Here is a 55,401-nt window from a genome sequence, read left to right as displayed (position 1 = left end):
TAGTTGGTCGCCGCGCCAGGAGCGCTTGACCGCGACGCGACTGAGGGCCAAATCCAGGGCATGACCGTGCCGTTCTGGAAAACCAAGACGCTCGAGGCGATGACGCCGGCCGAGTGGGAATCGCTGTGCGACGGCTGCGGCAAATGCTGCCTGTCGAAGCTCGAGGACGAAGATACAGGCGAGATCTTCTGGACCAGCGTCGGCTGCCGTCTCTTCGACGCCGAGAAATGCCGTTGCTCAGACTATGCCAACCGCTTGTCGCGCGTGCCCGATTGCGTCGGGCTGACGCCGCAGAATGTGCGCACCATCACCTGGCTGCCGAAAACCTGCGCCTACCGGCTGATCGCCGAGGGACAGGATCTCTATTGGTGGCACAGGTTGGTTTCGGGAAGTGCCGAGACGGTGCATGAAGCCGGCATCTCAATCCGAGGCCGTGTGAAGGCGAAGGAAACCGACCTGGGCGAGCCGGACGACTATTTTGACTATATACTGGAGGACGAGCCGTAACGGGTTCGCGTATTGGCAACGATGACGAACCTGACGGGTTCGCGTAGACGACGAGCCCCGGCGGGCTCGCTTACGACGAACCCTGACGGGTTCGCGTATTGATGACGAACCTTGAACGGTTCGCAACGCATGTTGATGACTGCATTAGCGAATTCGCATTTTCCCGCCACATGAACCGGGTATGAACGGCCGGTTCGCAGCAAGTTCAGACTCAATAAGGCATTTTCCAATCATTGGTTTTACGGGCAATGCCCCACAACAAGGAGAGAGACAATGTTCAACACGATCAAGACGGCGGCCCTTTCGGCTCTTGTCGGGCTTGGCACCTTCGCCGCTATCCCGGCCCATGCGGACAGCCTCTATCTCGGTTTCGGCAACAACCATGACCCGCGCTTTGGCGTTTACACCGGCGACGACGACGATTATGGCCGCCGTGACTGGCGCCGCGACCGGCGCGGCTGCTCCCCGGACCGGGCGCTCGACAAGGCCGAGCGCATGGGCCTGTACCGCGTTCGCATCGTCGACATCAACCGCCGCACCGTTAAGGTTGCAGGCCGCCAGGATGGCGATCGCGTCGTGGTGGTGTTCGCCAACGAACGTGGCTGCCCAGTCATCTATCGCTGAGCTGATTTAAGCCCGGCAGGCGGGACGATCCTCTGCGAGGATCGCCTGTGGATATGATCCTCTGCGAGGATCAATCCTGAGTAGTGGAGCCCCTTCACCGGTTTGAAGCGCGGGCTCGAAAAAACCCCGGAGGATCTGTCCCTCCGGGGTTTTGTTTGCAGTGGGATATGCCGGGCGGGCTGAGTTCACTTCAGTTCGAAGGTGACGGTGACCTGGACGTTGTAGGAGTTCTCGCCAGCCTGCACCGGAACGGCCGCGCGGGCAGCGTCGAACGACTTGGCCGCCATCGGCATCGGCGCCGGCGAGATGTTCTGGTCGGTGATCTCCAAGACCTTGCCAAGGCTGACGCCGGCGGCTTCGGCAAGCGTCTTGGCCTTGGCGATGGCGTCGGCGACCGCCTTCTTGCGCGCCTCGGTGATCGTCGCTTTCGGATCGTCATTGGTGAACGCGATGCCGCCGCCCTGGTTGACGCCGAGCGAGACCGCCTTGTCGAGGATGTCGCCCGTCTTGTCGACGTCGCGCACGCGCACCGAAAGCGTGTTCGTCACCTGATAGGCGACCAACTCGGCCTCCTGACTACCGTCGGCCTTGTTGGTGTAGTTGTAGCGCGGGTTGATCTGGATGCCGGCCGTCTGCAGGTCCTTGTCGGCGATCCCGGCCGCCTTCATGGCCGCGATCACCGCCGCCATGGCGTCGTTGTTGGCATCGAGCGCGGCGCGCGCGGTCTTTGCCTCGCGCATGACGCTGAGCGACAGGATCGCCATGTCCGGCGCCACCGTCGCTTCACCCTCGCCGGACACGACGATGCGGGGCGGCGGCTGGGTGTCGGCGGCGCTCGCAAGCGCGGGGAACGCGACCGCTGCAGCGAGCGCGATGGGTAAAAGATGTCTGGTCATGAAAACTCCTCGATGTCCGTGATCCGGCGCTCATGGCCGCCTTGCCTCGAACCCGGGGGAACCTCGATTCGTGGCAATGTCGCGCCGGAGCGTGGATCGATGCAGCACCTTATGGGCACAGGCCGCTCTATCGCTGGAATATGGGCTGATTTTGGCATTTGCCGCCAGCGCTTTTGAAAGCCTTGTGCGAGGACAAGAAAAACACTAAGCCAGCCCGCGTGGGGCCTGTAGCTCAATGGTTAGAGCCGGCGGCTCATAACCGCTTGGTTGGGGGTTCGAGTCCCTCCGGGCCCACCAACTTATTATAAATCAATGGCTTACGCTCAATTCCTTGAATTTGAATTGAGCTTTGTCGGGTAAATCGCTATCTTCTTAGCGAATAGTTTTGGGCCCGTTCGTCTCTCTATCTCATTGATCACGCTCGTCAGACTTAGTTCAACAGCGCGGGCTTCCAAAGACCGTTTGGCAATGAGTTCGGTAATCGGCGGCCATGGCGTGCAATTCGGCGGGCCTTGACCTTGAAGCGACGCTGGTTGGCAGCTTTGCGCCTTATGTCGGCCGTCGAGACCGGCTGTGCCGCTTCTCGACAAGCGGCCGCCATTCTGACGACGCAAGCGATGTCGCCCTTTCTCCCCGTTGGGACGGTTGTTGCCGACGCGTAGAGCCGACGACTGTCTCACCTACCTGCGTTATCGTCTCGCCTCTATCTCTCGGTACGAAGGATTCTCTCGAAGAGGTGGTCGGCCGAAATGGCGCCCGCACCCCGCGTCAGCACCAGAAGCAGCGACGACGCCCAGAGCAGATGCTCCGCCCAGTTCTCCGGATAGACGAAGATCTGGATGACGGAGACGACGCCGAGCAGCATCAAGGCCGCGAGGCGCGAGAACAGTCCAAAGAAGATCAGTACCGAGCCGGTGATTTCGGCCGTCGTCGCCAATGGCGCAGCGATCGACGGGTCGATGATCGGTAGGTTGTATTCGTTGGCGAACAGCTGCAGCGTCACTGGCCAGGACGCCAGCTTGCTCTGCGCCGACTGCCAGAAGACATGTGCCACCGCGACGCGTGCTGCGAGTTGAACCAGCGAAAACGGAATGTGTTCGGGCAGCTTGATGATACGCTTGTAGAGGCCGACAAAGCCGGCAGGGTTGGACGAAGTGTGATCTGATATTGCGGTCATGACTGTCTCCATGAGTTTTTGGGGGAGTTCGCAATGTTTCGAACGTCGGCGACGAGCCCATCGCCGAAAAGCCGTACGAGCGCGGATACGAGATCGAATGCAGGATCGAGCGCGAGGGCGCGGCCCGCGGCGTGTTCGAGTCCGAAGCCATGCTTCAGGGAGTGCAGGAAGGCGAGGTTCGCGCGATCGAGGTCGATGAGCCGAATGTTGTCTCCCGCTCGCCACAGCGCCACGCGTTCCGCCCGCCTTGGCCAGGCGCTATGCCGGTCGGCGGCGGCGCCCTGCTGATGCGCCGACCACACCGACAAGATCGACCAGTGCGAAACGATCAGCCTTAGAGATGGCTGCACCAAGATTTCGGGAGACGCGCTCGGATCAGAATTCTCGTGGTCAGCGAGACTGCATGGCGGCAATGAAGCGATATCGAGCGCCTCGGCGATGGCCCATTCGAGCCGCGCCGTTTCTGCAACGATCGGCATGTCGGACAGCGTGTCGATCGACTTCAGGAAGCGCGGGAAGCCGGCGCCATAGCGCGCCAGCCGCGATTCCACTGGTGGATGGCGTCGAATGAACTCGCTCGCTGCAAAGCGAAAGAAGCGTTCATCGACAAGCCGAACCGTGACCGGGAATACGGCCATCAGCACGGCGGTAAGGGAACTGCGGGTGTTGTTTTGGTAAATGCGCAGGCGGGCCAACGGATCGGCCTTGCCCGCAATGAGCAATTTCGAGCCGATCGTAGGTTCCATGGCCAGCACCGACCGCGCCATGGTGGTCTGCAGGTGCTCAAGCGGCAGCATGGTATTTCTCCTCGAGCGAGGGCCGCGCCAGGGAGATGGATGGTTTCGCAGCCCTGGCGGCGGCGAACGCCGCAAGGACAGGCATGCTTGTGGTCGTTTCGGCTTCCACGGACAGGCGGATCGGCGTCGCTTCGGCTGCTGTCGTTTGCGCGCGTCGCGCGGCTTGCTTGCGGCTGAACATGATCGATGCCGTCAGCATGTCGGCCCACATCGCTTCACCAAGCAGCACATCGAGGACCGGAACGTCGGTGTCCCACTCGATCAAAGTCGGGCGCGGGCCGAGCCGGTCTATGGCATGTTGGTAAAGCGCCCAGACGACCGGAGGGACGCGCGAGCCGTGGTCGTCGATCAGAACGGTATCGGTTCCGACCTGGTTGGTCGCATGGCCGGCGAGGTGGATTTCGCCGATGGCCTCCGCAGGCAGCGCGTCGATGAAGGCCTTGGCGTCATATTGCAGATTGTGCGCGGAGACCTGCACGTTGTTGACGTCGAGCAGCAGGCCGCAGCCGGTCCGCGCCACGAGTGCCGCCAGGAACTCGGCTTCGTTCATCGAGGAGTCCGTGAAGGCCAGGTAGGCCGACAGGTTCTCGATCAGCACGCGCCGCTTCAATGTGTCTTGGACCATCTCGACGTTGCGGGCAACGATCGCCAGCGCCTCTTCGTCGTAGCGCAATGGCAAGAGATCGTTGAGATAGGCCCCGTCGGCGACGCTCCAGGCAAGATGCTCTGAAACCAGATCGGGCTCGAAGCGCAGGCAGATCTTCCGCAGCCTTTCCAGATGGTCGCGATCGAGCCCTTGCGCACTGCCAAGCGAAAGGCCGACGCCATGCACGGACAGCGGATAGGTCTGTCGCAGCGTTTCCAGCGCCTGGACGCCGGCGCCGTCGCCCATGTAGTTCTCGGCGTGAACCTCGAGCCAGCCTGCGGACGGGCGCCGCGTCAGCATCTCCGCGATGTGGGGCGAGCGAAGACCGATGCCCGCCGATGCGGGGATTGTGAGTGGCGAAAACATATTGGGCATCGGTCTCCTCCTTGGTAGGTCGCGTGAGATAGAAAATCGGCTAGGCCTTGGGCTTGTCGCTGCCGCCCGTGATCTTGGCGCAGCTGCCGGCGGGCACGTAGAGCCAGGAGTCGGGCTGGTTGTCGGCGGTCGAGGTGCCGGCGCACGAATGCGTCGCGGTCTGGCAGTCGTTCTGGCCGGCCTTGACGACGCCGTAGCACTTTTCGAAAGCGAAGCCGGGCTTGGCGGCGGGGCCGCTGTAGGCAGCCGTGGCGGCGAGCGAGGTGGCGGCCGCGAGGGCTGAGCCGATAAGGGTCTTGGTGTTGATCACAGGCTTGTCTCCTGATTGGGTTTCGACAGAAAGACCGGCCACGAGGCCCGTCTGCAGATCAGTGTCTGCGATCTTCGTGCCGAGCTGAAATGCTGTCTCGGCATGGAATTGATACGCGGTCACTATGTTCTGGAACGCGGCGCGAAAAGGCCCTCCGGCCGGGGAACCGGAGGGCCTGGCGCCTGCATTCGGGAGTATGCGAAGCAGGCGCGGCTAGGCGGGAGGGAAGCGCCTAGATGTATTGGGTTCGTCGGTCGCTGGCCGGACGCTCGCCGGCGCTGGAAAGCTCAGCCGCAAGCCAGTCTTCGGCACATTGCCGTCCTCTGTCGCGAATGTCAGTTAGTTCGCCCCAGTCGACCCAGGGTCGCAGAAGAAGCGGAGCTGCAGCTCGATATTGACTGTCGCGGATAGTGTGAACCGGCGCGCAGCCCATCGCGCAGCGTGTGGAGGCAGGATCGCAATCGGCACACCGTGACAGCGGCTTGCCGGCAACCGCCAGGCGGTCACGAGCATCAGTCAATGACGCGGGCGGCAGTCGCGATGTGTCGGCGTCGCCCCAATAGATATCTCCGTCGATCTCGATGGCAGGCGAGAGAAACGGGACGGTGGCTGCGGCCACGATCGCATCGATTGACAACTGCTTGCCAGAGAATGTCTTCACAACGTCGCTGCGAGCGTTGACGGCCAAAATGGAGAGCTTCACCAAGCAGTCTTCGTCACGGATCTGCTCGAGGTCGATCGACTGCTCCAGCATAGATCGAAGCAGCCTCGTTCTGTCGACGGCGAACATCGAGGCATGGCTGACGCGCCGCCAGAAATTGGCAAGTGCCGTCCGCGCGCCGCGCCTGCCGCCGACGCTTAGCCCATAGGCAAAGACAGCCGCCTGCAGTGCGGCAAATCCCGACGCGGTAACGCCGCTCACGTTGCAGTTCGCCTCGTCCAGCAGGCGGTCGAGCACACCCCAGACAAAGGCGGCATGCGCGTCGCTTGTCAGCACAACGTCGATCGTCCGGCCTTCCACGCCAAGATCCACCACCGACGTGATTGCTTGGATTGTTCTCTCTGCGGACTGGGAAAGCATGTTCTGGTCTCCATCCCGATGTCGCCAGCGAGGGCGACTGGAGAGAGACTGCCGCATCTTCTTGTTCAGCCGAAATGCCAAGGTGGCATGAAGTCCATAGGCAGATTGCATTGGCTGGCGGTTCTCGCGCGCCGCACTCTTCATTCCTATCAAGACAGACGATGCGCGTCGCCAAATCTGGCGTCGCCAACAGAGCCAACGCCTGGAAAAGGAGATGAAATGATGAGAAGACAACTCGCCTGTGCGGCTACGATTGCAATCAGCCTTGGCGCGCCCCCTGCATTCGCCAACCCGTTCACCGATCTCGCTGCGTTGCCGACTTTCTATACGGACGCCACGATGACGACGATGAAGCCGATGGCTGGTTTCAAGAAGGCCTGGTTCGCTCTGTCGAAGCACGACCGACGCACGATGACCAAGGCGTGCAACGACCCGGCCATGAGCAAGCCTCATGCTCAATTCTGCGCCAACGTGCTCGCTCTGGGTGGCGCCAGCTAACGGCTGTGCCGCCAAGGATCTGCAGGATGCAGAACCGGCATAGTCTTCATACGCAGACGGCATTAGCCAGTTGGCGGGTTGTCGCGGCAAATTTCATCACAGCAAGGAGGAACCCAGTAATTCTGAATTGCTGTCAATCAATCAAACGGTTGTCGATTGGACGACTACCCAACCAGAGAAGGACTTTAAAATGAATATCAAAGCTATCTGCCTCGGCGCCTTTGCACTTTCCGTTCTGAATGGCGTTGCGTTCGCCGGCATTCTCGACTCACCGGACAGCATGCAGCCCTTCTTCACCGACGCCAGCATGAAGACGATGAAGCCCGCGGCCGAGTTCAAGGCCGCCTGGAACGCCATGTCGAAGGACAAGCAGGACGCGATGATGAAGGAATGCCAGGATGCCGCGATGAGCAAGGCTCATGCCGAATTCTGCGGCAATTTGAATACTCTCGGCGGCGCAAACAAGTAGCATACTGCCCTACCAAGAAGCCAATGGATGGCGGGCCTTGGTGCCCGCCATCATGTTTTTTGGGCGTCCCCGTGCCACGATGTCCGCAGTTCGCGATCTCCGGACCATGACGGACCGCTATCGACTTCATAGCCCCCGCGCATTGGCGCGATCCGGCTCATTGCGGCAGTCTTCGAGCCTGCAAAGCATCTGTGCAGCTGAGGGACGATACGCATGGACATCCATCACATCCGCTACTTCCTGGCCGTCTGCGAGACCCGGAATTTCACGCGCGCGGGCGAAAGGTGCAACGTTACCCAGCCGGCGCTGTCGCGCGCGATCCAGCAGCTCGAGGATGAGGTCGGCGGCCTCCTGTTTCGCCGCGAGCGGAATCTAACCCACCTCACGGACCTGGGCGCCTTGCTGCGCCCCAGATTTCAGCAGATCCTCGACGAGGTGACCGGGGTGCGCCAGGAAGCCTCGAGGTTTCTGTGCCTCGAGAATGCGAATCTCAAGGTCGGCGTGATGTGCACCATTGGTCCGCGGCGATTTACCGGACTGTTGACGGACTTCAACAGGCGCCAGCAAGGCATCCAGCTGCAGCTTGTCGAGGGCGTGCCGGCATCGCTGTCGCAACTGCTGGAAGCCGGTGAGATCGATGTCGCCATCATGGCCTCCAGCAACAGTTTTCCCGAAAGGTTCGATGTTACACCGCTTTATCGCGAGCGGTTTGTTCTTGCCTTCCCCAATGGGCATCGGCTGGCCCGCAACGACAATGTCGCCATCTCGGAGCTCGACGGCGAGAACTATCTCAGACGCCTGAACTGCGAGTATCGTGATTATCTCGCCGGCCTGTGCAACGAGCGAGGCGTAAAGCTCAGGATCTCCTACGCCAGCGAACGCGAAGACTGGATTCAAAACATGGTTTCCGGTGGGCTGGGGATCTGCTTCATCCCGGAATTCAGTGCCGTCATACCGGGATTGCAGATCAGGCCCGTTGTCGATCCAGAGGTTTGGCGAGAGGTATCGCTTGTCGTCGTGGCCGGGCGCCGGTTTTCGCCGGCCACGTCGACATTCGTCAACAGTGTGAAGGCGCATAGTTGGCCCGAGAGCGGTATCGATCTGTCGGTAAGGAAAACGGCTGCATAGAAATCGAATAACAAGTCTGCGCCATGATTTATATCGTGGCTCTGGTTCCTGCGGTCGCGTGATGATCCACGATAGTTTTCAGGTATCGATTTAAGAGCCAGTCAGCATTTCTCTTTCATTCAGGCTCCGGCCACTCTCCTTCTCATGCCCCGCCTCCCGCGATTGGGCACCGACAAAGGAGAAATACGAGATGGCTACCAAGAAACTCAACGTCGCGTTCGCGCTGGGCATGCTTACCGCGATCGCTGCATTGTCCGCGGCGCCGGCTTTCGCAGGCGACTGCCCTGCCGGCCAGGCAGCCGCCACCGATATCCAGGAACACCCCAGCAAGCCGGTCGGCGTGACCGACACGGTGCTTTCCGCGATTGACCTGAGCAGCAAGGGCGAGGCCTGGAAGGGCAACATGCTGCGGCTTCGCAAGCTCGTCGTTCAGCCCGGCGGCGTCGTGCCGTGGCATGAGCACAATATCCGCCCGGCAAACATCCTCGTCGTCGAGGGTTCGATCACCGAATACCGCAGCACCTGCAAGGTCGGCATCGAACATCCGGCAGGCGACGTGACGGCCGAGTTCGGTCAGCTCGCGCACTGGTGGAAGAACAACGGCAAGGTCCCGGCGGTCCTCTATTCGGCCGACGTCCTGCCGCCGACGATGCACGAAGATCACATGATGTGAGCCGCTCGTCGCGGCGAAGGGATCCCGACATCAACCAAGAGCCCGTCCTCGGGTGATTGCCTGAGGACGTGGCAACGGAGCCTGTCATGACGACGAGTGACCATACCGAACCGACACAGGTTCGCATTCTGGCAGCGGACAGTTGGCGCTTCGGCCTGATCGCGCTGATTGCGTTCCTGACGCTCGTCGACCTGTTTGCCACCCAGGCCATCCTGCCTTCGTTGGTGATAAAGTTCGGCGTCAGCCGCGCCACGATGGGCTTCGCCGTCAACGCCAGCACCTTCGGCATGGCGGTGGCGGGCATCGCCGTCGCGCTCTTTGGACGCGGTATCGATCGCCGCAACGGCATCTGGACCAGCCTGGCTATCCTGGCGATACCGACGACGCTGCTTTCGCAGACGGACAACATTGTCGTCTTTGCCCTGCTGCGCGTTGCGCAGGGCCTTTGCATGTCGACCGCGTTCACGCTCACGATGGCCTACCTGGCGGAGCATTTCTCGGCGCGGCAGACGACCGGCGCGCTCGCCGCCTATGTGACAGGCAACGTTGCCAGCAACTTTTTCGGCCGCCTGATGTCGGCCGCTGTCGCCGACACGTTCGGCATCTCTACCAACTTTCTGACCTTCGCTGCCCTCAATTTGCTTGGGGCTGCCCTTGTCTGGTTCACCTTGCAGAGGACCTCGGCGATGATGCGCGAAGAACCGGACGGACGGCCTGCCAGCGCGGCCTGGAGGGTTCCGCTGCAAAATGCCGAGCTGCGCGCCTGTTTCGCGATCGGCTTCCTGATCCTGTTCGTCTTTATCGGCACGTTCACCTATGTGAATTTTCAGCTCGTCGCGACGCCCCTGTCGTTGACGCCGATGGCGCTGGGTGCGGTCTATTTCGTCTTTCTGCCATCGATGCTGACCACGCCGCTTGCCGGGCGTGTGGCATCGGTCCTCGGTCCAAAGACGGGGATTGGCGCGACACTTGGGCTGGCGATCGTGGGTTTGCTTCTGCTTCTGGCACCCAGCCTTCCCATCGTCCTCGCAGGAATGGCGGTGGTCGCGATCGGCACCTTCCTGGCGCAGGCGATCGCAACCGGGCACGTCAGCCGGACAGCGTCGCGCGACCGCGCCGCAGCGAGCGGCATCTATCTCGCTTCCTACTACGGCGGTGGGCTCGCCGGCAGCTTTGTCATCGGGCAGGTCTACGACCGCGTCGGGTGGACCGCCTGCGTGGCTGTGCTTGCCGTGGTCCTCGCCGGCGCGATCGCGGTCGCGCATGTGCTGCAAAAGCCGAAGTCCTGAGCCTCAACCCGAAAACAGCGTTATCCAACCAAGGAGACTGACATGTTCAACCACCTGAAAACTCTACTTGCAGGCGCCGCCGTGCTGGTGGCTGTTGCCCTCCCGGCCGTCGCATCGGACGGCGTCGTCACCGTGAAGAGCGACTATTCCGTCACCGAAACCGTCGCCCGCATCAAGAAGGATGTGCTCAAGAAGGGCATCAAGTTCTTCGGCGTCATCGACCAGGCGCAGCTAGGCAACAACGCCGGCAACGACGTGAGGCCGTCGCGGCTCGTGATGTTCGGCAATCCGGCGCTCGGCACCACGTTCATCACATCTAATCCCGAGGCCGGGCTCGACTGGCCTGTGCGCGTGCTTGTCTACCAGACCGCGGACGGCTCGGTATATGCCGCCTACAGCGATTTCGACTGGATCGCCAAGCGGCACGGCATCACCGATCGCCAGGCGCAGTTCAAGATGGCGACCGAAGTCATTCAGTCGGTGACCTCGACCGTCAAAAAGAACTGAGCGCGGAGACGCTTTGCCCGGATATGCAAAACAAGCAGCCGGTGAACCTATTCGGCGGCGGACAGCGTCTTCACGCGCTCGCCGAACCATTTCTTCTGCGTGGCCTCGCGCACCAGTGCGCCGACCGCAGGCGAATGCCTGCGGCCGCGGACTGTGACGAGGTTGACCTCGCGCCAGAATTCCGGATCGGTGATCGGCAGGGGAACCACACCAGGATGCTTGGCGGTGTGCTCGGGCATGAAGCCGAAACCGAGTCCGGCCGCGATCATCGCCAGTGTCCAGTCGTCACGATCGCTCCAGTAGACTGGACTGACCGTAACGCCTTGCTCGGCGAGGATGGCGTCCGCGTAGCCGGCAAACTCGCAATTGTTGCGATGGATGTAGCTTTCGTTGCTCATATCCTTGACCCGCACTGCGCGCTGGTTGGCTAGGCGATGGGTCAGGTGAACAGCCATCACCATCTGCTCTTGGAAGAGCGGCAGGGAGTGCACTTCTTCGTCGGGGACGTCTGAAGGCAGCGCATAGATGGCGGCCTCGAGTTCTCCCTCCAGCAACCTCTTCCTGAGGCTCACCGCGTCTGCGTCGCAAAGGTGCAACTCGACGCCCGGGTGGTGCGTGCGCACGGCCGCGATCAGCTCGATGATCTCGTCTGGAGCGATCGTGCTCATGATGCCGACCTTGAGCGGCATCTTTTTCAGGGTGACATATTGCTCGGCGATCTGCTTTGCCTGGCGCGAGTTTTCGAAGACGCCCTCGAGATAGGTCTCGACCATGCGGCCGAGTTCGGTGAGGTGCGTGAAGCGGCGCTCGCGGTGGAAAAGCGGTCCGCCGAATTCGTCTTCCAAAAGTTTGATGGCGCGCGACAGCGCGGGCTGCGTGACATTGCACTGCTCGGCTGCCCTGGTGAAATTCAGCTCCTTGGCGACGGCCAAGAAGTATCGGACCTGGCTGATCTCCACTGCACGCTTCCCTCATTGGACGCGCATAAGGCACGGCCGGCGTTGCCAGGCAATCTTACTAGCTGCCCTTACGTCAAACAACCCGCTCGGTCGATCGACGTCCATGGCCTAAGCCAACGGTCTGACCGTCGGCTATCGAATCCATGTCTCAACGGCATTTCCCCAGCATGCGGCGGTTCACCATACTAATCGTCAGACCAAGACCCGGGGGCTCGCGCCCGGCGGCTCAATCAGAAGGACAAGACGATGCTCGAAGGCAAGACAGCTCTCATCACCGGTTCGACCAGTGGCATCGGGCAAGGCATTGCCGAGGCCTTCGCGGCCAAGGGCTGCAACATCGTCTTGAACGGCTTCGGCGACGCCGCCGAGATCGAACGCCTGCGGGCGAAGCTCGCCGACGATCATGGGGTCGCCGTTCGATACGACAATGCCGATATGAGCAAGGGCGAGGCAATCACCGCGATGATGGATAAGGCCATCATCGAGTTCGGTGCCGTCGACATATTGGTCAACAACGCCGGCATTCAGCACGTCGCGCCGATCGACGACTTTCCGATCGAGAAATGGGAAGCGGTCGTGGCGATCGATCTGATGTCGTCGTTCTATACGATCCGGCGCGCCTTGCAGGCGATGAAGGTGCGCAAATGGGGCCGCATCATCAACGTCGCATCGGCGCACGCGCTCGTCGCATCGCCCTACAAGTCCGCCTATGTCGCAGCCAAGCACGGCGTCGCCGGCCTGACCAAGACCGTCGCGCTGGAGGTTGCCGAGCAAGGCATCACGGTCAACGCCGTTTGCCCCGGCTACGTGCTGACCCCGCTGGTCGAAAAGCAGATACCGGACACGGCCAAGGCCCGCGGGATCACCGAACAGCAGGTGATCAAGGATGTCCTGTTGGCGGCACAGCCGACCAAGCAGTTCGTCACGGTCGAGCAGGTCGCCGCGCTCTGCCTGTTCCTGGCGTCGGACGACGCAGCCTCGATCACCGGCGCCGTCATGCCGATCGAAGGCGGCTGGACCGCTCACTAGAGCCGCAAGAGGAGCGAAGGCCATGAACAAGATCGCGCAAAACCTGTCCGGCCCGCAGGCGGAACCGGCGACAGATCATCAGGGTGAAGGCAAGCGCCAGACCGTTCTTGTCCTGCAAGGCGGCGGCGCGCTCGGCGCCTATCAGGCCGGCGTCTATCAGGCACTGGTGGAGGGCGGCATCGAACCGGATTGGGTCATCGGCACCTCTATCGGCGCCATCAATGCCGCGCTGATTGCCGGGAACCAGCCCGGCGATCGTCTGCCCAGGCTCCAGGAATTCTGGGACGGCGTTGGCCGCAGCAGTCCGTTCGATGAGTTTTTCCGGATGATGGTTCCGAGCAACATCTTTGCCAACATGGGAACTGTAATGCGCGGCATTCCGGGGTTCTTCGAACCGAACCCAAGTGCCATGTTTGGGGTCAACCGCGAGGTCGGTGTCGAGAACGCATCCTATTACACCACCGATCCGCTCAAGAGGACGCTGAATGACCTGATCGATTTCGACTACCTCAACGGGCGCCACACGCGGCTGACGGTCGGCGCGGTCAACGTGAACACCAGCGAGCTCAAATATTTCGACACGCGCGAGATGATCCTGTCGGCGGCCCATATCATGGCGTCGGGCGCCCTGCCGCCGGCGTTTCCCGCAATATGCATCGACGGCGAGCCCTATTGGGACGGCGGCATCTATTCCAACACGCCGATTGAGGTCGTGCTGGACGAGCGTCCGCGGCGCGACGCCCTGATTTTCGCGGTCAATATGTGGCAGCCCCGCGCCACCGAGCCGAAATCGATCTGGCAGGTCATGGGCCGCCAGAAGGACCTTCAATACGCCAGCCGCGGCCGCAGCCACGTGGCACGGCAAGAGCAGCTGCATCGGTTGCGGCATGTCGTGCGTGAAATGGGAAGGCTCGTGCCCGAGGAACGTCGCGAGGATCCGATGTTCAAGGAGCTCGCCTCCTATGGCTGCCCGTCGGTCATGCATCTCGTGCGCCTGCTTTCGCCACGTCTGGACGGCGAGGACCACACCAAGGACATCGACTTCACCCGCTCGGGCATCCGCACGCGCTGGCAGGCGGGCTACGAGCATGGGCAACGCGTGCTGACGGACAAGCCGTGGGAATGCGAGGTCGACATGCTGCAGGGCATCGTAATCCACGAGTCGCAAGAGTGACCGGATAGACGGGTCCTGGAACGCAGCGGAGTGCACCAATGCAGATCATCACCCCCGGCATGCGATTGGTTCCCGAAGCAGTGCTCGCCAACGATGCGGCGCTCTTCCGCACGATCGCCGAGACGCCGTCTCATGCCGACAAATCGTTGCATCGCGTGGTGATCGTCGGCGGCGGCGCCGGTGGGCTCGAGCTGGCGACGCGCCTTGGCCGCCGGTTCGGCAAGCGGCGCCTTTCCGTCACGCTTGTGGATCGCAACCGCACGCATATCTGGAAGCCGCTGTTGCATGAGGTGGCGTCCGGCACCCTGAGCGCATCGCACGATGCGGTCGAATACATCGCCCATGCCAGCAGGCACGGCTACCGATACCGCATCGGCGAGGTCGTCGGAATCGATCGCGCCAAACGGCAGGTTTTCGTTGCGCCCAGCTTCGACGATGACGGTCGCCAGGTCATCCCGCCGCGTGTTCTGGGCTATGACACGCTGGTCATGGCCGTCGGCAGCGTGAGCAACGATTTCGGCACGCCGGGCGCCGCGCGCCATGCCATTTCGCTCGACACAGCAGGGCAGGCCGCGCGGTTCAACAAGCGCATGATCGACGCATGCCTGCGCGCCAACGCGCAATACGGGCAGCTTTCCCCTGGCCAGCTTCATTGCGTCATCGTCGGCGCCGGCGCCACGGGCGTCGAGCTGGCAGCGGAACTGCACAAGTCGATGCGCGAGATTGCGTCGCACAATCTCGACAACATCGATTTCGAAAGGCTGATCCGCATCACGATCGTCGAAGCCGGCCCGAGAATTCTGCCTGCGCTGCCCGAGCCTATGGCGCAGGCCACCGCGCGCTTGCTGATCAAGCTGGGCGTCGTGATACGCTGCGGGATCGAGGTCACCGAAGTGACCGAAGATGGTATCCGGCTTGGCGACAAGCTCTTTGTGCCGGCCGAATTGGTGGTCTGGGCGGCCGGAATCAAGGCGCCCGATTTCCTGAAGAGCCTCGATGGTCTCGAGACCGATCGCATCAACCGGCTGGTGGTCGACGAAACCTTGCGCACGGGTGCAGACGAAAATGTATTTGCGATTGGCGACTGCGCGAATTGCGTGCTGCCGGGCGAAGGCAACGCCTTGCCGCCGCGTGCCCAGACGGCCCATCAGCAGGCTAGCCATATGGTCAAGGTGATTGCAGCGCGTGTCGCAGGGCACGCCGCGCCGGCATATCGCTACCGGGACTATGGCTCCCTCGTGTCGCTCGCCGACTACGGTGCGTTCGGCAGCCTGATCGGCGGACTGAAAATCGAAGGGCTCGTTGCAAGGCTGGTCTATCGCTCGCTGCACAAGATGCATCTCAAGGCGGTTCACGGGCTGGGAAAGACAATGCTGGCCTCGATCGGCGAGATGATCCTGAGGCGCGCCAGACCGCGGATCAAGCTTCATTAGCGCGGCGGAGGCGGTGGGATGGAAAAGTATGATGTCGTGATCCTGGGCGGCGGCAACGCTGGAATGGGCGTAACCGTCGCGACACGCGCCGCCGGACTTTCCGTCGCCATGATAGAGGCTCGCGATCTCGGCGGCACCTGTCCCAATCGTGGCTGCACGCCAAAGAAGGTGCTGGTTGCTGCGGCTCACGCGCTCGACGAGATCGCAAGGGCCGGCAATCATGCAATCAAAATCGATCCGCCGAGGCTCGACTGGCGAGCCTTGATCGAGCGGGAAAAGGAAATCATCAGGGATATCCCGTCCCGGCTGTCCGGATTGATGGCCAGGCGAGGCGTCGATGTCATCCATGGCGAGGCCGCATTCATCGCCAGCAATGCCATTCGTGTGGGGAGTAGAGAACTCGAGGCCAGGAACATCGTCATCGCCACAGGTTCAATGCCGCGCCCGCTGCCGATCCCCGGCTCGGAATTCCTGATCACATCCGACGAGGTGCTGAGCGATCCGACGCTGCCTCGCGCCGTTGTGTTCATCGGCGGCGGCGTTATCGCGTTCGAACTCGGGCATGTCTACGCTCGCGCCGGCGTCGAAGTCACCATCCTGGAGGCGCTGCCGCAACTTCTGGGAGGCTTCGACGAGGATGCCGTTGCTCAACTGCTTGATGAGAGCGAGCGGTTGGGGATCGGCATTCACACCAAGGCCTGGGTCAGGAAGATAGAGGAGGCCGACGGGCGACTGCGAGTGAGCTTTGCGAAGGATGGCGTTGAATGCTCGGTCGATACTGATCGGGCCGTCAATTGCGCCGGGCGGGTGGCCAATGTCGAGAGCCTTGATCTTGGGGCGGGTGTCATCGTGCATCGCGAAGGCCGCATCGAGATCGACGATCATCTGCGCTCACGTTCCAACCCGGACGTCTATGTCTGCGGAGATGCAGTCTGGAACTCTCCGCAGCTTTCGCCGGTCGCGACCTATGAGGGCGGGATTGTCGGCCGCAACATCGTCGCAGGCCCGAAGCATAGGCCCGATTACAGTCACATACCTGCCTCTCTCTATAGCATTCCAGCCGTAGCAACCGTCGGCCTAACAGAGGCCAAGGCGAGGGAACGCGGCTTCACGGTCAACGTGCACCTGAATGATATGCGAGGCTGGCTTTCCGCCAGGACCTACGCGGAGGCGGTTGCGTGGTCGAAGATCATCGTGGAGGAAGCGACAGGCAAGATCCTCGGGGCTCACCTGGTCGGCCATGCCGGCGAGGAACTCATCCACATTTTCGCGCTCGCGATGAAGCACGGCATCCCGGCACAAGAACTTGCCGAGACGGTCTGCGCCTTTCCGACTTTTGCGGCCGACATCAGGAACATGATGTAACGCGCAGCTCCGGATCAGCGAAATAGAACGCGAAGCTGACATGCGTCGATGCACGTGGGGCATCAAAACCATGCCGGAAAAACATGGCAATCGCCAAGGGGTCAAGGTGGTAGGCTATGCGGGACGTGTGAAAGCGCAGACATGGCCGCCGACGATCAGGCAATGACATTCGAACAGTCCGTCCAGGCAGCCATCGAACTTGATGCGCCTCTCAACGAACGGCTGGCGGTAGTTGCCGCGGCAGTCCGACGCCTGAACTCGGAATTCGCGGACGCTGTCGAGCGTCTGGTGGAGCGCCTCGAGAAGCAAGGCGCCGGCGCCATGGCGCCGTCTCCGGGCGAGGCCATGCCTGGTTTTTTGTTGCCTGATGACAACGGCAGGCTCGTCAGCTTGGCCGAAGTCCTGAACAGAGGCCCAGCCGTCATCACCTTTCAGCGCGGTCACTGGTGCCCTTATTGCCGCTTGAACGCTATCGGCATCGTCGAGGTGCAGCGCGAGATTGACGAGTTGGGCGGACAAGTGGTTGCCATCATGCCGGAGCGGCGCAAGTTCACGAAGGCCATGAAGGTCCTGGTCGGCGCTCAATTCCCATTCCTGATCGACATGGACAACGGCTATGCGCTGTCGCTCAACCTCGCGATCTGGGTCGGCGCCGAAATGGAGCGGCTTATGGGCCTGGGCCTCGACATCCCCAGCTATCAGGGCAACAGCAGCTGGTTCATGCCCATCCCGGCCACCTTCATCGTCGGCACGGACGGGGTCATCAGGGATCGCTTTGTCGATCCGGACTACCGCCGCCGTATGGACATCGACGACCTGATTGCCGCGCTCAGGCGGGCTCGCTGACGCCGAAGGACGACCAGTCGGCTGCCCTTAGCAGGTTGAGCAGCGTCGTCGCGACGGGCGCGCGCTGCCGGCCGGCAACCGCATAAACCGAAACAATCCGCGAGACGTCCAGATCGCGAAGTTTGAGCCGACGGGTGTTCGAGGATCGTGGCGCGGTAAGCGAGACAAATCCAACCCCGGCATTGGCCTCGAGCAGCGCAAGCAGATCCTGATCTGTCTCGACCTCATGCGCGGTGCGGGGCGTATATCCTTTGGCGGAAAGACAACGCGCCAGCTCCTCGCTCGTCTCCCAATCGATTCGACTGAGCACGGGTTCGGCGGCGAGCTGCGCCAGCGCGACATCAGCCTCGTTGCGCCGGGCCAGCGGATGATCCGCATTTACGGCCAGTTCTATCCCCTCCTGAAACAGCGGCCATACGTCCAGGCGGTCCCAGGCCTCTCCAAGGGGGCCGGCAATCGCCAGCTCTACTTCACCGCCTTTGAGCGCCTCGATCACAGCCGCTGGCGAGCCGCGGTGGATCTTGAGGTGCACGCCGGGATAGGCTCGGAAGAGCTCGGTGAACGGCGAGACCAGCAGCGCAATGTTGATGCTATTCGAAATGGTGACGTTGAGGGGCGCTACATCGCTGCTTTGCACAGCCTTGGCCAATGACTTCGCGGAGGTGGCCGCGTCGTAACACTGCTGCAGCAACGGCAGCATCCGCCGCCCAAGTTCCGTTAGGTGCGAGTGCTGACGCTCGCGTCGCAGCAGTTCCCCGCCTAACTCCTCTTCGAGCGTCTTGATGGCGCGCGTAAGAGCCGGCTGAGTGACGTTGCACTCCTCAGCCGCTCTCGTGAAATTCAACGTGTTCGACAGGGCCAAAAAATAGCGGACCTGCTGCATCTCCATGAAATTTCGCCCCCTCAGCGAAATGGTTTATCAGCGATGGCGCATATTGCGAGACTAACCCAATCGAGCTCATTGAGCAAAGTGCAGCGCATCGCCGCCGATTTATTCCTTTCGGCCTGGCATCCGATATCGGCGCCACCCGACCTATTGTGATGAAGTGAGTGACTTGCTCAGCCAGTCGGCGAATCCTCTGGCCCGCTTGCTCGGTTGCCGTCCGGCCGGGAACAGGGCATGGATGGGTAGGGTCGGCAGCGGAAAATCGGGCAGCAGCTGGCACAGGCGGCCGTCCCGCAGTTCTGCGTCGAACATCCATCCCGAACCAAATGCCAGGCCAAGCCCAGCCACGACACATGCTGTGACCCCGGCCGAGCTCGAGACCCTGATGCGAGGACTCTTGGGCAGCACAAAGATGGCCTGCGGATCGACCAACTCCTGGAGCGTCGCGCCGGAACTGTCGGAGGGGCCGAAGATCACCTGATGCCGCACCAGATCTGCGGGGCTGCTCGGCTGGCCATGCCGGGCGATGTAGTCCGGCGCGGCGACAAGCAACCGAGGCGTCTGCCCGATCTTGCGCGCCATCATGCTGGAATTGTCCAGCAGGCCAAGCCGGATCGCGACATCGGCGCCCTCCTCGACAAGGCTGCGCCGGCGATCGTCCATCATCAACTCGACCGATAGGTTGGGATGCTCGGCCAGAAGCCCGGGCAGGCGGGGAATGAGTGCGCGCATCGCGAATGTGACCGACAGTTCCACGCGCAGAACGCCCCGCAATTCCTCATTGCCTGCTGCGGTGTCGGCCGCTGCCCCAAGGTCGGCCAGCACCGGTCGGATTTGGTCGAGATAGACTTGCCCAGCCTCGGTCAGCCCGACCTTACGGCTGGTGCGGATGAGCAGGCGGGCGCCAATGCGCGCCTCCAGGTCATTCAGGATCCGCGACACCGATGGCTGCGACAGGCCGATTTCGCGGGCGACCTGGGAAAGATTGCCGCGCTCGGCCACGCGCACGAAGACCTCGAGTTCCTGGAGCCTGTCAGCCATTCGTTTTCCGGATGATTGCTATGCTTTGCAGCAAGCTACCCCTCCTTTGGGAAATAGGCGAGGACATTCCGCCGCAAACAATGCGGTCAGGATTTTGGAGTGTCCCATGTCTCTTCAGGAAAAGCTCGACGCCTTCAAAGCCGACTTCGAAGGCAAGGCTCCCAGGCAAGCGGTCGAGACCATGCATCGCGCGACCGCTGAACTCATTGCGTCCGGTCAGGCCGGCAAGGCCTTGAAGGCAGGCGTCGTCGCACCAGCCTTCAAATTGTCTGAGGCCGATGGCGGTGCTGTCGCATCCGGCGACCTGCTTGCCCGTGGTCCGCTGGTGCTCAGTTTCTATCGCGGTGTCTGGTGCCCTTATTGCAACATAGAACTTGGCGCCCTGCAGGAGACCTGGCCGGCCATCCAGGCCACGGGCGCGCAACTGGTTTCCATCTCGCCGCAATCGCTTGCGAACGGCCGCAAGGCAAAGCGCGACAAGAAGGTAGATTTCCCGATGCTGAGTGACCCGGACGGTAAGGTCGCCGATGCCTTCGGCCTGCGGTTTCGCCTGCCGGACGACCTGATCGCGCTGTACCGGAGCTTCGGCGTCGATCTGCCGCTGATCAACGAGGATCCGTCCTGGACATTGCCGATGCCGGCTCGTTTCGTGATCGGCCAGGACGGCATCATCATCTACGCCGAAATCAGCCCGGACTATACGCGCAGGCCCGACCCGGCCGACCTTCTGCCACTGCTGAAGCAACTGCAGGGTTCTATCGCGGCCTGAACCGATGGATACGGACCGTATGGCGATCGACAACGCCATCGCAGCCAGTGCCGGCCGGCGCTGGTCGATGTTGATCGTGATCGCGGTAGGCGCCTTCCTACCGATGACCACATGGTTTTCTGCGACGGCGATCTCGCCGCAACTGACGCAACTGTGGGGCCTTTCTCTCGCGCAGGGCGCTTGGCTAACCGGTGCCGTGCAAATCGGCTTTGCCAGTGGCGCATTGGCCTCTAGCATGGCTGGTCTCTTGGACATTGTTTCCCTTCGCAGAGTGATCTGCGCCAGCGCGTTGATTGCGGCGGCCGCCAACATCTGTCTATTGTTCGCGCCTTCCGTCGAACTCCTGCTGGCGGCCCGTTTTATGACCGGCATGGCGCTGGCAGGAGTCTACCCACCCGCGCTGAAGCTAGTATCGACCTGGTTCAGTCGTGGACGCGGGACGGCGCTTGGCGTTTTGCTCGCTGCGCTGACACTTGGTTCCGCCTTTCCTCATCTGGTATCGGCGCGGGCCGCCGAATTCGCCTGGCAGGACGTCATCGTTGCGACCTCGCTGGCTGCAACGGCAGGCGCGGTGTTGATCCTCTGCCTCGGCGAGGAGGGACCTTATCCCTTCGCCAGATCGACATTCGACCGCCGCCATATCAGGACGCTGCTGCGCAACCGCGCGCTGATGCTCGCCAATCTCGGCTATCTCGGTCACATGTGGGAACTCTACGCCATGTGGGGCTGGATACTGGCCTACATCAGGGCGGGCAGCCCCGGTCTTGGCATCAGCGGTCCGAGCGCGGCCTCGTTGCTGGCGTTCTTTGTCGTGGCCTCTGGTGGGATTGGCTCGATCGCCGGGGGCATCATGGCGGATCGCATCGGCCGCACAGCGACGGCAGCTGCGATGATGGCGGTGTCCGGCCTCTGCGCACTAACCATCGGACTGATATTCGGCGGGCCACTTTGGCTGTTCGCCGTGGTTGCCATCTTATGGGGTACGACCGTCATTGGCGATTCGGCGCAATTCTCAGCTATGGTCACCGAATTAAGTGATCAACGCTACGTGGGGACGGCGCTTTCCCTGCAACTGAGCCTGGGCATCGCACTCACTTTTTGCTCCATCCATTTGGTGTCGTTCATGGCGGAGGTTTTGGGTTGGCGCTGGAGCTTCCTGATCCTGTCGCCCGGTCCATTCCTCGGAGTTACCGCTATGGTCGCGCTGCGAAAAATGCCTGCTGCAAAGCAAATTGCGCACGGGCTGAGGTGATGCCGTCCGACTTGCGAGGTCACTATCACGTTGGCCGGTGTGGCGCTCAGGTGAATGGCGGGTTGTATCTGGCTCCGGCCTCACCATCGCGGTCGGACCGGGTCACACTATGCCGATCTGCGATCAACCGAGCACTCACCGGATGGAGTGTTACGCCAATGGGTTTGGACCCCAACTTTTTCGAGTTTGGCGACGTAACGAAATCCCTCGAGCGACGAAGAAGGTCGCAGGGTTCCTCATGAGCCTGCAGCTTGCTGAACCAACCGTGGGCTGAGGCTGCCTGATATGACATATCGCTTTCTTATTCGTCGGCAAAGGATGTAGCATGCATAGAGATTTCAACGTCGCTGAAAAAGGCTTCGGCTCTTATTGGCCACTCGCCGTTCTGAGGTGGGTGATGGTGTTGATTTTCGTGTCGTTCGGAATCCAGAAATTCACACCGCAATCCGCGCAGGGGATCGCTCTGTATATTTCGAACAGCCCGTTCGTTTCTTGGCTCCAGATTTTTGGAATTAGAGGCGAAGCCTACCTTCTAGGTTGCGTAGAATTGGGGACGGCTCTCCTACTGGCTTTGGGCGCTTTTGTGCCAACTTTGTCTGCCCTTGGCGCACTAATCGGAATTGGTACGTTCCTCATCACATGGTCATTTTTCTTTACGACCCCTGGGGTCGTGGTATGGAGCATATCCTCCGATCCCATAGCATGGAATTTGGCTGGCGAGTTTCTATACAAAGACATAGTTCTTTTAAGTGTTTGCATAGTTCTGTTTCTTGCGTCTCTTCCTACAACTGTGATCCGGCTTAGGAAAGATTAATTGGCACCAAGGCTCGCTGGATTCTATCGACTCTGTATTTTGGGGGTCGAGCATCTACGACGCGTTTTGGCGAGCCACTTTGTCGAGAAGATTATGCGCAATGGCTTCTGCAGGGTCCCGATTATCGAGACCTATCATACGCGCAGGCCCCGATCCCTCAAAAGCGTGCCCATCAGCCGCGGGCGTACCAGTCTGCGCCCATCAGAAACAAGCTAACCGATTCCGAAAAGTGGATCACCGCCAGCGTGGCCAGCGAGATGAGCAGGTACATGAGCGATCGGCGTACCATCTCAAAACAGGGCCCAGAGTGAAGGCTCCATGCACCATCCCGTTGCAAGCAAGGCGGCAATGATCGAGCCCATGGCAAAGAGGGTGACTGTAGCAAACCGGGTCATGGACGTCAGGTAGGGTTGCTGACCGGTGTGGCAATTCACATAATCGTCAATGGCATCGGACGCGTGAGAGCCCGACACGGCCAGGCGCTTCCACAGAACGCCTGCAGCCATTCGCCGAAAAGCCCGCCGCCAGCGTGGGAGCCAACGACGGGCCGGCGAACGGCAACACCCCTGGAGGATCGACCATTCACCTAGGCCCTAATTCAGACAAACAGGGACGGTTCCGTCAATGGTGAGGGCCCGCCTCCCTTGGGGGACAGCGAGCCCTCTGCCAGAGTGCCTGTCTGACAGCCAGCGCAAGGGGGCTAGAAGTTGTGTAAGTCCGCCTGGGCAATACGTTGCAGCGTTTTTCCCCTAGGTATTGACGGCGCACGGGGCTAGCATTGGGGTACTTGGGGGTATGCGATGACAGACGTCTCGATACGCCGGGCTGACTTTATGATGGTCCTTGCCTATGCTTCGGACCTCGCCACTGGCCATTCGCGCGACTTCGCGCTGAAATCCTGCGTGCTCGCAATGCGGATCGCCGAACTTGCTGGCGTCTCGGAGCAGGTTCGGCGCAATGCCTATCACCAGTCCATGCTGCGCTATGTCGGCTGCAACGCCGACACCGACCTGCTTTCAGGTCTCTTCGGCGACGAGATTGCGCTTCGCCAGGATCTTGTGGGTCTCGACATGGGCAACCGCGCGGAACTAGGCAGGGTCTTCGTACAGGCCTTCAAGCGGTTCTATTATGATCTCGAGCCTGACGCGCAGGCCAAGGCCATCGAGGCCGCGATGTCGCAGGCGCTCGCCGTGGCGCGCCCGGTTTTGACGGCCCATTGTGAAGTGGCGCAGCGGATCGGCGAGCGGCTCGGCCTATCCGACGAGATTCGGCGAAATCTCGGACAAATCTACGAACGCTGGGACGGCAAGGGCCTGCCGCGTGGCTTGAGCGGCGAGGACGTCCTGCCGGCCGTGCGCCTGATTACACTTGCGCAGGACACGATTGCGCTCAGCGATGCAATCGGCATCGACGGGATGGCCGAGACCATCGCAAGTCGCGCCGACGGCCCGTACGAGGCCGTTCTGGCCCGGCTTGTCTCGGCCAACGCGGCGACGCTGATGAAGGATATCGGCGCCACGGTCGACCGCGAGACGATCTTGGCGCTGGAGCCCGATCCGCCGGTGATGCTGGATGAGGGGGCCTGCGAAGAGGCATTCCTCGCCATTGCCGACATGATCGACATGCGAATGCCGTTTACACAGGGCCATTCGCGCATGGTGTCGGAACTGGCCGCGGGTGCGGGCAAACGGATCGGGCTGCCTGAATTTGACGTGCGCGCGCTGCGCTGGTCGGGCTGCATACATGACATCGGCGAACTCGTGGTGCCTGTGGCGACCTGGATGCGCAACGGCCCGCTGTCGGTGCGCGAGCGCGACGCGGCGCAGCTGCACGCCTATTACGGCGAGCGGGCGCTGGCTTCCTTCGGCCGTGGTGGTGATGCGATGGGCGCGATCGTGCTGCGCCATCACGAGCGCCTGGACGGTTCGGGCTATCACCGCAAGGTCAACGGCTCCGACCTGTCGCCGGCCGCCAGGATTCTGGCCGCCGCCGAAGCCTTCCAGACGTCGCGGGAGGAACGTCCGCACCGCAAGGCGCTGTCCAGCGAGGCGGCGGCGGCACAGTTGCGCGCCGCCGTGCGTGACGGCTGTATCTGCCCCGACGCCGCCGAGGCCGTGTTGTCCTTCTCCGGCCAGCAGTCGCGTCGAGCCTTGCCGCAGGGGCTGGCCGGCATGACGCCGCGCGAGATCGAGGTGCTGCGCCTGATCGCCGCCGGCCTGACGGCGAAGGAGACGGCGCGCAGGCTCGATATCGCGCCCAAGACTGCCGACCACCATATCCAGAGCGTCTATGCCAAGATCGGCGTCGCCACCCGCGCCGCCGCCGCGCTCTATGCGGTTGAGCACGGCCTTGTCCGGCCAGGCGAGACGCCAGCATAGGGAATCCACCCCATGCGCGCGGGCTCCGCGGCGCGCATCGTGATCCTGTCGACGGACCAATGGTGGCCGCGACCGACAGGAGGAAATCCGATGCTTCTCGCAACGACCAAGGTCGCGGACGTCGACCACTTTATCCGTATCTTTTCGACCAAGGGCGCCGACAAGCGCCGGCTGCACGGCTCGAACGGCGCAACCGTGTTCCGCGATCCCAGCGAACCCGACCGCGTCTGGGCGATCTTCGACTGGGACGCCGAGGGCTGGAAGAATTTCGTGTCGGATCCGGAGGTCCCGGCGATCCTTCAGGAAGCCGGCCATGTCGGGAAGCCGCAGGCGGCGCTGCTGCTCGGCCACTACGAGGCCTAACGCCCACGCCGCGGCGCTTGCCGTCGGCAGCGGCGCACCCCGACAAATCCCAAAAGACCAAACCCAGAATTGGAGAAGTCAAATGGATCCGAAACCCATCAAGATCGGCCTCATCGCCGAACTGACAGGCCCGTTGTCTTTCATGGGGATCGCAAATGCGAACCTCACCACGATGCTTGTCGATGACATCAATGCCAAAGGCGGCCTCCTGGGCAGGCCGGTGGAACTCGTCATCGAGGATGGCGAAACGACCGACGGTGTCGCCAAGGCAAAAGCCGCGAAACTGGTCGACGTCGACAGGGTCGATGTGGTCATCGGGGGCATCTACAGCTCGACCCGCCTGGCCATCAAGAGCGAGGCGGTGACGCGCGGCAAGACGCTTTACATCTATACCGAGCAATATGAGGGACAGGAAAACGATCCCCTGATCTTCTGCACGGGTCCGGTGCCCGCTCAGCAGGTCGAGCCGCTGATCCCGTGGCTCATGAGCAGCACCGGCGCGAAGCGGTTCTATCTGCCGTCCGCCGACTACATCTGGCCGCATCTGCTCAACAAGGCCGCCAGCAGGGCCGTACGCGCGAATGGCGGCGAGATCGTCGGCGAGGAGTATTTCCCGCTCGACACCGTCGATTTCCGGCGGACCGTGCAGCATATCATGGCGAGCGGCACCGAGGTGGTCTTCAACACCATCGTCCCGCCGGGCCTGACGCCGTTCTTCGAAGAGCTGTACAGGGCCGGCTTCCACAAACGCGGTGGCAGGATCGTATGCACTTATTTCGACGAAAACTTCTTCAATCTGGTGCCATCCGAGCAGATCGAGGGTCTCTACAGCTGTCTCGACTATTACCAGGAACTCGACGAACCGTTCGGCCGCGCGCTCTTGCGCCGCTACAGCGAACGGTTCCCGGGCGGCGCCACCTTGACGGCGGGCAGCGGGTGCACCGGTCACTACCGGGCGATCAAGATGTGGGAAGCTGCGGTGAAAGAGGCCGGCACGGCCGAGCGCGACGCGGTCATCCGGGTGCTCGATCACGCCAGGATCGGCCAAGGCCCGGGCGGTCCGGCTGAGATGGTTCCCGGCCAGCACCATGTTCGCATGAACATGTATATCGCGCAGGCGCAGGGCGGCCAATTCCGGGTCGTGAAGAACCTGGGTCCGATTGATCCCGACGAGCGAGTGCTCAGCGACTTCCAATTTAGGAACGTAGGGTGACTTGCAGCGTCGATCGCTGGTCTTTCTGATGGCGAGGGCGACCACATGGTACCCTCGCCATCAATGGTCAGTAGACTTGCGCTTCCGAGGTCGCGGTCTTGGATCCCGTGGCGCGGAAATCCGCCAATAGCTTCGAAGTTGCATTGGCGAGCAGCGTGACGTCGTTGCCGATCGCAACGAAAGTCGCCCCAAGATCGAGGTAGCGCCTAGCCAGGTTGAGATCGCCGATGAGGATGCCGGCGGCCTTGCCGTGCGAGCGAATCCTGAGCAGCGACTTCTCCACCTCCGCCTGGACCTCGGGGGCGCCCGGCCGCCCGAGAAAACCCATGTCGGCCGCCAGATCGGCCGGCCCGATGAACACGCCGTCGACGCCTTCGGTGGAGGCGATGTCGTCCAGCGCCGTCAGGCCGGCGCGGCTTTCCACCTGCAGCAGCAGGCAGATCTCGGCATTGGCCGTCTGCAGGTAGTCGGGGATGCGGTTGAACGCCGACGCGCGGGCCAGGGCTGCGCCCACGCCGCGGATGCCGTGAGGCGGATAGCGTAGGGCCCTGACCATCGCTTCCGCCTGGGCTCCGCTTTCGATCATCGGCACCAGAAGCGACTGGGCGCCAATGTCGAGCAGCTGCTTCAGGATCCAGGGCTCGCCGACCGGCGGGCGGATGATCGGCTGGCAGGACGCTCCCTTCATCGCCTGCAACTGCGAAACCAGCAGCGGCAGGTCGTTAGGCGCATGCTCGGCGTCGAGCAGCAGCCAGTCGTAGCCCGCCCCGGCGCAGATCTCGACAGTGTAGGGGCTGGCCAGGGCCTGCCAGAGACCAATCTGGGCGCGTCCCTCCCTTAGGGCGTGCTTGAACAGGTTACGAGGAGCAGGCATCTCAATCACTCGGCATCATCAAAGGGAGGTAGAACTCGCGACCCGGTGTTTCGGGCGCAGCAACGGGTTTCCGATCACGCTATCCCGCCGAGGCAAACGTATTTGATCTCGGTGAATTCCTCGATGCCGTATCTGGATCCTTCGCGGCCCAGGCCGGAAAGCTTGACACCTCCGAAGGGCGCTTCGGCCGTGGAAATCAGTCCCGTGTTGACACCGACCATGCCGTATTCGAGCGCCTCGGCGACACGGAAGACGCGGGAGAGATCCTTGGCGTAGAAATAGGAAGCAAGGCCGAACTCGGTGTCGTTGGCCTGGTCGATGACATCGGCCTCGTCCTTGAAGCGGAACAGCGGCGCGACGGGGCCGAAGGTTTCTTCGCGGGCGACGGCCATGCCGGCGTTGACGTCCGCAAGCACCGTCGCCTCGAAAAAGGTTCCGCCCAGTGCGTGGCGTTTGCCGCCCTGGACGATACGGGCTCCTTTCGCCGTGGCGTCGGCAATATGCTCTTCAACCTTGTCGAGCGCCGCCTGGTCGATGAGCGGGCCTAATACCACGCCTTCGTCAAAGCCGTTGCCGGTCTTGAGCTTGGCGACGGCGCCGGCAAGCTTGGCGGTGAAGGCGTCGTAGACTCCGTCCTGGACATAAAGGCGATTGGCGCAGACGCAGGTCTGGCCGTTGTTCCGGAACTTGGCGATGAGGGCGCCTTCCACGGCCGCGTCGAGATCGGCATCGTCAAAGACGATGAAGGGCGCATTGCCGCCCAGTTCCAGGCCGAGTTTCTTGATGGTCGGTGCGCTCTGCTTGTAAAGCTCCGCGCCAATCTCGGTCGAGCCGGTGAAGGTCAGTTTCCGCACCGTAGCGTTCGCCGTCATCTCGGCGCCAATCTCGCTGGCCGATCCGGTGATCACGCTGAACAGGCCTTTCGGCAGGCCGGCGCGTTCCGCCAGAACCGCGAGGGCGATTGCCGAAAAAGGCGTTTGCGAAGCCGGCTTGAGCACCATCGCGCAGCCGGCCGCAAGCGCCGGCCCGGCCTTGCGCGTTATCATCGCGTTCGGGAAGTTCCAGGGGGTGATGGCCGCCACGACGCCGATCGGCTGTTTCATCACGAGTATGCGCTTGTCCGGCTGGTGGCCGGGCACGATGTCACCGTAAATGCGCCGGGCCTCTTCGGCGAACCATTCGACGAAGCTTGCGCCGTAAAGAATTTCTCCTGTCGCCTCCGGCAGCGGTTTGCCCTGCTCGGCCGTCAGGATACGGCCCAGATCGTCCTTGTTTTCAACCATCATTTCGAACCAGCGGCGCAGCACCGCCGAGCGCTCCTTGGCGGTCCTTGCCGCCCACTGCCTCTGCGAGCGTGCTGCGGCGGCGATTGCCAGGCTGGTCTCCGCGGCGCCAAGCCTGGGCACGCGGCCCATGACTTCGCCGGTCGCGGGGTTGAGGACGCTGATGGCGGCTCTCCCCTCGGCTTCGATCCAATCCTCGCCGACGAGAGCGGCCTGGCGGAAAAGGGAGGTGTCGCGAAGGTTCATGGTCTTGCGTCTCCAGCGGCGCGTTCGGCGAGATAATTCATTAACATGTTAAATATATAGTTCATTGTCAAGCGGCCGGCAGTCGCCAGCCGCGAAAGTCATGCAATGAGAACAAGCTGTTTCGCGGATACGGCCCTCTAGCCGGTCGCTGTTCCGGCCACGTTTTCCCAGCCGCTCAAAAGGCATCGGAAGGGCTTCTCGACGGTCGTGAGGAGCCGCGCCGATTGGTCCGACAGGTCGATACGGTACCTTCCGATCGGGTCGCCGGAAGATGTCCAGACATTGGCATCGTAAGCGCCATGCGGAGGCCGCAGGGACGCGGCATCGAACGACAGAGACCCGCCGACGCCGACCGTGGCAGGCAGAAGCCAATTGTCGCCGAGGGCGGCAGATACCTTGTCGAGCAATCCGGCCGCCATCCATCGGCGGACAAGCGTCGATGACACCCGCTCCCCCGACACTGTGTGCTCGGGAACCGTCAGCACGGTGAAGCCGGCCGCGCGCCCGAGCTGCTCGAGCAGGCTCACATCCCCGGCCCGGGCGCTGCCGAAGCAAAAATCAGGCCCGACCACCACCGACCGCACGCCGAGCTGGCGGACGAGGATCCGCGCAACGAACTCGCTCGGCGAGAGGTCCGCGAAGGAGCGGTCGAATTTCGGCATGAAGAACATGTCGATGCCTAAGCGGCCAAAACATACCGTCTTCGCCTCAATGCTTGAAAGACGAAAACCGACCAGTTCCGGATTGAAGAATTGCCGCGGATGCGGCTCGCACGACATGACGCCGACCGGCGCACCCATCAAGGCTGCGGTTCGGCGGGCCAGATCGAGGAGCCGTTGATGGCCGACATGCAGTCCATCGAAATTGCCGAGCATCAGCACGCTGCCGTACAGATAGTCCGGGACGCGGTTGCTGTCGGTCACGATCGTGGTGTGGCGGGGCTTTGCGCAACCCGGCGGGGCCAGCAAGACGTGATCGAAGTCGGGATGCCAGGCGAGATCTGCGGCTTGATGGACATCGCTGGGGAGCATGGTATCCCTCCACATTCGACCTTGTTGCGAACGCACGCTTCCTGATCGCAGAGTACGTGCGATGCGAAACTGATGCAACCGTGAAATTCGCTTGATATATCACTGTGCTTTCCCTATGCTGACCCAAAATAGCGAGCTTACAGGGGAGCATTTGCTGCATGGCACGTACGGGAAGCGACTACATTCAGAGCCTGCGTGACGGGCGCCAGATATTCATCGATGGAAAGCTTGTCGAAAACCACGTCGATCATCCGGCGTTCCGAAACGCCGTGCGCTCGGCCGCGAAGCTTTACGACTACCAGGCTGCGCACCAGGATGAGATGACCTTCACGACGCCGACGGGAAAGCAGGTCAACCGCTCCTGGGAGCTGCCCGACAGCCGCGAGAAACTGATCAAGCGCGGGCTGGCGGCGCAGGCCTGGGCAGCGCAGAGCTATGGCTGGCTCGGCCGCTCCCCAGATCACGTTCCGGCGGCCATCACCGGCATGGTCACGCATATCGACGTCTTCGAGGACTACGACAAGAAGCGGGCCGACGCGCTGCGCGGCTATTATGAATATGCGCGCGACCGCGACCTCGCCATGACCTATACGATCGTCAATCCCCAGGGCGACAGGTCGAAGCTGGCGAGCGAGCACGAAGACAAGTACCATAGCTTGGGCGTGGTCGATGAGGATGCGGAAGGCATCACCGTGCGCGGCGCCAAGATGCTTGGCACATCGGCTCCGCTCGCGGAGGAGGTCCTCGTCGGCGTTCAGAACCCGCTCAAGGAGGGTGTCGACGACATCTACGCGCTGTCCTTCGCACTGCCGCTGGCCACCAAGGGCGTCAAGATACTCTCGCGCAAGTCCTATGAAGAGGCCGCGCATTCGCAGTTCGACAATCCGCTGGCCTCGCGCTTCGACGAGAACGATGCCGTGGTCTATTTCGAGGACGTCAAGGTTCCGTGGGATCGCGTCTTCGTCTACAAGAAGACATCGATGTGCCGCGCGCAGTTCCACGCGACAGGCGCCGAGATCCTGATGAACACGCAGAGCCAGGCGCGCTATTCGGTCAAGCTCAAGTTCCTGGCCGGGCTCGCCCGCCGCATCGCGGAAACGACCGGCGTCATCAACTTCCCAGCCATCCAGGAATCGCTCGGCAATCTCGCCTCGCAGGCTATGGTCATCGACGGCATGTTCCGTTCGCTGCTGCATGATCCGATCGAGCGGAACGGCTATTTCATCCCGCGCCAGCTGCAGATCTACACCACGCAGGCCTACAGCCAGGAGCTCTATCCCTCATTCATCACCGCCATCCGCAAGCTCGCCGGCGGCGGCGTCATCATGCTGCCGTCGGGCGTCGAGGATTTCGACAATCCGGAAATGGCGGCGCTGATCAACAAGACCCAGTATTCGTCGACCGCCTCTCCCGAGGAACGCGTCAAGGTCATGAAGCTGGCCTGGGACGCGCTGGGCTCGGAGTTCGGTTCGCGTCACACCCAGTATGAGATGTTCTACAATGGCCCGCATTTCGCCGCGCTGATGCGCGTCTTCGGCGCTTTCGACTGGGACAATGCCAAGGGCATGGTCGACGAATTGCTCGGCAGCTACTCGCGGCGGGGCGGTCAGCGTGAGGCGGCCGAATGAGCGATGCCGCACCGCTGGACGAGAGTGCAATCCCGCGGAGCTTTCCCGTTTCGGTCGAACATTTCCGCAAGGGTATGCGTAGGCTGACGGGTGCGGTCAACATCGTCACCACGGCGCATGAGGGCGGCTTGCATGGTCTCACCGCGACGGCCGTCTGCTCGCTGTCGGGAGAGCCGCCGCGGCTGCTTGCCTGCGTCAACGTCGTTGGACGAACATTCGGCTATATCCTCAATTCCCGTCGGATGGGCGTCAGCGTGCTCGCCCATCGCCATATCGAACTCGCCAAGCGCTTCGCCAACATGACGGATATAGGCGAGCACGACCGCTTCACCGGCCATGACTGGACGCGCCTCGACGCGGGCGCGCCGGTTCTGACCGATGCCCTAGTCGGCTTCGACTGCATGGTCGACGAGATGTTCGTGACACCGTCGCACGGCGTCATCATCGGAGAAATCAAGCATGTGTCGTTCGGGCCCGAGGGCGCTCCGCTGCTCTACAGCGGTGGCGCCTTCGGAACGTTGAAGCACGACGCCTGAACCACAGCGCAACAACCCAAGGACAGGAGTTGCAACATGAACCTCAAGGTTCCCGCCGGCGCCAAGCAGATATTGGAAACGCTTGGTATTTCAGAGGTCAATCCCGGTGCCTGCAGCGGCCGTGACGGCTGGTCCAAGGCCGATCCTGCAAACGCTTTCCCATCGATCAACCCGGCGACGGAGCAGCCGATCGCAAGCATCACGCCCGCCACCCAGGACGACATGAAGAAGGCGATCGACGTCGCCGAACGCGCCTACAAGAGCTGGCGGTCGGTTCCGGCGCCGAAGCGGGGCGAACTCGTCGGCCGCATTGGCGAACTCCTCGAGCAGAACAAGGAAGCGCTGGGCGCCCTGCTGTCGCTCGAGACGGGAAAATCGCTCGTCGAGGGCAAGGGCGAGATCGGCGAAATGATCGACATGGCGAAGTTCGCGGTCGGCCAGTCCCGCATGCTCTACGGCTTCACCATGCAGTCGCAGCGCAACGATCATCGCATGTACGACCAGTGGCTGCCGCTCGGCGTCGTCGGTATCATCACCGCCTATAATTTTCCGGCAGCGCCGTGGTCCTGGAATGCCTTCATCGCGGCGATCTGCGGCAACACGGTCGTCTGGAAGCCTAGCCCCAAGGTGGCTTTGCCCGCGATCGCCCTGCAGCATCTGTGCAACCAGGCGATGAACGAATTGGGCTATGAAGGGATTTTCTCGATCGTCGTGCCTGGCGACGAGCAGGTCTCGGAGTCGCTGGTCAGCGACAAGCGGGTCCGGGTCATATCCTTCACCGGTTCGAGCAAGATCGGCCGCCGCGTCTCCTCGATCCTTGCCAATGATCTCGGCCGCCGCCACATCCTCGAATGCTCGGGCAACAACGCCTGCATCGTCGACGAAAGCGCGGAATTCGAACTCACCATCGCCGCGGTCACGTTCGGCGCGCTTGGCACCACCAGCCAGCGCTGCACGAGCACGCGACGCCTTATCGTCCACAAGAGCCGCACCAAGGAAATCGTCGAGGGTCTGAAGAAGGCCTACGCCAAGGTGAAGATCGGCGACCCGTTCGTGCCCGGCAACCTGATCGGTCCGCTGATCGACAAGCCGGCGATCGAGGAGTTCAGGAAGGCTGTCGCGGAAGCCAAGGAACTTGGCGGCGAAGTCGTCTACGGCGGCAACGTGCTGCCGGGTCCCGGATACTATGTCGAGCCGACGATCATCATGGCCAAGAACCATTGGCCTTGCGTTCAGCACGAGACGTTCGCGCCGATCCTCTACGTCATCGAGTACGACAGTTTCGAGGAGGCGCTGGAGCTGCACAACGACGTCCCTCAGGGGCTGGCGTCGGGCATCCAGAGCACCAACATCCGCAACATCGAGGCCTTCCTGTCGTCGCGCGGCAGCGACTGCGGCATCGCCAAGGTGAACATGGGCACGACCGGCGCCGATATCGGCGCGGCCTTCGGCGGCGAGAAGGAAACGGGCGGCGGTCGCGCGAGCGGATCGGAATCCTGGAAATCCTACATGCGCAGGCAGAGCGTGGCCATCAACTGGGGCGACGAGACGCCGTGGCGCAAGCTGCTCGGAGCATAAGCAGATAGTCGGCTGTGGATGATATGAGCGGCCCGCTGATGGCCGCTCGACCCTGACGGCTCGCTATCGGGCCCGGTCGCTCAGCGATCCGGACCCTGGCGCATGGGCAGTCTTGGGTATCCGTCGATTGCTCGAACTCATCCAATCGCTGCCGCCGGCTTCAGGTCTGCGGCAGCGATCTCGATAGCGGGGTGAGTTACTCCTGGGCAATCGTCCCCGAAAGCACGAGGCCGAGCGGCTTTTCGCCTCCAACCAGGTTGGCCGGAATGATGATGGTGGTGTTGATCACTGCCGCCTCAGGCTGGGCGACCTGGGTGACGGCGATGCCGTCGGCTTCCATCCAATGCACGAACCAGATGTCGGGCGCGATCTCGATCGCGTTGTAGCTTTCTTCGGCTGAATTGCCCTTGTCCTGCCCCTCCAGGCACGTCCAGCGAAGACGGCTGCCGGGCAGATAGGTGACGCGGTAGACGGCGCCGTTGTCATAGGAAATCCGAATGGTCTTGTTGTCGAACATGGTCGCCTCTGCGGGTTGTCGTGAGGGCGTGCACGCTGCCGGCGCCGCCGCAATCGATTGGGGTTGAGCTTATGAAATTCTTCTGATATTTCATTTGCGCGACGTTGAAATAGCACGTGCGGCGGCTTTTTGGAAATGATTTGGTGTTGCGCGCCGGTTGTCCGCCGGCGCGTGATAGCCCGTTCCTCGCCGTCGCAAGCGTGCCTGCATTTGAGGGACATTTGAAATGCCTGGCCAACGCAAAGTCGGATTGTTTCCCGGAAGCCTACGGGAGCAGGGAATAAGCAGGCGGCTTTCCAACGCCCTGATCGAGCTTGCGCCTAAATCGCTCGACATCGAGATGTTCGCGATTGGCGAGCTGCCGCTCTACAACGCGGATCTGGAGGATGCCGCTCCGCAGGCCTGGCTGGATATGCGCAAGAAACTGCTCGGGGTCGATGCCGTGCTGTTCGTCACCCCGGAGCACAACCGTTCGATACCGGCCGCGCTGAAGAACGCGATCGATGTCGGATCGCGGCCGTATGGCAAAAACTCCTGGGCGGGCAAACCCGGTGCGATCGTCAGTTTCTCGACCGGCGCGATGGGTGGCTTCGGCGTGAACCATCATTTGCGCCAATGCCTGGTCTTCGTCGACGTGCCGACCATGCAGCAGCCCGAAGCCTATCTCGGCAACGCTGGCGACCTGATCGATGACGGTGGGGTGCTTGCCAATGAGGGCTCGAAGGCGTTCCTGCGCCAGTTCATGGCCTCTTTCGCGGACTGGATTTCCCTAACGGCGCCGCGCGGCTGATACCGCTTCGACCGCGTTCCTTGCCGCCCCACGCTCAGCCGGGTCCGGCTTCCATGATGCGGCGGCGCAGGCTTTCGATATGCGCGGACATCGCCTCTGCCGCGGCTTTAGGGTCGCGGTTGACGATCGCGGCAAGCAGGCTGCCATGCTCGTTGCCGGTGAGCTTGAAATCGTGGAACTGCCACAGCGGCAGGAACCATATGCGCGACATCCGCTCGTGAATGCTCTTGAGGAAGTCGGCCAGCAGCCGATTGCCGGTCGCCTCGGCAACCTTCACGTGGAACTGGCGATCGAGTTCCATCAGTTTCGTGGTGTTGGCCGAATCGCGGAGCGCTTCATAGCTGCCGTAAATCTCCTTGAGTGCCACAAGGTCATGATCACGTATCTTCTCGGCGCATTGGGCCGCGCAATAGGGTTCGACCAGCGCCCGCGCCTCAAGCGCCAGGAAGATCTCGCTGAGCGAGTCCGAGCGCACCAGAACGCCCTTGCGCGGAATGATCTCGACCAGCCCCTCTTGCTGAAGCCTGTGTAGCGCCTGATGAACCGGCGTGCGGCCAAGTCCGAGGTCGCTCGATACCTGGGTTTCCTGGAGGAATTGCCCGGGAACGTATTGCGCCGATATCAGCTTTTCCTTGATCTGTTCATAGGCCTGTTCGGTCAGGTTTTTCGTGGGTACTGAAGTGGCCCGGCCTCCGCGGCTCGCGGCCGGCTTCCTCGTGCGATTTTTCATCTGATATTTGATCCCGATTCACGACGCCATTTGGAAATGCTTTTGGCACAAGCATAATATATCAAAAAAATATGAGAAATGAATGTGTCTTTAAAAGATCGGTTGGTTGGCCCTCTGTCGACATTTTGTCGAGCCAGCGGAGCCAACCTAAATCTAGTGTCGGCGGACGGACAGCCAAGGCCCCAACTCGGCAATCTAAGCCGGCGTGCGGGGGCCAGCGCGTTCAGTCGGCCCGAACATTAGCTTGGCCCAGCTCACGAGATTGGCATCCGGCCGTGCTGAAGCGGCAACGCGGAAGCCATGGCCAATGTCGGCAGCGTCCGTGAATCCGGCGAGGAATTGGGCAATGTCGCCTTCGACGACGCTTTGCACCAGCCGGGAGAAATCGCTGCCTGCGCCGGTTTCGATCGTGTAGGTAACGCGGGTTCCCGCATCGATCGCCGAGAGCATCAACCGCGCCCACACATTGGCCTCGCCGTTGCCGAACCGGCACGTGAGCCCAAAGCAATCGGGCGCTTGTGTTTCGGTCAGTTCGAGCTTGCCGACCGGCGGCTCGTCGGGTGACGGCGATACCGAGGTCGCCGACCCGTGCTCGGATATGCGCGTCGGTTCCGTGCTGTCCGGGATGCGGATTTGCAGGATGCGCGGATCCTTCAGCGCGATCCGCACGCGCGCCGGTGGCGCTTCGATGACATATTCGCCCGAAAGATCCATGCTGTCATCTCCGGGGCCGGCGCAGAATCGTCAGTAGCTTCCCTTGCCGAGATGGGCGATGCCTTCGATCTCGATCAGGATTTCCGGGCTTGCGAGGCTGCTGACCTCGACCAGCGTGCAAGCCGGGAAATCACCCTGGAAGAATTCCTTGCGGGCCTTCCAGACCTGTTCGCGATGTTCGATGCGGGTCACATAGATCGTCAGCTTGACGAAGTCGGACATCCGGCCTCCCGCCGCTTCGACGAGCGCCTTGTGCTTTTCCAGGATGACCTTGGTCTGGGTGTATTCGTCGCTGCCGAGGATCGTCTTGAAGTCCGGGCCGCGCGCGGTCAGGCCGGACATGTAGGCGATGCCGTCCACGACCAGGCAGTTCGACCACAGGCCGGCGGCCGCCTCGGTCACCTTGTCGGTGATAACTCGCTGTATCGTCATGAGATTCTCCTTGTCGTGAGCGTCGATCACAAGCCCTCCTCATCAAACTTGGGTAGGGCAGGGCGAGCGACGGCGGTTCTTTGTTGAGGCGCCGCTTTGGCGTTCGCGGGGATCAGTCCTTCTGATCGCCGGCGAGGAAACCGCCGATCGTGTCGTCGGTGTGGAACGACGGTTTGTCGTAATAATGCGGTCCGTCATAGACCTCGATCAGCCGGCATTTGGTGCGCGCAACCGTCGGTCCGTGCGGATGATCCTTGGGGTTCATGTAGAAGGACCCCTGCTTCAGCAGGATGTCGCTGTCGGTGTATTCGTACTCGCCTTCCAGGCAGTACATGAACTGGTTCGACGCGTGCGAGTGCTTGATCGGGATGCCACCACCGGGCTCGTATTCGAGGATGGCTATGCTGGCGCCGGTCTTTTCGTTCTTCCATAGGAAATACTGGCGGAAGCCGTACTCCGGAAAGTCGAGCCAGTTTTCCGCGACAAGCTCTTCCTGTCCGATCAGGACTTCGAGGGTTTCTGGCGTCATATGTTCAGTCTCCTTGGACATGCGAGCCGCTTGGGAGGATGCGGCATTGTTTTTTGATTTCAGCGCTTTGGCTAACCACGCTGAGAAGTCTGCCCGCCTGTTGTCAGTCGAAGAAGGAGGGCGGCGGCGCCATGCCCCACTGCGTCGTCTCGTGGGCGCCGCCGACGAAGCGGACGGGCACGTAGTCGTCGTTGATCAGGTCGGTGTCGGTGTAGTGTTCGACGCGGAAGCCGAAGGGATCGAGCCAGTAGTCGTAGATCAGGCTGCCGAGATAGTGCCGCCCGACACCGGCATCGAGGTTCCAGCCCTTGCCGACGAGGTAGTCATGCCCGGCGGTCACCGCGTCGAGGTCGAGAACTTCATAGGAGCTGTGATGGCAGCCGAAGAACTTCGACTGGTTGATCAGGATGGCGTGGTGCTCGACATATTCCTGGCCGCGGTCGTAGCGCAGGAACGTGCCGACGGTGATCGGCTCGGGCTCGGCGGGAGCGCAGATATAGTCGGCCGGCACCAGCGCGAAATGCTGCATGAACCAATTGATCTCGCTGATGGCGTCCGGGACCCACAGCACGAAATGGCCGATGCGCAGAACCGGCGTAGGCTCGGGCCGCTGCCGCACCGCCGAATTGTGCCGGAGATGCTCGGAGGCAAAGTTCATCCGGTAGGAGCGCCGCACCGTCATCTCCGGCACGCTGGCCACGCCATGCTCCAGCCAGATCGTGTGCTTGTTTGGCGTCGTCAGCGTCACGCGCAGGCCGCCGCCCGGCTCGTCTATCTTCTCGATCGAAGAGGCGCCCGGAATCTGCGTCGCTTTCTCCAGTTCCTCGATCGTCGCGACCTTGAAGGCGCCGCCGAGGAATTTGTTCTCCGAACCGAGGCGGGCGACGTGGACGTGATGGTTGGCGCCGGTGCCGCGCATGTAGAGAGCCTTGTCGGTGCGGGCCGAGCGGGTCATGCCGAAATCGAGCAGGAAGCGCTCCATGAGGTCGAGGTCATCGACCTGGTAGGCGGTGTAGGCGACGTCCAACAGGTTCACTTTGCTCATGGTCGGATCCTTTAGAGGTGTTGGCCGGATACGCGCGAACTGCCCTTGGCGGCCTGGTCGCCATGGCGAAGCGCCCACAGCACCTTGTCGGCCGACATCGGCAGGGAGTGGATGCGGATGCCGACCGCGTCGTAGACGGCGTTTGCGATCGAAGGCGCCGGATTGACGAGCCCGGCTTCCCCGACACCCTTGGCGCCATAGGGGCCGGCGGGAAGGGGATCCTCGACCAGCAGATTGTCCATATCCGGAACGTCCATCGTCGTGGGCAGCCGATAGGTGAGCAGGCTGTCGCTCAGCACCTCGCCGCTGACCGGATCGATGACGAAATCTTCGGTCAGTGCAAAGCCGATGCCCTGGACCGCGCTGCCTTCCAGCTGCGCTTCGACGAGTAGCGGGTTGATGGCGCGGCCGATGTCGTGCGCCACGACATATCTGGCCACCGTCACCTGTCCCGTTTCGGTGTCGACCTCGACTTCGGCGAACGCCGCTTGATGGTTGGGGTGATGCGAGGTGGAAAGATAGGAGCCGGTGGCGACGATCTGTCCGCCTTCGGCACCGAAATTGTAGATCGCGTCGTAGGCGATCTCGCGCACATCGAAGCCGATCTTCGGATTGTCGGTGAGGAACACGCGGCCTTCGCGCACGTCGATCTGCTCGGCCGTGGCGGAAACCTGGCGCAGCTCGAATTTGGCGACGGCGAGCGCCTTGATCTGGTCCTTGACCTTGGCGCCGGCCGCGGCCACCGCATTGCCGATCACCAGCATCGAGCGGCTGGCATGGGAGCCAATGTCGAACATGGTGACATCGGTATCGCCGGTGGTGACCCTGACCTGCTCGTAGCGCAGCCCGCTCGATTCTGCGCCGACCTGGGCCAGTGCGCCAAGAATGCCCTGGCCCATCTCGCAGGGGCTGACGATCAGGTTGAGCGTGCCGTCGCTCAGCACCTTCATGACGGCGCTGGAATGCTCCAGCAAGAACCCGCCGGCGCCGCTGGCATGGGTGAGGATCGACATGCCGACGCCGCGACGATAGCGGCCTTCCCGCTTTTCGCCCCAGCCCGTCCATTTCTGGCTCCAACCGAAGCGCTCGGCCCCGAGCCGAATGCATTCCTCGAGCTTGGTATGTTCGAGCACCGACGGCACGAAGCAACTCGGATCGCCTACCTGCTTGAGATTCCTCAGGCGGAACTCCATCGGGTCCATGCCGATCTTCTCGGCCAGGCGGTCCAGCGCCTGCTGGAACACGAATGCACCTTCCGGATTGCCGTAGCCGCGGAAGCCGCTGGTCGTCGGCGTGTTCGTGTAGGCGACAGTCAGGTGGCCGCGGATGTTGTCGCAGCGCAGCAGCCCAAGCGTCTTTTGCATGTTGACGATTGAGGTCGTGGCGCTGTGCGAGAGATAGGCGCCGGCATCGGAGACGATCTTTTGCTCGACGGCAAGAAGCTTGCCGTCTTTGGTCGCCGCGACGCGGATCGTCTGATGCTGGTCGGTGCGGGAACTGTAACCGGAGAAATCCTCCTCACGCGTCGAGGTGACTCGCACGGGCCGCTTCGACGCGCGCGCCAAGAGCACGGCGACCGGCTCCACGCCAAGCGCCAGCCGCGCGCCAAAGCCGCCGCCGATGGTCGGCGAAATCCACCTGATGTCGCCGTCGTCGAGATCGGTGAAGACGCGCCGGGTGAGGTGCTTTTTGGCCAGATGCGGGCCTTGCGAGGGCGAGACGATCACCAGCCGGGAATCCGCTTCGAAATAGGCGATCGCCGCGTCCGTCTCCAGATGCAGATGCTTCTGCCGCGAATTGACGCCCGAGAACTCGGCCACCGCATCGGCCTCGGCGAATGCCTTGTCGACGTCGCCGGTGTTGAACGGATGATCCATCTCGAAGGCGACATTTGCCTTGACGTCGTCATGCACCTTCGGCGCGTCCTTCGCCATCGCCGAGAAAGGGTCGAGGACCGCCGGCAGGACCTCGTATTCGACCTCGATCAGTTCCAGCGCGCGCTCGGCGGCATAGATGTCCTCGGCCGCTACCGCGGCGATCCAGTCGCCGACATAGCGAGCTTTCTCGGAGAGGATGTACTGGTCCTGCCGCTCGCCGCTGAAGGCGAATTCCGGCAGCGCCTCGGCCATCGTCGAACGCGAGAATTTCTGCTCCGGACAGTCTTTGTGGGTCAGCACGCAGACAACGCCTGGAAGAGCCTTGGCCTTCGATATGTCGATCGACTTGATCAGCGCATGCGCATGGGGACTGCGCAGTATCCGGCCTTCCAACATGCCGGGAATGACGAGATCTTCCGTGTACTTGGCTTCGCCGGTCACCTTGCCGGCCAGGTCCGGCTTCGGCATGCGCTTGCCGACATAGGACAGATGCTCGCTCATGCCGTCACCTCGCGCGCGGCGACGATCTTCTGTGCGGCGTCGAGCACCGCGTCGACGATCTTCACATAGCCCGTGCAACGGCAGACATTGCCGGAAAGGCCACGGTTCACATCGTCTCGGGTGGGGCGAGGGTTGGCTTCCAGCAGGGCGGTCGCCGACATCAGCATGCCTGCGGTGCAGAAGCCGCACTGCGACGCGCAATGATCGATGAATGCCTGCTGCAGCGGATGCAGTTCGCCGTCCGCGGCCCGCAAGCCCTCGACCGTGCGGATATCCTTGTTCTGCGCCGTGATCGCCAGCGTCAGGCATGAGCAGACGGGAAGCCCTTCGACGAGCACGGTGCAGGCGCCGCAATTGCCGCTGGCGCAGGCCCGCTTGGTGCCGGTCAAGCCGATCTTTTCGCGGATGACGTCAACGAGCAGCATCTGCGGCTCGATGATCGCCTCCCTGACCCTGCCGTTGATTTTGAACGAACCGATCTGTCGAGCCATCGGGACCTCTCAAAACGCAAGATGAGCGTCTTCGGCGGGATCATGGCGCGAGCGCGCCCGGCTCGCCGCCTGTTCCAGCACGTCACGCGCCAGAAGCCGGATCCATTCGCTGCGGATCTCCTCGACCCAGGCGGCGTCGGTCATCGGCTCCACGGCCTTCGCGGCGATCTCGGCAGCCGCCTCGTAGGCGGCGTGGCCGGCCGATTGGCCTCTGAGCACCGTTTCGGCCTTAGCGATGCGGACCGGCTTGGCGCCGACCGATCCGATCACCAACGTGGCGTCGACGATCGTCTCCTTGTCCGCGTCCAGCGCGACATAGGCAGCGGCATTGATCTTGTGCAGATCGTTCGATCGGCGACGCGCCTTGTAGATCTTCTTGAAGGCGCTGCCGGCATCGGCAAGCGGCGGCGGAACGAAAATGGATGTCACCATTTCACCGCGCCCCAGGGCCGTCATCCTGGGGCCGATGTAAAAGTCGTCAATCGGCAGTTCGCGATCGCTGCGCCCGTCGCCGATGCGAATGACAGCGCGATGCGCGTAAAGGGAAGTCGGCAGATCGTAGTAGGGAACGGCGCTGCAAAGATTGCCCACCACCGTACCCATGTTCATGATGTGCGGCGGGTGAAGCTGCTCGATCGCTTCATGAAGCGCTGCCCAGCGCTTGCCGACCCAGATGTGATTGGCGAGCTGACGTATCTTGACCTGGGCTCCGAACTCCAGCCCGTGCTTGGGATGCGCCCGAAAGCCACCCAGGCCGCCCACACCCATGATGCTGACGAGGCGTCTGTAGCGCACTTCGCCGCGGCGCATGCTCAGGACCAGTTCGCAGCCGCCGGCAAAGAGACGGGAGCCCTCGGCCGCGGCTAGCCCGAGCGCCTCGTCGATGGTGGACGGCTCCACGAATTCAAAGGGTTGGATGACCCTTCCCATGCTGGATCTTCTCCCGTTCCAGGCGGCTGCGCTCAATGGCATCGCCTGAATTCACTTGCACACTACAGATATTTTACGTGCATATCAAGCGTTGACAGATGCGCTTTTGACCGTATGGAATGCGTGAGGCATTCCGCCCGCGGGCATGGGCCGGACACCCGGGCGGCCAAACCCCGGAGTGCGCAGAGATGAGGGAGCACGCTTGTGAAACTGTTGCGGTATGGAGAGCCTGGCCAGGAACGCCCGGCGTTGCTCGACAGTGGCGGCGAACTTCGCGACATCAGCGCGGTGTTGCCTGATCTCGGCGGTGAGAATCTCTCGGACGGCACGCTGGCGCGGTTGGCCGCAACCGATCCTGCGACGCTTCCCAAGGTAGACGGTTCGCCGCGTATCGGGCCATGCGTCGCGGGCGTCGGGAAGTTCATCTGCATCGGGCTTAACTATGCCGACCACGCGGCCGAGACCGGCAAGAGCGTTCCGCCCGAACCCGTCATCTTCATGAAGGCGACGTCGGCGATCTGCGGCCCCAACGATCCGATCGAGATTCCGCGCGGTTCGGCGAAGGCGGATTGGGAGGTCGAGCTCGGCATCGTCATCGGCAAGCGCGCCAAATACGTATCCGAGGCACAGGCGCTTGAGCACGTCGCCGGCTATTGCACGATCAACGACGTTTCCGAGCGCGCCTTCCAGTCCGAAATGCAAGGGCAGTGGACCAAGGGCAAGAGCCACGACACGTTCGGTCCCATCGGTCCCTGGCTGGTGACGCGCGACGAGGTGACCGATCCCCAGAACCTGGCGCTCTGGTGCGAGGTCGATGGGCACCGCTATCAGGATGGTTCGACGCGCACCATGGTCTACGGGGTGGCCTTTCTCGTCGCCTATCTCAGCCGCTTCATGACGCTCGAGCCCGGCGATATCATTGCCACCGGCACGCCGCCCGGCGTCGGGCTTGGCATAAAGCCGGCCCCGGTGTTTCTTAAGGCCGGGCAGCGGGTGCGGCTGGAGGTCCAAGGACTGGGCATCCAGGAGCACCTTACCATCGTCGCTCGCGCTTGAACGACGCGATCCAATTCGCAGGGGAAATTCCAAATGGCCGCCTATTTCATCGCTCACGGGACGCTCAAGAATCCGGAAAAGATGCTTGAATATGTCGACCGTTCCGGTCCCATCGTGGCTCGTTACGGCGGCGAGTTCATTTCCGTCGGCGAGGTCAAGGCCGTGCTGACGGGAAACCATCGCCACAAGCGGACGGCGATCTTCAAGTTCCCCGACGTGGCGTCGATCGAGGCCTGGTACAACAGCGACGATTATCGGGCGCTTTGGCCGCTTCGCAACGAGGCCGGCGATTTCGACTTCATCGCTGTCGAGGAATACTGATCCGACGCTTTTCAAGCGACGCCGCTTCGGCCCAGGATGCGATCGGCGGTCCTGAGTGCCTGGGCGACCGTGGTGAATGTCGGATTGCCGGCATTGGACGTTCCGAGGACGGAATTGTCCGCCACAAAGATGTTCTCGTAGCGCCACAGCTTGCCGTAGCGGTCGACCACGGACTCGCCGTCGTCCTTCTCGCCCATGCGGCATGAGCCCATGAAATGGGTCGAGCCGCCCGCCGGATAGATGCTGGGCGTCCAGCCCGCCTGCACGTCCCCGACTTCGGACGCGATGAGGAAGTGCTCGGCCATCGCCGCGCCGATGCGTTCGCGATCATCCCTGGAGAAGCCGAACGCCGCGTCGGTGTGAGGCAGGCCGAACGGGTCAACTCGTTCATGGTCGAAGATGAAGCGGTTTTCGGGCGTGACGTCCATTGCGACGAAGGTGAAGATGTCCGAGGTGTCGACCTCCCTGATGCCGGGGGCCAGCCGGCCTCCGTCGGAACTCAGCGTGAACCGGCACAGCTGGTTCTGCCAGGGCCTGCCGTGAGAGAACGGAACCCAGATCGAATAGACAGGCTCATCGTCGCGGATCAGCTCGCGAATGTCCTGCTTCAGCGTCACTCTCGATCCGATGCAGACGTGCTCGTGGATATAGCGTCCGAGCGCCGGGCCGGTATCGAGCTTGGACGCAGCGAGGATCTTGGGCGATCCGACGGTGCCGCCGGCGATCACGATCGTGTCGGCGGCGATTTCTATCCGCTCATTTTGATTTGTCCTCAAGGCCGCATGCAACCCGGTCGCTTTGCCGCCATCGGTGAGAACCCCTCTGACGACGCAATCGGTCATGATGCGCAGGTTTGGCAAGCTGCCGGCGCCGCGGAAGAACAGGTCGTCCGATGCCGTGATCTTCAGCCTGTTCTCGATGCGCCGCGCCGCGAAAGGCATCGGCATCACCTCGCGGCCGGCAGGCCTTGCGCCGATCGCTTTCCTGGTCCGCGCCAGCAGCGCCTCGAACATCTTGCCGCTGCCGCCGCCGTTCCGGTCTATATGCATCAGCTCGAGCGCCCGGGCGAAGTAGGGAGCCCATTCGTCCTTACCCATCCAGGTCGGCAGTTCGCCGCTGTCCGGGTAGGGGCAATTGCCCATCCACAGCGCGAACATGCCGCCGGTTCCGTGCGCGACCTTGAGGTCGGCCAGCCGACCGACCGGTTCGCTCGATCCGCTCGGGTAGCTCAGCATTTCACCGTAGATGATATCGCCGACGCGCGAGAGATCGGCTTCGGAATGATAGACATTGCGAACATGCGTGCCGAGCGGATCGAACCATTTCGGTCCGGCCTCGATCACCAGGACATCGCGCCCTGCCGCCGCAAGCTCGCCGGCGACGGCAGACCCGCCCGCGCCCGATCCCACCACAGCCACGTCTGCTCGAAACCGTTGCGCCACCTGCTTGCCCGCTCTCTTGTTGACAGTTTGATGTGTCGCTGATATTCCATTGAAATATCATGAATGTCAATCAAACGTCATGATCCAGAGGGAGCAAAAAATGAACAAGTTGACCAGACTAGCCAGCGGCATGATCGCCGCGACCGCAATCAGTTTCTCCACCCTTTTCTCGGCGCCTGCCAGCGCCGCCGACAGCTGGAAATTCCCGGTGCTCGCGTCCGACCTGAGGCCGTCGGCGATGAAGCCTTTCGAGGGCAAGGAAACGGAGTACCAGTCGCTCGATTCCAGCGAGGTGACGAAGAAGTGGAACCTCTGCTTCCTCGCGCCGCACACGACCAACGACATCCTGCGCGCCTACATCTACGGCACAGTCGAAGAGTCCAAGCGGCTCGGCGCAAAGCTTACCGTGTTCGACGCCGGCGGCTATGGCAATCTCGACAAGCAACTCGCACAGTTCGACGACTGCGTGACGCTCGGCGCCAACGCCATCCTGCTGATGGCCGTGTCGCCGACGGCGTTCAGCCAGAAGATCTCCGAGGCTCGCGCCAAGGGGATCAAGGTGATCGACCTGAACATCGGCGTCGATGCGCCGGTCGATGGCCGCGTGGTCGTCACCTACATCGAAGTGGGCAAGATCCTCGGCCGCGAACTCGCCAAGCTGCATGCGAAGGGTTCGGGTCCGGTTTCCACCGTCGTCATGCCGGGCCCGGCCGGGGTTGCCTGGTCGGAAGACACCGCCAAGGGGTTCGAGAAGGCGATCGAGGGCTCGGATATCAAAACCGAAAAAGTGATCTATGGCGGGTCCAGCCGGCTCGAGCAGCAGCCGCTTGTCGAGGATGCGCTGACCACCTATCCCAAACTGGGTCTGGTCGTCGGCATGGGCACCAGCGTCGAAGCGACGCTCAACGCGCTGCGCGAGCAGGGCCGTGTCGGCTCCATCGCTCTCTACGGCAGTTTCATCACGCCCGATCTCATCCCGGCGATCTCGTCAGGTGACGTGGCGGGCGTCGTGGTGGAGAATTCCATCATCATCAACAAGATGGCCGTCGACATGGCTGTACGGCTTCTTGAAGGCAAGGCAACAATCACCGATGCGGTTCCGGCTGTGACCTTGGTCGACAAGACCAATGTCGACAAGGTGCCGGCAAGCAATTTCGCGCCGGCCGACTGGAAGGTTCAGCTGAAGGTCGACTGACGTCGAAACGTAATGAAGGGCGGCGCGGCCGTGTTCGCGCCGTCCTTCTGCGAAACGATATGATGGGAAAGCATCAAATGGCGCGCATCGAACCTCTCCCGCGGGAACAACTGGCCGAATACGAGCCGATTTTTCAGGGGATGGTCGATTCGATCGGCTATGTGCCGAACAGCTTTCTGACCATGGCGCGCAATCCGGCGCTGCTGAATGCGGTCGGCGCGCTCTCGGACGCGATGTGGTATCCGAAGACGGTCAGCGAGCCGCTGCGTCGTCTGGTGACGTTCGCCTACAGCCACTATGCCGGTTCCTACTACAGTTCGGCTCATTGCGCCTGCGGCGCAGAAGAGCTTGGCCTGCCGCGCGAGAAGATCGAGTCGATTTTCGACTACGAGACCTCGCCGGTCTATTCGGACGCGGAGCGGGCGGTGCTGCGGCTGTGCCGCCACGCGGCCCGAATACCCGGTGAGGTGACCGACAAGGACGTCGAGGATCTGAAGGTTCATTTCAGCGTCGAGACGGTCACCTTCATCGTCGGCCTGATCTGCTTCATGGCCTTCCTGAACAAATGGAACGAGATCGCCAAGACACGGCTCGAGGATGTGCCTTTCGAATGGGCGAAAAGGAATCTCACGGGTCTGGGCTGGCGCCTCGATCGTTGAACCGACCGGAAGGGCCGGGTATGCCGAGAATAGCGCCATTGAACGAGAGCGACGTTCCGCAGTTCGCCGATGTGATTTCGGCGATCCACGCGGATCACGGCTATGTGCCCAACAGCTTCCTGACGCTTGCGCGCAACCCGGCCTTGCTGGGCGCCATGGGTAAATGCGCCGAAGCGCTGTGGTATCCGGATGATATCGAACAGCCGGTGCGGCGCCTGGTCGGCTTCGCCTTCAGCCTGTTCTCGGGATCGATGTACAGCGCGGCTCACCTTGCCTGCGGCGCCGAGGAATTGGGCCTGGCGAGGCAGAAGCTGCTGGCGGTCCGCGACTTCGAGACCTCGGCAGTCTATGACGAGCGCGAACGGGCGCTGCTGCGGCTGTGCCGGAACGCGGCTCGGATGCCCGGCGAGGTGCACGACGCGGACGTTGCCGAACTGCGCAACCACTTCAGCGAGGACGCGATCGTCGTGATCACAGGACTGATCGCCTGGCATGCGCTCCTCAATCGGTGGAACGACATCATGGCGACGACGCTCGAGGACAAACCCCGGCGCTATGCCGAGCAGAATCTGGCGGCGGTAGGCTGGATACTTGGTGCTCATGGTTAGAAACTGAACGTTCCCGAGCGTCGGCAACAGGCGACGGGACCAATTGCCGTCAGGGGATGACGGCACGAATGGGAGTTCGATGACAATGGCCGCAGCCGCGACCCTTGTGAAGGAAAGTTCAATGACGAAACCCGGCGATGCCGCGATGCCGCTTCTTGCGGTAACCGGCATCTCGAAGCGGTTCGGGGTCGTACAGGCGCTCGACACGATGAACTTCGACCTCAAGCGAGGCGAGGTCCACGTCATCTTCGGCGAAAACGGGGCGGGAAAGTCGACGCTGATAAACGTCATCGCCGGCGCCATCCAGCCCGACCAGGGTTCGCTTGCGATCGATGGCAAGGACGTGCGGTTTCGCGACGTGCAGGATGCGCGCAGGCACGGCGTGGCCGCCATGTTTCAGGAGTTCAGCCTCGCGCCGCACCTCAGCGTGGAGGAAAACATCTTCCTCGGGGCCGAACCCAACAATCGTGGGTTCCTGAAGATCGCCGAGCGCCGCGCTCGGGTACGTGATGCGCTGACGCGTTTCGGTTTCTCGATAGAGCCCAAGGCCATGGTCGCGCGCCTGTCGCGCGCCGAACAGCAAATGGTCGAGATGACCAAGGCCCTGCTCACCGACCCGCAGGTTCTCATCCTCGACGAGCCGACGGCTTCGCTGTCGCAGAAGGAAACCGAATCCATGTTCGGGCTGGTCCGGCAGCTTTGCGCGCAGGGCGTCGGCATCATCTACATCACGCATCGCATGAAGGAGATCGAAGCCATCGGCGATCGCGTCACCATCATGCGCGACGGTCGTTTCGTGAAGACGGTCGACGTGGCGACCACCACGCAGAGATCGCTCGTCGAACTCATGACCGGACGCTCCTTCGAGAAATTCTATCCGGAGATCGCCCACGTTCCGGGTGACGTCGCGCTCGAGGTCAAGAACCTGACCACCATGAACGGCTGCGTCTCGAATGTCTCCTTCGCTGTCCGTTCAGGCGAGATACTCGGTCTCGCCGGCCTGGTTGGATGCGGGAAATCCGAGATGATACGTTCGATCTTCGGGCTCGAGCCGGTTCGCTCGGGAACCGTCGAAGTGAACGGCAAGAGCGTGCCGGTCCGTTCGCCCGCAAGGCTCCTGGAGATGGGTGTCGCCTACATACCCTCGGACCGGCGCAATGAAGGGCTGATGCTGTTGCGCCCGACGCGAGAGAACCTGACGCTCTCCTCGCTCGGCCAGGCCGAGTTGTCGCGATCCGGCTGGCTGAAGACGGCTAACGAAAGAAGCTTCGCTACCAGGCTCGGGGAGCGGCTTCGCGTTCGCCCGCTGGAGCTCGACAAGCCGGTGGTGAAATATTCCGGCGGCAATCAACAGAAGATCATGATCGCCAAGGCGATGGGGCGCGAAACGCGTGTCTTCCTGTTCGACGAGCCGACCGTCGGCATCGATGTCTCGGCGCGCGTCGAGGTCTATGGGTTCATCAAGGATCTGGTGGAAGCGGGAGCCGCCGTCATCATCGTCAGCTCGGACCTGCCGGAGGTCGTGAACCTCAGCCATCGCCTGCTGGTCGTGCGCAGCGGCGAGGTCGTCGACCAGATCGACAAGGCCGAAATCTCCGAAGGCCGTGTGCTGCACGGGTTCTTCGGCACCACCAACGAAGCGTCGTCGCACTAGAAAGGTCCAACGAAGTGGCAATCTCTTCCGAACCCGCCGCAAGATCCTCGTCAACCAACTGGACCAAGACGGCCTTCATCCATCTCGGCATCCTGCCGTTCCTGCTTGTCGGCGCGATCATCTTCTTCTCGCTGCAGGAAGAGCGGTTCTACTCCTCGCTCAACATCTTCAACGTCGCGCGCCAATCGACGTTCCTGATCATCATCGCCATGGGTCAGGCGGTCGTGCTGCTCACGGCGGGGCTCGATCTCTCGGTCGGCTCCGTCGTCGGCTTTGCCGGGGTGGTGACCGCGCTGATCCTGAAGGCCGTGCTGGGCTCGTCTCCGGATGCCTTCGTCCTGGCCATGACGTTGGCCGTCGCGGGCGGGTTGCTTGCCGGCGTGGTGATCGGCCTGATCAACGGGCTGGGCGTCGCTCTGCTCAATGTTCCGCCTTTCATGATGACGCTCGGCACGACGACCAGCCTGGTTGGCGTCTCGTTGAGCATGACTAGCGGCCTTCCCGTGACGCAGATCCCGGATGAGTTCCAGCGGCTGCTCGGCTACGGCCGCATCTTCGGCCTCGCCCCGGCCGTGCTCTTCACGGGCCTGATATTCGTCGGCATGTGGGTGCTACTCAACCGCACGACCATCGGGCGCTATTTCTATTCGGTCGGCTCCAACATCCGCGCCTCGCAACTGTCCGGCATCAACACGCGCCGGCAATTGATCCTGGCCTACGTGATCTGCTCGGTCCTGGCGGCGACGACCGGCATCTTGTTCCTGGCCAGGACCGGCTCCGCCGAGGCGCTCAACGGCCAGCCTTATGGATTGCAAAGCGTGGCCGCATGCGTCATCGCCGGCGTGTCGCTGTTCGGCGGCAGCGGCAAGGTGCGCGACGTGCTCTTGGGCGCGATCTTCATCACCATCCTGACCAACGGCATGAACCTCATCCGGGTCGAGTCCTATGTGCAGCAGATCGTTCTCGGGGTCATCCTGGTTCTTGCCCTCGTCGCCGACCAGCTGCGCACCAGAATGATCGCGCGATAGGGGACCAACATGACCAATGCATCGAGTGTCGAAGCCAACAAGAAGGTTGTCGTCGGCTTCCTGGAGACTGTTTTCGACAAGCATGAGGTCGACGCGGGCATCGACCGGTTCATGGGTCCGGTCTATACCCAGCACAATCCCGGCGTGCCGGATGGCAGGGAAGCGTTTCGCGCCTTCTTTCTCGACTTCTTCTCCACACGCCCCAATGCGCGGTTCAAGATCAAGCGGGTGTTTTGCGAAGGCGACTTCGTTACCGTTCACGCCCACTGGACCGAGCACGAAGGCGACCGCGGCAGCGCGGTGATGGACATCTTCCGGGTCGAGAACGGCCGTGTGGTCGAGCACTGGGATGTGATCCAGCCCATTCCGGAACAACTGGCCCATTCCAACACGATGTTTTAGCAGGTTCGAGGATTTCGAAATGACGTTGCCCGATTGGTTGAACCTGCTCGGACGCCTTGGCGTGGCGTTCTATTTCCTGTGGTCGGTGTGGTTCAACATCGGCGCGCGCGAACACCACTATGCCGAGTTCCGGCGCATAGGCATGCCGAACGGCGAGATTTTCTTCTGGATCGGCATCGTGCTCGCATTGGCCGGTGGCTTGCTGCTTCTTTACGATCCGACTGCCGTCTATGGCGCTTTCATGCTGATCGCCTTCACCGTCACGGCGGACGCGCTCTTTCATCGCTACTGGACCTATTCGGATCCGGGCGAGGCGGTGATGCACAAATTCTTCCTGTTCGAACATGCAGCGCTTGTCGGCGGGCTGCTCGGGCTTGCAGCTCCGTTCCTTTGATTGCGAGGGCACCAGCAATGTCGGAAATACCGTTGAGCGACGAGACGCGCTCCAAACTCCTGGCTGTCAGTGTGTCGACGCTGACGACCGTCCTGTTCAAGCGCGGCCTGCGCAGCCGGCTGATAGAGGGCGCCTTGCCGATTGGGGGCACCGGCACCCGCATGATCGGGCCGGCGTTCACCTTGAGGTTCATTCCGGCGCGCGAAGATCTCGATACGATGGCCGAATATGCCAAGCCGACGCACGTACAGCGGCGTGCGATCGAGGAGTGCCCTCCCGGGCATGTCCTTGTGATCGATGCGCGAGGCGATGCCGGCGCCGCCTCCGCCGGCGACATCATGATGGGGCGACTGAAGGCGAGGGGCTGCGCGGGAGCCGTAACCGACGGCGGGTTTCGCGATACCGTCGACATCGCCGCTCTGGGCTTGCCGGTCTATCACACGCGACCGGCACCGCCTTCCACGCCGATACGGCTCCATCCGGCCGATCTCAATCTGCCGATCGGCTGCGGCGGCGTTGCCGTCTATCCCGGCGACATCGTCGTGGGCGACGGCGAAGGCGTGGTCGTCATCCCGCGCGATATTGTCGATGACGTCGCGGCCGAAGCCTTCGAGATGACCGGCTACGAGGAATTCGCGGCCGCGAAAGTTGCGGAAGGGCGCTCTATCTTCGGGCTCTTTCCAGGCACGCCGGAAAGCCGGGCCGAATACGAAATCTGGAAAAAGGACAGATAGGGCGTTCCTACCGAAGACGTTGCTGCTAACCGGCCCCGAACTCAGGCATTCCCTGCGATGCCGTCTTCAGCGCATTCAGGAAGATGCGCACCTTGAGCGGCCGATATCGGCTCGGCGGAAACACGGCATGGATTTCGCCCTTCGGCAGCGTCCATTGCGGCAGCACGCGCATCAGCCTGCCTGCGGCGATTTCTTCCCTGACCGCATAGTCCGGGAGGATAACGAGGTCCTCGGCGTTCAGCGCTGCGACTTTCAACACGCTGGTGGTCGTTGCCGTCAGGCGTGCATCGAACTTCACGTGACGATCCTCGCCGGCAGGTGAACTGAAGACCCAGTTGGTGGGGTTGGGAAGCGCTGAAAGCGCGAACAGTTTCCTCTGCCGCAACTCCTCCGGAATGGTGAGGGACGAAGCCCATTCGGCCTGGGAGGTGGAAACAAGAACCCATTGTTCGAACGAGCCGATGCGGATTGATTGCTGGCTGCTCTCACGCAGCCATCCCAGACGTATCGCGACATCGATGTTTTCGGCCGAGATGTCTATGATGCGATCCGACGCTATCAGGTCTATCCTGAGTGCCGGATATTGCTGAACCAATGCTGCGGCGATCGGTGCGACGACCATGGCGCCGAACTCCTCCGAGGTCGTGACACGCAGCGTGCCCCTGACATTCGTTGCGCTCTCGTCGATCTCAGCGACCGCGCTGTCGATATCGCGAAGGATGGGCCGGCAAGCCTCGAAGAAAGTGCGACCGGCCTCCGTCAGCCTCAACTGCCGGGTCGTTCGGATCAGCAGCGCCGCTCCCACCTCGCGCTCGAGCTTCTGCAGGTGCGTACTTACCGCGGTCTTGACCAGACCCAGCCGACGTGCGGCAGCAGTGATCGAGCCCGTCTCGACGACGGCGACGAAGATTTCCAATCGGTTGAGGTTCAACGTTCTGCCCATCATTCAATTGTCCATTCAGGGTGGACACACATTCCGTCGACGACGCACTAGTACCCCAGAATTTCGGTGTCTAGAACCATTTGGGGAAGGTACGGACTGACCCTGATCGTCGATTTGTTTCAATCGACAGGACAACCGGCCATACGGGCTCCGCGACTTCGAGCTCTTCGCTCCGCTGAAGCCCGCTTGGCCACTCGCTTCTCAGTAAAGGAATACCGTCATGTTGAACCGACGCGATGCCCTCAAACTCGCCGCGGCGCTGGGTGCTGTGGCTGTCTTGCCGGCCGTTGCCGAAGCGGCTGGATCCAAACTTTCCTGGCAGTTCTTCCAGGCCGACGAGGCCGGTTTCCGCCGCACGCCCGTCCTTGTTTCGGGCAAGAAGGAGGCGATCCTGATCGATGGCGGCTTCACGCTCTCAGACGGGCGCAAGGTCGCGGCCGCGATCAAGGCCACCGGCAAGATGCTGACCACCATCTATGTCAGCTGCAACGATCCGGATTATTATTTCGGTCTGCGGCCGATCGTCGAGGCTTTCCCCGACGCCAAGGTCATCGCCAAGCCCGTGACGGTCGAAGCGATCAAAGGCAACGTCCAGGGCAAGCTCGAAACCTGGGGACCGCAACTGAAGGACAATGGCCCTCAGAAGTTGGCAGACGTGGTGATCCCCACGGCATCCGACGTGTCCTCGCTCGACCTGGAGGGCCAGCGCATCGACATCGTCGAAGTTCCGGACATGCATGACCGCCGCTATCTTTGGGTTCCCAGCCTGAAAGCCGTGTTCGGCGGCGTGCTGGTCGATTCCGGCATCCATGTCTGGGTGGCAGACACCGCCACGCCGCAGTCGCGCGCCGCATGGGTGAAAGCCCTGAACACCATCCTTGCGCGCAAGCCGAAGATCGTCGTGCCTGGACACCAGGTCGAGGGCGCGCCGCAGGGGCGCGATGCGGTCTCGTTCACGCGCAAATATCTCATCACTTTTGACAAGGAAGCCGCCAAGGCGAAGGACAGCGGCGAACTGATCGCAGCGATGAAGAAGCACTATCCCGATCTTGCCGACGTGTCCTCGCTTGAGCTTGGCGCCAAGGTGGCCAAGGGCGAGATGAAGTGGGGGTGATGCCGGGCGATTGAGGCACGTCCCTCCGACACGACACCGGTTAAGGCGGCAGCCCGCAACCTGCCGCCAGGCCGGCGCCCCGAGGCACTCCCAGTTGCGGGCGCCGGCCGATTTGACCGGATTGGGCAAGCCGCCCTTTGCGTCGCCGTGGGCAATTCCATGGCGCGCCCCGCATGTTTCAGACCTCGGGATTTCATCCCGCTATGCCGCGGATATATTCGCGCGGCGTGTTCCCGAAGGCGCGCCGGAACGTCCTTTGGAAATAGGACAGATCGGAAAAGCCGGCCTCGAAGGCGATCGTCGAGATCAGGTCGGATCGCCGGCCGGCGATCATCTGGTCGATCTCCTTGCGCGCATGTTCGAGCCGCTTGATGAGGAGGTATTTCGTCGGCGTCGTCTCCAGCGCGGCGAAGCTGCGCTGAACCTGCCGCATCGACAGACGCAAGGTTTCCGCCATCTCCCTGATCTTGAAATTCGAATCCCGGTAGCCGTTGTCGATATACTGACGGCTCATGCTGAGCGCGTGATCCGTGCCCGATGCCTCTTTGCCCTTGTGCGTCTGCTGGCTGCGAGGGGCCTCGCAAGCCATGACGCGCACGAGTGCCAAAAGTGCGTCGCCGAGAAAGGCGCCAATCTCAGGGTCAGGATCGACCAGAAGCCGGATTTTCTGAAGGACCGCGGAGATAGCGGTATTGGCCGGATCCGCGGCCGGCAGGAAGTTTCCGCCGACTACCTTGCCATGCGGAAGGCGCGCCAGAACGGAAGCGCGTGGCAGGAGCGCAAAGCGCTGCCGGCTGAACTCCCCGAAGAACGTGAATTCCGAGGGCTCCATACTGTCGATGAGAGCCAGATCGCCGGGCTGCAGCCAGTGGGACGCTTCATGCTGGCTGATCAGCGCGTTGCCGTCCTCCTGGAGGATGAGAAAGAGGTCGTCATGGCCACCGAGGCTGATCTCCCGCCTGCTGCGGGAAAATTGCTGGAGATTGGAGCAAATCTCGACAAGCCGAATGCCGGCCTTACTCTCCCCAAAAACCTTTCCACCCACCGCGTTTCTGCCGCGCGCGCCGAGCAGGGCGAAAGCGCCACACGCATCGCGGAGCTTCGCGCCGAAATCATCGAGCTGTTCCATTCGATCGGCGCCGCTCACCGGCCACCGCTTGACGTCACTGTGACGCCGGTCCGGCAGCATGTCGTGGGCTTTCGATTTTGCGTCCAATCCCGATGCCGGACTGCCTTTTCGTTCCAACGAAGGGGTCATTTCCGTGCTCCTCCCTTTGGCCCGTCGGAGATGGTCGAACATATTTACTTATCATGTTAATTAAGCTGCAATTTGTCAAGGGACGCCGAACCGGACTCTGTCCAAAAACGCGCCTGAGGCGTCGCGGGAGTCCGCTTTTTTTGTCATCCCTGCCCAAGAGGTGCTCCGTAGCGACGGCGTAGATAGAGGCCACGAATGCGTTCGATGACCGATGCCGAGCCAAGCGAAAGTCCTTGGGCGGAGATCGTCTAGGAGGGCCGAGCTTCTGCTCAATGGAGTTCCAGATTGGAATCCTCCCAACGGTTCTCCGGCGTCCAAGTCGGGGAGGACTTGTGAGGCGGTCGGCAGGTTCTCGACGCGAC

59 protein-coding genes and 1 tRNA gene are annotated in these 55,401 nt (G+C 62.1%); 35 read left to right on the top strand and 25 right to left on the bottom strand.

Annotation, left to right across the window (positions count from 1 at the left end):
- Positions 1 to 60: 60 nt before the first annotated feature.
- Positions 61 to 507, top strand: a complete 447-nt coding sequence (locus tag FJ988_RS09110) for a YcgN family cysteine cluster protein (protein WP_140816642.1) — start codon at positions 61 to 63, stop codon at positions 505 to 507.
- 273 nt (positions 508 to 780) lie between these two features.
- Positions 781 to 1,131, top strand: a complete 351-nt coding sequence (locus tag FJ988_RS09105; RefSeq protein ID WP_140816640.1) for a hypothetical protein — start codon at positions 781 to 783, stop codon at positions 1,129 to 1,131.
- A 185-nt stretch (positions 1,132 to 1,316) separates the two neighbouring features.
- On the opposite strand, the gene FJ988_RS09100 is transcribed toward FJ988_RS09105, so the two are convergent.
- The gene (locus FJ988_RS09100) at positions 1,317 to 2,027 is read right to left on the bottom strand and encodes an SIMPL domain-containing protein (RefSeq protein WP_140816637.1); all 711 of its coding nucleotides are present in this window, start codon (positions 2,025 to 2,027) and stop codon (positions 1,317 to 1,319) included.
- 221 nt (positions 2,028 to 2,248) lie between these two features.
- Here FJ988_RS09100 and FJ988_RS09095 point away from each other — a divergent pair.
- Positions 2,249 to 2,324, top strand: a tRNA-Ile gene (locus FJ988_RS09095).
- Between the two features lie 406 nt (positions 2,325 to 2,730).
- Here FJ988_RS09095 and FJ988_RS09090 read toward each other — a convergent pair.
- The 5 genes from FJ988_RS09090 to FJ988_RS09070 form a co-directional block, all read right to left on the bottom strand.
- Entirely contained in the window at positions 2,731 to 3,204 is a 474-nt protein-coding gene (locus tag FJ988_RS09090; RefSeq protein WP_140816634.1) for a DoxX family protein, read from the bottom strand.
- Positions 3,201 to 4,001, bottom strand: coding sequence for a DNA-binding domain-containing protein (locus FJ988_RS09085; RefSeq protein WP_140816632.1), 801 nt, complete (start codon positions 3,999 to 4,001; stop codon positions 3,201 to 3,203). Before FJ988_RS09085 ends, FJ988_RS09090 begins: the two co-directional genes overlap by 4 nt.
- Positions 3,988 to 5,022 (bottom strand): DUF692 domain-containing protein, encoded by a 1,035-nt coding sequence (locus FJ988_RS09080; protein ID WP_140816630.1) that lies wholly within the window; start codon positions 5,020 to 5,022, stop codon positions 3,988 to 3,990. Before FJ988_RS09080 ends, FJ988_RS09085 begins: the two co-directional genes overlap by 14 nt.
- 40 nt (positions 5,023 to 5,062) lie before the next feature.
- A complete protein-coding gene (locus FJ988_RS09075) occupies positions 5,063 to 5,332 on the bottom strand; it encodes a DUF2282 domain-containing protein (protein ID WP_140816628.1) in 270 nt (89 codons plus the stop codon).
- A 232-nt stretch (positions 5,333 to 5,564) separates the two neighbouring features.
- A complete protein-coding gene (locus FJ988_RS09070; RefSeq protein WP_140816625.1) occupies positions 5,565 to 6,413 on the bottom strand; it encodes a patatin-like phospholipase family protein in 849 nt (282 codons plus the stop codon).
- Between the two features lie 222 nt (positions 6,414 to 6,635).
- Here FJ988_RS09070 and FJ988_RS09065 point away from each other — a divergent pair, with 222 nt between their 5' ends.
- The 6 genes from FJ988_RS09065 (at position 6,636) to FJ988_RS09040 (ending at position 10,977) form a co-directional block, all read left to right on the top strand.
- A complete protein-coding gene (locus FJ988_RS09065; RefSeq protein WP_140824841.1) occupies positions 6,636 to 6,911 on the top strand; it encodes a hypothetical protein in 276 nt (91 codons plus the stop codon).
- 190 nt (positions 6,912 to 7,101) lie between these two features.
- Positions 7,102 to 7,380 carry a hypothetical protein gene (locus FJ988_RS09060; protein WP_140816620.1) on the top strand — a complete coding sequence of 93 codons (279 nt, stop codon included), beginning with the start codon at positions 7,102 to 7,104 and terminating at the stop codon, positions 7,378 to 7,380.
- Between the two features lie 213 nt (positions 7,381 to 7,593).
- On the top strand, positions 7,594 to 8,508 hold the full coding sequence (locus tag FJ988_RS09055) for a LysR family transcriptional regulator (protein ID WP_140816618.1): 915 nt from the start codon (positions 7,594 to 7,596) through the stop codon (positions 8,506 to 8,508).
- Between the two features lie 190 nt (positions 8,509 to 8,698).
- Complete coding sequence (locus FJ988_RS09050; RefSeq protein ID WP_140816616.1) at positions 8,699 to 9,181, top strand: cupin; 483 nt, start codon at positions 8,699 to 8,701, stop codon at positions 9,179 to 9,181.
- An 86-nt stretch (positions 9,182 to 9,267) separates the two neighbouring features.
- Entirely contained in the window at positions 9,268 to 10,470 is a 1,203-nt protein-coding gene (locus FJ988_RS09045; protein ID WP_140816614.1) for an MFS transporter, read from the top strand.
- A gap of 42 nt (positions 10,471 to 10,512) precedes the next feature.
- Entirely contained in the window at positions 10,513 to 10,977 is a 465-nt protein-coding gene (locus FJ988_RS09040; protein ID WP_140816611.1) for a DUF302 domain-containing protein, read from the top strand.
- Between the two features lie 47 nt (positions 10,978 to 11,024).
- Here FJ988_RS09040 and FJ988_RS09035 read toward each other — a convergent pair whose 3' ends face one another.
- Positions 11,025 to 11,936, bottom strand: a complete 912-nt coding sequence (locus FJ988_RS09035; RefSeq protein WP_140816609.1) for a LysR family transcriptional regulator — start codon at positions 11,934 to 11,936, stop codon at positions 11,025 to 11,027.
- Between the two features lie 246 nt (positions 11,937 to 12,182).
- Between FJ988_RS09035 and FJ988_RS09030 the strand changes: the two genes are divergently transcribed.
- The 5 genes from FJ988_RS09030 (at position 12,183) to FJ988_RS09010 (ending at position 17,783) form a co-directional block, all read left to right on the top strand.
- The gene (locus FJ988_RS09030; protein WP_140816606.1) at positions 12,183 to 12,965 is read left to right on the top strand and encodes a 3-hydroxybutyrate dehydrogenase; all 783 of its coding nucleotides are present in this window, start codon (positions 12,183 to 12,185) and stop codon (positions 12,963 to 12,965) included.
- Positions 12,966 to 12,987: 22 nt separating this feature from the next.
- On the top strand, positions 12,988 to 14,139 hold the full coding sequence (locus tag FJ988_RS09025; RefSeq protein ID WP_140816604.1) for a patatin-like phospholipase family protein: 1,152 nt from the start codon (positions 12,988 to 12,990) through the stop codon (positions 14,137 to 14,139).
- 38 nt (positions 14,140 to 14,177) lie between these two features.
- Positions 14,178 to 15,572, top strand: coding sequence for an NAD(P)/FAD-dependent oxidoreductase (locus tag FJ988_RS09020; RefSeq protein ID WP_246688485.1), 1,395 nt, complete (start codon positions 14,178 to 14,180; stop codon positions 15,570 to 15,572).
- A 36-nt stretch (positions 15,573 to 15,608) separates the two neighbouring features.
- Positions 15,609 to 16,937, top strand: coding sequence for an NAD(P)/FAD-dependent oxidoreductase (locus FJ988_RS09015; RefSeq protein ID WP_246688484.1), 1,329 nt, complete (start codon positions 15,609 to 15,611; stop codon positions 16,935 to 16,937).
- 141 nt (positions 16,938 to 17,078) lie between these two features.
- Positions 17,079 to 17,783, top strand: a complete 705-nt coding sequence (locus FJ988_RS09010) for a peroxiredoxin-like family protein (RefSeq protein ID WP_140816600.1) — start codon at positions 17,079 to 17,081, stop codon at positions 17,781 to 17,783.
- Here the strand turns inward: FJ988_RS09010 and FJ988_RS09005 are convergent.
- On the bottom strand, positions 17,767 to 18,672 hold the full coding sequence (locus FJ988_RS09005) for a LysR family transcriptional regulator (RefSeq protein ID WP_140816598.1): 906 nt from the start codon (positions 18,670 to 18,672) through the stop codon (positions 17,767 to 17,769). The two genes, FJ988_RS09010 and FJ988_RS09005, sit on opposite strands and share 17 nt — an antisense overlap.
- Before the next feature lie 144 nt (positions 18,673 to 18,816).
- Positions 18,817 to 19,710, bottom strand: a complete 894-nt coding sequence (locus FJ988_RS09000; RefSeq protein ID WP_140816596.1) for a LysR family transcriptional regulator — start codon at positions 19,708 to 19,710, stop codon at positions 18,817 to 18,819.
- A gap of 106 nt (positions 19,711 to 19,816) precedes the next feature.
- On the opposite strand from FJ988_RS09000, the gene FJ988_RS08995 reads away from it, so the two are divergent.
- The 3 genes from FJ988_RS08995 to FJ988_RS08985 all read left to right on the top strand — a co-directional run bounded on the left by FJ988_RS08995 (position 19,817) and on the right by FJ988_RS08985 (position 22,545).
- Positions 19,817 to 20,479, top strand: coding sequence for a peroxiredoxin-like family protein (locus tag FJ988_RS08995; RefSeq protein ID WP_140816594.1), 663 nt, complete (start codon positions 19,817 to 19,819; stop codon positions 20,477 to 20,479).
- Positions 20,480 to 20,498: 19 nt separating this feature from the next.
- Positions 20,499 to 21,731 (top strand): MFS transporter, encoded by a 1,233-nt coding sequence (locus tag FJ988_RS08990; RefSeq protein ID WP_140816592.1) that lies wholly within the window; start codon positions 20,499 to 20,501, stop codon positions 21,729 to 21,731.
- 325 nt (positions 21,732 to 22,056) lie between these two features.
- Positions 22,057 to 22,545 (top strand): DUF417 family protein, encoded by a 489-nt coding sequence (locus FJ988_RS08985; RefSeq protein WP_140816591.1) that lies wholly within the window; start codon positions 22,057 to 22,059, stop codon positions 22,543 to 22,545.
- Between the two features lie 290 nt (positions 22,546 to 22,835).
- Here the strand turns inward: FJ988_RS08985 and FJ988_RS08980 are convergent, their stop codons facing one another.
- Positions 22,836 to 23,051 (bottom strand): hypothetical protein, encoded by a 216-nt coding sequence (locus tag FJ988_RS08980; protein ID WP_140816589.1) that lies wholly within the window; start codon positions 23,049 to 23,051, stop codon positions 22,836 to 22,838.
- Between the two features lie 327 nt (positions 23,052 to 23,378).
- Here FJ988_RS08980 and FJ988_RS08975 point away from each other — a divergent pair, with 327 nt between their 5' ends.
- The 3 genes from FJ988_RS08975 (at position 23,379) to FJ988_RS08965 (ending at position 26,499) form a co-directional block, all read left to right on the top strand.
- The gene (locus FJ988_RS08975) at positions 23,379 to 24,923 is read left to right on the top strand and encodes an HD domain-containing phosphohydrolase (protein ID WP_246688483.1); all 1,545 of its coding nucleotides are present in this window, start codon (positions 23,379 to 23,381) and stop codon (positions 24,921 to 24,923) included.
- A 90-nt stretch (positions 24,924 to 25,013) separates the two neighbouring features.
- Complete coding sequence (locus FJ988_RS08970; protein ID WP_027024197.1) at positions 25,014 to 25,286, top strand: hypothetical protein; 273 nt, start codon at positions 25,014 to 25,016, stop codon at positions 25,284 to 25,286.
- A gap of 82 nt (positions 25,287 to 25,368) precedes the next feature.
- Complete coding sequence (locus tag FJ988_RS08965) at positions 25,369 to 26,499, top strand: substrate-binding protein (protein WP_140816765.1); 1,131 nt, start codon at positions 25,369 to 25,371, stop codon at positions 26,497 to 26,499.
- 67 nt (positions 26,500 to 26,566) lie between these two features.
- On the opposite strand, the gene hpaI is transcribed toward FJ988_RS08965, so the two are convergent.
- From hpaI to FJ988_RS08950, 3 genes are all read right to left on the bottom strand, one after another.
- A complete protein-coding gene (gene hpaI / locus FJ988_RS08960; protein WP_140816585.1) occupies positions 26,567 to 27,373 on the bottom strand; it encodes a 4-hydroxy-2-oxoheptanedioate aldolase in 807 nt (268 codons plus the stop codon).
- Positions 27,374 to 27,447: 74 nt separating this feature from the next.
- Positions 27,448 to 28,902, bottom strand: a complete 1,455-nt coding sequence (gene gabD, locus FJ988_RS08955; RefSeq protein WP_140816583.1) for an NADP-dependent succinate-semialdehyde dehydrogenase — start codon at positions 28,900 to 28,902, stop codon at positions 27,448 to 27,450.
- A 137-nt stretch (positions 28,903 to 29,039) separates the two neighbouring features.
- Positions 29,040 to 29,933: a hypothetical protein gene (locus FJ988_RS08950; RefSeq protein ID WP_181183473.1), complete on the bottom strand. Its 894-nt coding sequence runs from the start codon at positions 29,931 to 29,933 to the stop codon at positions 29,040 to 29,042.
- Positions 29,934 to 30,091: 158 nt separating this feature from the next.
- Between FJ988_RS08950 and FJ988_RS08945 the strand changes: the two genes are divergently transcribed.
- The 3 genes from FJ988_RS08945 to FJ988_RS08935 are packed head-to-tail and all read left to right on the top strand — an operon-like array spanning position 30,092 to position 33,675.
- Positions 30,092 to 31,561, top strand: a complete 1,470-nt coding sequence (locus FJ988_RS08945; RefSeq protein WP_140816579.1) for a 4-hydroxyphenylacetate 3-hydroxylase family protein — start codon at positions 30,092 to 30,094, stop codon at positions 31,559 to 31,561.
- Entirely contained in the window at positions 31,558 to 32,097 is a 540-nt protein-coding gene (locus tag FJ988_RS08940) for a flavin reductase family protein (RefSeq protein ID WP_140816577.1), read from the top strand. The genes FJ988_RS08945 and FJ988_RS08940 overlap by 4 nt, the downstream gene beginning before the upstream one ends.
- A gap of 36 nt (positions 32,098 to 32,133) precedes the next feature.
- Positions 32,134 to 33,675 carry an aldehyde dehydrogenase family protein gene (locus FJ988_RS08935; RefSeq protein ID WP_140816575.1) on the top strand — a complete coding sequence of 514 codons (1,542 nt, stop codon included), beginning with the start codon at positions 32,134 to 32,136 and terminating at the stop codon, positions 33,673 to 33,675.
- Positions 33,676 to 33,871: 196 nt separating this feature from the next.
- Here the strand turns inward: FJ988_RS08935 and FJ988_RS08930 are convergent, their stop codons facing one another.
- Entirely contained in the window at positions 33,872 to 34,192 is a 321-nt protein-coding gene (locus FJ988_RS08930; protein ID WP_140816573.1) for a MoaF-related domain-containing protein, read from the bottom strand.
- A gap of 226 nt (positions 34,193 to 34,418) precedes the next feature.
- Between FJ988_RS08930 and FJ988_RS08925 the strand changes: the two genes are divergently transcribed.
- Complete coding sequence (locus tag FJ988_RS08925; protein WP_140816571.1) at positions 34,419 to 34,982, top strand: NADPH-dependent FMN reductase; 564 nt, start codon at positions 34,419 to 34,421, stop codon at positions 34,980 to 34,982.
- A gap of 34 nt (positions 34,983 to 35,016) precedes the next feature.
- Here FJ988_RS08925 and FJ988_RS08920 read toward each other — a convergent pair whose 3' ends face one another.
- The 8 genes from FJ988_RS08920 to FJ988_RS08885 all read right to left on the bottom strand — a co-directional run bounded on the left by FJ988_RS08920 (position 35,017) and on the right by FJ988_RS08885 (position 42,231).
- Entirely contained in the window at positions 35,017 to 35,712 is a 696-nt protein-coding gene (locus FJ988_RS08920) for a GntR family transcriptional regulator (RefSeq protein ID WP_140816569.1), read from the bottom strand.
- Between the two features lie 195 nt (positions 35,713 to 35,907).
- Complete coding sequence (locus FJ988_RS08915) at positions 35,908 to 36,426, bottom strand: hypothetical protein (protein WP_140816566.1); 519 nt, start codon at positions 36,424 to 36,426, stop codon at positions 35,908 to 35,910.
- 30 nt (positions 36,427 to 36,456) lie between these two features.
- Positions 36,457 to 36,858 carry a RidA family protein gene (locus FJ988_RS08910; RefSeq protein WP_140816564.1) on the bottom strand — a complete coding sequence of 134 codons (402 nt, stop codon included), beginning with the start codon at positions 36,856 to 36,858 and terminating at the stop codon, positions 36,457 to 36,459.
- Between the two features lie 112 nt (positions 36,859 to 36,970).
- Complete coding sequence (locus FJ988_RS08905) at positions 36,971 to 37,387, bottom strand: cupin domain-containing protein (protein WP_246688481.1); 417 nt, start codon at positions 37,385 to 37,387, stop codon at positions 36,971 to 36,973.
- 103 nt (positions 37,388 to 37,490) lie between these two features.
- A complete protein-coding gene (locus tag FJ988_RS08900) occupies positions 37,491 to 38,432 on the bottom strand; it encodes a VOC family protein (RefSeq protein WP_140816559.1) in 942 nt (313 codons plus the stop codon).
- An 11-nt stretch (positions 38,433 to 38,443) separates the two neighbouring features.
- Positions 38,444 to 40,810 carry a xanthine dehydrogenase family protein molybdopterin-binding subunit gene (locus tag FJ988_RS08895; RefSeq protein ID WP_140816557.1) on the bottom strand — a complete coding sequence of 789 codons (2,367 nt, stop codon included), beginning with the start codon at positions 40,808 to 40,810 and terminating at the stop codon, positions 38,444 to 38,446.
- Positions 40,807 to 41,301 (bottom strand): (2Fe-2S)-binding protein, encoded by a 495-nt coding sequence (locus FJ988_RS08890; RefSeq protein WP_140816555.1) that lies wholly within the window; start codon positions 41,299 to 41,301, stop codon positions 40,807 to 40,809. The genes FJ988_RS08895 and FJ988_RS08890 overlap by 4 nt, the downstream gene beginning before the upstream one ends.
- Before the next feature lie 9 nt (positions 41,302 to 41,310).
- Entirely contained in the window at positions 41,311 to 42,231 is a 921-nt protein-coding gene (locus tag FJ988_RS08885) for a xanthine dehydrogenase family protein subunit M (protein ID WP_181183472.1), read from the bottom strand.
- A gap of 204 nt (positions 42,232 to 42,435) precedes the next feature.
- Between FJ988_RS08885 and FJ988_RS08880 the strand changes: the two genes are divergently transcribed.
- Together FJ988_RS08880 and FJ988_RS08875 are read left to right on the top strand one after the other, a co-directional pair.
- Positions 42,436 to 43,287: a fumarylacetoacetate hydrolase family protein gene (locus FJ988_RS08880; protein WP_140816551.1), complete on the top strand. Its 852-nt coding sequence runs from the start codon at positions 42,436 to 42,438 to the stop codon at positions 43,285 to 43,287.
- Positions 43,288 to 43,320: 33 nt separating this feature from the next.
- Entirely contained in the window at positions 43,321 to 43,608 is a 288-nt protein-coding gene (locus tag FJ988_RS08875) for a DUF1330 domain-containing protein (protein ID WP_140816549.1), read from the top strand.
- Between the two features lie 11 nt (positions 43,609 to 43,619).
- On the opposite strand, the gene FJ988_RS08870 is transcribed toward FJ988_RS08875, so the two are convergent.
- A complete protein-coding gene (locus FJ988_RS08870; RefSeq protein WP_140816547.1) occupies positions 43,620 to 45,026 on the bottom strand; it encodes a GMC oxidoreductase in 1,407 nt (468 codons plus the stop codon).
- A gap of 124 nt (positions 45,027 to 45,150) precedes the next feature.
- On the opposite strand from FJ988_RS08870, the gene torT reads away from it, so the two are divergent.
- The 8 genes from torT (at position 45,151) to FJ988_RS08830 (ending at position 51,724) form a co-directional block, all read left to right on the top strand.
- Positions 45,151 to 46,245 (top strand): TMAO reductase system periplasmic protein TorT, encoded by a 1,095-nt coding sequence (gene torT, locus FJ988_RS08865; RefSeq protein WP_181183471.1) that lies wholly within the window; start codon positions 45,151 to 45,153, stop codon positions 46,243 to 46,245.
- 77 nt (positions 46,246 to 46,322) lie between these two features.
- Entirely contained in the window at positions 46,323 to 46,904 is a 582-nt protein-coding gene (locus FJ988_RS08860; protein WP_181183470.1) for a carboxymuconolactone decarboxylase family protein, read from the top strand.
- Positions 46,905 to 46,942: 38 nt separating this feature from the next.
- Positions 46,943 to 47,512 (top strand): carboxymuconolactone decarboxylase family protein, encoded by a 570-nt coding sequence (locus FJ988_RS08855; RefSeq protein ID WP_140816541.1) that lies wholly within the window; start codon positions 46,943 to 46,945, stop codon positions 47,510 to 47,512.
- A 121-nt stretch (positions 47,513 to 47,633) separates the two neighbouring features.
- Positions 47,634 to 49,166, top strand: coding sequence for a sugar ABC transporter ATP-binding protein (locus FJ988_RS08850; protein ID WP_140816539.1), 1,533 nt, complete (start codon positions 47,634 to 47,636; stop codon positions 49,164 to 49,166).
- A 14-nt stretch (positions 49,167 to 49,180) separates the two neighbouring features.
- Entirely contained in the window at positions 49,181 to 50,194 is a 1,014-nt protein-coding gene (locus FJ988_RS08845) for an ABC transporter permease (protein ID WP_140816537.1), read from the top strand.
- Positions 50,195 to 50,203: 9 nt separating this feature from the next.
- The gene (locus FJ988_RS08840) at positions 50,204 to 50,596 is read left to right on the top strand and encodes an ester cyclase (protein ID WP_140816535.1); all 393 of its coding nucleotides are present in this window, start codon (positions 50,204 to 50,206) and stop codon (positions 50,594 to 50,596) included.
- Positions 50,597 to 50,615: 19 nt separating this feature from the next.
- Entirely contained in the window at positions 50,616 to 50,990 is a 375-nt protein-coding gene (locus FJ988_RS08835; RefSeq protein WP_140816533.1) for a DoxX family membrane protein, read from the top strand.
- A 17-nt stretch (positions 50,991 to 51,007) separates the two neighbouring features.
- The gene (locus tag FJ988_RS08830) at positions 51,008 to 51,724 is read left to right on the top strand and encodes a ribonuclease activity regulator RraA (RefSeq protein ID WP_140816531.1); all 717 of its coding nucleotides are present in this window, start codon (positions 51,008 to 51,010) and stop codon (positions 51,722 to 51,724) included.
- A 25-nt stretch (positions 51,725 to 51,749) separates the two neighbouring features.
- Here the strand turns inward: FJ988_RS08830 and FJ988_RS08825 are convergent, their stop codons facing one another.
- Positions 51,750 to 52,670: a LysR family transcriptional regulator gene (locus FJ988_RS08825; RefSeq protein WP_140816529.1), complete on the bottom strand. Its 921-nt coding sequence runs from the start codon at positions 52,668 to 52,670 to the stop codon at positions 51,750 to 51,752.
- Positions 52,671 to 52,887: 217 nt separating this feature from the next.
- Between FJ988_RS08825 and FJ988_RS08820 the strand changes: the two genes are divergently transcribed.
- Positions 52,888 to 53,781, top strand: a complete 894-nt coding sequence (locus tag FJ988_RS08820; RefSeq protein WP_140816527.1) for an MBL fold metallo-hydrolase — start codon at positions 52,888 to 52,890, stop codon at positions 53,779 to 53,781.
- A 193-nt stretch (positions 53,782 to 53,974) separates the two neighbouring features.
- Here FJ988_RS08820 and FJ988_RS08815 read toward each other — a convergent pair whose 3' ends face one another.
- Positions 53,975 to 55,039, bottom strand: a complete 1,065-nt coding sequence (locus FJ988_RS08815) for a helix-turn-helix domain-containing protein (protein ID WP_181183469.1) — start codon at positions 55,037 to 55,039, stop codon at positions 53,975 to 53,977.
- Positions 55,040 to 55,401 lie beyond the last annotated feature (362 nt).

This window comes from Mesorhizobium sp. CU3, from assembly GCF_006442965.1.
Lineage (GTDB): Bacteria > Pseudomonadota > Alphaproteobacteria > Rhizobiales > Rhizobiaceae > Mesorhizobium.
This window is presented reverse-complemented; position numbering and strand designations above follow the sequence as displayed.

Coding starts and splice junctions, on each gene's coding strand:
- FJ988_RS09110 (WP_140816642.1), top strand. CDS start 61: ATGACCGTGCCGTTCTGGAAAACCAAGACGCTCGAGGCGATGACGCCG.
- FJ988_RS09105 (WP_140816640.1), top strand. CDS start 781: ATGTTCAACACGATCAAGACGGCGGCCCTTTCGGCTCTTGTCGGGCTT.
- FJ988_RS09100 (WP_140816637.1), bottom strand. CDS start 2,027: ATGACCAGACATCTTTTACCCATCGCGCTCGCTGCAGCGGTCGCGTTC.
- FJ988_RS09090 (WP_140816634.1), bottom strand. CDS start 3,204: ATGACCGCAATATCAGATCACACTTCGTCCAACCCTGCCGGCTTTGTC.
- FJ988_RS09085 (WP_140816632.1), bottom strand. CDS start 4,001: ATGCTGCCGCTTGAGCACCTGCAGACCACCATGGCGCGGTCGGTGCTG.
- FJ988_RS09080 (WP_140816630.1), bottom strand. CDS start 5,022: ATGCCCAATATGTTTTCGCCACTCACAATCCCCGCATCGGCGGGCATC.
- FJ988_RS09070 (WP_140816625.1), bottom strand. CDS start 6,413: ATGCTTTCCCAGTCCGCAGAGAGAACAATCCAAGCAATCACGTCGGTG.
- FJ988_RS09065 (WP_140824841.1), top strand. CDS start 6,636: ATGAGAAGACAACTCGCCTGTGCGGCTACGATTGCAATCAGCCTTGGC.
- FJ988_RS09060 (WP_140816620.1), top strand. CDS start 7,102: ATGAATATCAAAGCTATCTGCCTCGGCGCCTTTGCACTTTCCGTTCTG.
- FJ988_RS09055 (WP_140816618.1), top strand. CDS start 7,594: ATGGACATCCATCACATCCGCTACTTCCTGGCCGTCTGCGAGACCCGG.
- FJ988_RS09050 (WP_140816616.1), top strand. CDS start 8,699: ATGGCTACCAAGAAACTCAACGTCGCGTTCGCGCTGGGCATGCTTACC.
- FJ988_RS09045 (WP_140816614.1), top strand. CDS start 9,268: ATGACGACGAGTGACCATACCGAACCGACACAGGTTCGCATTCTGGCA.
- FJ988_RS09040 (WP_140816611.1), top strand. CDS start 10,513: ATGTTCAACCACCTGAAAACTCTACTTGCAGGCGCCGCCGTGCTGGTG.
- FJ988_RS09030 (WP_140816606.1), top strand. CDS start 12,183: ATGCTCGAAGGCAAGACAGCTCTCATCACCGGTTCGACCAGTGGCATC.
- FJ988_RS09025 (WP_140816604.1), top strand. CDS start 12,988: ATGAACAAGATCGCGCAAAACCTGTCCGGCCCGCAGGCGGAACCGGCG.
- FJ988_RS09020 (WP_246688485.1), top strand. CDS start 14,178: ATGCAGATCATCACCCCCGGCATGCGATTGGTTCCCGAAGCAGTGCTC.
- FJ988_RS09010 (WP_140816600.1), top strand. CDS start 17,079: ATGGCCGCCGACGATCAGGCAATGACATTCGAACAGTCCGTCCAGGCA.
- FJ988_RS09005 (WP_140816598.1), bottom strand. CDS start 18,672: ATGGAGATGCAGCAGGTCCGCTATTTTTTGGCCCTGTCGAACACGTTG.
- FJ988_RS09000 (WP_140816596.1), bottom strand. CDS start 19,710: ATGGCTGACAGGCTCCAGGAACTCGAGGTCTTCGTGCGCGTGGCCGAG.
- FJ988_RS08995 (WP_140816594.1), top strand. CDS start 19,817: ATGTCTCTTCAGGAAAAGCTCGACGCCTTCAAAGCCGACTTCGAAGGC.
- FJ988_RS08990 (WP_140816592.1), top strand. CDS start 20,499: ATGGCGATCGACAACGCCATCGCAGCCAGTGCCGGCCGGCGCTGGTCG.
- FJ988_RS08985 (WP_140816591.1), top strand. CDS start 22,057: ATGCATAGAGATTTCAACGTCGCTGAAAAAGGCTTCGGCTCTTATTGG.
- FJ988_RS08980 (WP_140816589.1), bottom strand. CDS start 23,051: ATGGCTGCAGGCGTTCTGTGGAAGCGCCTGGCCGTGTCGGGCTCTCAC.
- FJ988_RS08975 (WP_246688483.1), top strand. CDS start 23,379: ATGATGGTCCTTGCCTATGCTTCGGACCTCGCCACTGGCCATTCGCGC.
- FJ988_RS08970 (WP_027024197.1), top strand. CDS start 25,014: ATGCTTCTCGCAACGACCAAGGTCGCGGACGTCGACCACTTTATCCGT.
- FJ988_RS08965 (WP_140816765.1), top strand. CDS start 25,369: ATGGATCCGAAACCCATCAAGATCGGCCTCATCGCCGAACTGACAGGC.
- hpaI (WP_140816585.1), bottom strand. CDS start 27,373: ATGCCTGCTCCTCGTAACCTGTTCAAGCACGCCCTAAGGGAGGGACGC.
- gabD (WP_140816583.1), bottom strand. CDS start 28,902: ATGAACCTTCGCGACACCTCCCTTTTCCGCCAGGCCGCTCTCGTCGGC.
- FJ988_RS08950 (WP_181183473.1), bottom strand. CDS start 29,933: ATGCTCCCCAGCGATGTCCATCAAGCCGCAGATCTCGCCTGGCATCCC.
- FJ988_RS08945 (WP_140816579.1), top strand. CDS start 30,092: ATGGCACGTACGGGAAGCGACTACATTCAGAGCCTGCGTGACGGGCGC.
- FJ988_RS08940 (WP_140816577.1), top strand. CDS start 31,558: ATGAGCGATGCCGCACCGCTGGACGAGAGTGCAATCCCGCGGAGCTTT.
- FJ988_RS08935 (WP_140816575.1), top strand. CDS start 32,134: ATGAACCTCAAGGTTCCCGCCGGCGCCAAGCAGATATTGGAAACGCTT.
- FJ988_RS08930 (WP_140816573.1), bottom strand. CDS start 34,192: ATGTTCGACAACAAGACCATTCGGATTTCCTATGACAACGGCGCCGTC.
- FJ988_RS08925 (WP_140816571.1), top strand. CDS start 34,419: ATGCCTGGCCAACGCAAAGTCGGATTGTTTCCCGGAAGCCTACGGGAG.
- FJ988_RS08920 (WP_140816569.1), bottom strand. CDS start 35,712: ATGAAAAATCGCACGAGGAAGCCGGCCGCGAGCCGCGGAGGCCGGGCC.
- FJ988_RS08915 (WP_140816566.1), bottom strand. CDS start 36,426: ATGGATCTTTCGGGCGAATATGTCATCGAAGCGCCACCGGCGCGCGTG.
- FJ988_RS08910 (WP_140816564.1), bottom strand. CDS start 36,858: ATGACGATACAGCGAGTTATCACCGACAAGGTGACCGAGGCGGCCGCC.
- FJ988_RS08905 (WP_246688481.1), bottom strand. CDS start 37,387: ATGACGCCAGAAACCCTCGAAGTCCTGATCGGACAGGAAGAGCTTGTC.
- FJ988_RS08900 (WP_140816559.1), bottom strand. CDS start 38,432: ATGAGCAAAGTGAACCTGTTGGACGTCGCCTACACCGCCTACCAGGTC.
- FJ988_RS08895 (WP_140816557.1), bottom strand. CDS start 40,810: ATGAGCGAGCATCTGTCCTATGTCGGCAAGCGCATGCCGAAGCCGGAC.
- FJ988_RS08890 (WP_140816555.1), bottom strand. CDS start 41,301: ATGGCTCGACAGATCGGTTCGTTCAAAATCAACGGCAGGGTCAGGGAG.
- FJ988_RS08885 (WP_181183472.1), bottom strand. CDS start 42,231: ATGGGAAGGGTCATCCAACCCTTTGAATTCGTGGAGCCGTCCACCATC.
- FJ988_RS08875 (WP_140816549.1), top strand. CDS start 43,321: ATGGCCGCCTATTTCATCGCTCACGGGACGCTCAAGAATCCGGAAAAG.
- torT (WP_181183471.1), top strand. CDS start 45,151: ATGAACAAGTTGACCAGACTAGCCAGCGGCATGATCGCCGCGACCGCA.
- FJ988_RS08860 (WP_181183470.1), top strand. CDS start 46,323: ATGGCGCGCATCGAACCTCTCCCGCGGGAACAACTGGCCGAATACGAG.
- FJ988_RS08850 (WP_140816539.1), top strand. CDS start 47,634: ATGACGAAACCCGGCGATGCCGCGATGCCGCTTCTTGCGGTAACCGGC.
- FJ988_RS08840 (WP_140816535.1), top strand. CDS start 50,204: ATGACCAATGCATCGAGTGTCGAAGCCAACAAGAAGGTTGTCGTCGGC.
- FJ988_RS08835 (WP_140816533.1), top strand. CDS start 50,616: ATGACGTTGCCCGATTGGTTGAACCTGCTCGGACGCCTTGGCGTGGCG.
- FJ988_RS08830 (WP_140816531.1), top strand. CDS start 51,008: ATGTCGGAAATACCGTTGAGCGACGAGACGCGCTCCAAACTCCTGGCT.
- FJ988_RS08825 (WP_140816529.1), bottom strand. CDS start 52,670: ATGATGGGCAGAACGTTGAACCTCAACCGATTGGAAATCTTCGTCGCC.
- FJ988_RS08820 (WP_140816527.1), top strand. CDS start 52,888: ATGTTGAACCGACGCGATGCCCTCAAACTCGCCGCGGCGCTGGGTGCT.
- FJ988_RS08815 (WP_181183469.1), bottom strand. CDS start 55,039: ATGACCCCTTCGTTGGAACGAAAAGGCAGTCCGGCATCGGGATTGGAC.